This window comes from uncultured Senegalimassilia sp., from assembly GCF_934636665.1.
In the GTDB taxonomy this organism is placed as follows: domain Bacteria; phylum Actinomycetota; class Coriobacteriia; order Coriobacteriales; family Eggerthellaceae; genus Senegalimassilia.
In genome coordinates, this window is the sequence record NZ_CAKUAT010000005.1 from 57,672 (window position 1) to 115,342 (window position 57,671).

At 57.8% G+C, this 57,671-nt stretch carries 50 protein-coding genes, 6 tRNA genes and 1 riboswitch (1 of these 57 only partly in view); of the genes, 29 read left to right on the plus strand and 27 right to left on the minus strand.

The window, feature by feature from the left end; all coding sequences use genetic code 11:
• Positions 1-135 precede the first annotated feature (135 nt).
• The 5 genes from Q0G75_RS02945 to Q0G75_RS02965 form a co-directional block, all read right to left on the minus strand.
• The gene (locus Q0G75_RS02945; RefSeq protein WP_118349434.1) at positions 136-405 is read right to left on the minus strand and encodes an ACT domain-containing protein; all 270 of its coding nucleotides are present in this window, start codon (positions 403-405) and stop codon (positions 136-138) included.
• A 136-nt stretch (positions 406-541) separates the two neighbouring features.
• Positions 542-1,339 carry a TSUP family transporter gene (locus tag Q0G75_RS02950; RefSeq protein ID WP_294416217.1) on the minus strand — a complete coding sequence of 266 codons (798 nt, stop codon included), beginning with the start codon at positions 1,337-1,339 and terminating at the stop codon, positions 542-544.
• A 15-nt stretch (positions 1,340-1,354) separates the two neighbouring features.
• Positions 1,355-1,936: a GTP cyclohydrolase I FolE gene (folE, locus tag Q0G75_RS02955; protein ID WP_042432346.1), complete on the minus strand. Its 582-nt coding sequence runs from the start codon at positions 1,934-1,936 to the stop codon at positions 1,355-1,357.
• A gap of 153 nt (positions 1,937-2,089) precedes the next feature.
• The gene (locus Q0G75_RS02960; protein WP_294416216.1) at positions 2,090-3,034 is read right to left on the minus strand and encodes an exodeoxyribonuclease III; all 945 of its coding nucleotides are present in this window, start codon (positions 3,032-3,034) and stop codon (positions 2,090-2,092) included.
• A gap of 321 nt (positions 3,035-3,355) precedes the next feature.
• Entirely contained in the window at positions 3,356-3,835 is a 480-nt protein-coding gene (locus Q0G75_RS02965) for a 23S rRNA (pseudouridine(1915)-N(3))-methyltransferase RlmH (protein WP_294416214.1), read from the minus strand.
• 563 nt (positions 3,836-4,398) lie between these two features.
• Positions 4,399-4,545, plus strand: a riboswitch (glycine riboswitch).
• A 175-nt stretch (positions 4,546-4,720) separates the two neighbouring features.
• On the opposite strand from Q0G75_RS02965, the gene Q0G75_RS02970 reads away from it, so the two are divergent.
• Positions 4,721-6,295: a sodium:alanine symporter family protein gene (locus tag Q0G75_RS02970; RefSeq protein WP_294416212.1), complete on the plus strand. Its 1,575-nt coding sequence runs from the start codon at positions 4,721-4,723 to the stop codon at positions 6,293-6,295.
• A 605-nt stretch (positions 6,296-6,900) separates the two neighbouring features.
• Here the strand turns inward: Q0G75_RS02970 and Q0G75_RS02975 are convergent.
• The 3 genes from Q0G75_RS02975 to Q0G75_RS02985 all read right to left on the minus strand — a co-directional run bounded on the left by Q0G75_RS02975 (position 6,901) and on the right by Q0G75_RS02985 (position 10,530).
• Entirely contained in the window at positions 6,901-7,425 is a 525-nt protein-coding gene (locus tag Q0G75_RS02975) for a shikimate kinase (protein WP_042432337.1), read from the minus strand.
• An 82-nt stretch (positions 7,426-7,507) separates the two neighbouring features.
• Positions 7,508-8,419 (minus strand): DMT family transporter, encoded by a 912-nt coding sequence (locus Q0G75_RS02980; RefSeq protein ID WP_294416211.1) that lies wholly within the window; start codon positions 8,417-8,419, stop codon positions 7,508-7,510.
• 107 nt (positions 8,420-8,526) lie between these two features.
• Positions 8,527-10,530, minus strand: coding sequence for a DUF2207 domain-containing protein (locus Q0G75_RS02985; RefSeq protein ID WP_294416209.1), 2,004 nt, complete (start codon positions 10,528-10,530; stop codon positions 8,527-8,529).
• Positions 10,531-10,595: 65 nt separating this feature from the next.
• On the opposite strand from Q0G75_RS02985, the gene Q0G75_RS02990 reads away from it, so the two are divergent.
• Positions 10,596-10,686, plus strand: a tRNA-Ser gene (locus Q0G75_RS02990).
• A gap of 90 nt (positions 10,687-10,776) precedes the next feature.
• Here the strand turns inward: Q0G75_RS02990 and Q0G75_RS02995 are convergent.
• The 4 genes from Q0G75_RS02995 to Q0G75_RS03010 form a co-directional block, all read right to left on the minus strand.
• Positions 10,777-11,136: a hypothetical protein gene (locus tag Q0G75_RS02995; protein WP_294416207.1), complete on the minus strand. Its 360-nt coding sequence runs from the start codon at positions 11,134-11,136 to the stop codon at positions 10,777-10,779.
• A gap of 1 nt (position 11,137) precedes the next feature.
• Positions 11,138-11,689, minus strand: a complete 552-nt coding sequence (locus tag Q0G75_RS03000; protein WP_294416205.1) for a LemA family protein — start codon at positions 11,687-11,689, stop codon at positions 11,138-11,140.
• Between the two features lie 174 nt (positions 11,690-11,863).
• Positions 11,864-12,826 (minus strand): 4-(cytidine 5'-diphospho)-2-C-methyl-D-erythritol kinase, encoded by a 963-nt coding sequence (gene ispE / locus Q0G75_RS03005; protein ID WP_294416204.1) that lies wholly within the window; start codon positions 12,824-12,826, stop codon positions 11,864-11,866.
• Between the two features lie 56 nt (positions 12,827-12,882).
• Positions 12,883-13,386, minus strand: a complete 504-nt coding sequence (locus Q0G75_RS03010) for a nucleoside deaminase (protein ID WP_294416203.1) — start codon at positions 13,384-13,386, stop codon at positions 12,883-12,885.
• A gap of 34 nt (positions 13,387-13,420) precedes the next feature.
• Between Q0G75_RS03010 and Q0G75_RS03015 the strand changes: the two genes are divergently transcribed.
• Positions 13,421-13,508: transfer RNA gene (locus Q0G75_RS03015), tRNA-Ser, on the plus strand.
• Positions 13,509-13,674: 166 nt separating this feature from the next.
• Here the strand turns inward: Q0G75_RS03015 and Q0G75_RS03020 are convergent.
• The 5 genes from Q0G75_RS03020 to Q0G75_RS03040 all read right to left on the minus strand — a co-directional run bounded on the left by Q0G75_RS03020 (position 13,675) and on the right by Q0G75_RS03040 (position 23,601).
• A complete protein-coding gene (locus Q0G75_RS03020) occupies positions 13,675-15,021 on the minus strand; it encodes a citrate/2-methylcitrate synthase (protein ID WP_294416202.1) in 1,347 nt (448 codons plus the stop codon).
• 96 nt (positions 15,022-15,117) lie between these two features.
• Positions 15,118-15,267 (minus strand): DUF5679 domain-containing protein, encoded by a 150-nt coding sequence (locus Q0G75_RS03025; protein ID WP_042432320.1) that lies wholly within the window; start codon positions 15,265-15,267, stop codon positions 15,118-15,120.
• A 132-nt stretch (positions 15,268-15,399) separates the two neighbouring features.
• Positions 15,400-19,104, minus strand: coding sequence for a hypothetical protein (locus tag Q0G75_RS03030; protein ID WP_294416200.1), 3,705 nt, complete (start codon positions 19,102-19,104; stop codon positions 15,400-15,402).
• 55 nt (positions 19,105-19,159) lie between these two features.
• The gene (locus Q0G75_RS03035; protein ID WP_294417714.1) at positions 19,160-20,110 is read right to left on the minus strand and encodes a hypothetical protein; all 951 of its coding nucleotides are present in this window, start codon (positions 20,108-20,110) and stop codon (positions 19,160-19,162) included.
• A gap of 404 nt (positions 20,111-20,514) precedes the next feature.
• The gene (locus tag Q0G75_RS03040; RefSeq protein ID WP_294416197.1) at positions 20,515-23,601 is read right to left on the minus strand and encodes a helicase C-terminal domain-containing protein; all 3,087 of its coding nucleotides are present in this window, start codon (positions 23,599-23,601) and stop codon (positions 20,515-20,517) included.
• A gap of 134 nt (positions 23,602-23,735) precedes the next feature.
• On the opposite strand from Q0G75_RS03040, the gene Q0G75_RS03045 reads away from it, so the two are divergent.
• Entirely contained in the window at positions 23,736-24,380 is a 645-nt protein-coding gene (locus tag Q0G75_RS03045) for a hypothetical protein (protein ID WP_294416195.1), read from the plus strand.
• A 435-nt stretch (positions 24,381-24,815) separates the two neighbouring features.
• Here Q0G75_RS03045 and Q0G75_RS03050 read toward each other — a convergent pair whose 3' ends face one another.
• Complete coding sequence (locus Q0G75_RS03050) at positions 24,816-25,937, minus strand: D-alanine--D-alanine ligase (RefSeq protein WP_365910577.1); 1,122 nt, start codon at positions 25,935-25,937, stop codon at positions 24,816-24,818.
• Between Q0G75_RS03050 and rlmN the strand changes: the two genes are divergently transcribed.
• On the plus strand, positions 25,888-26,925 hold the full coding sequence (rlmN, locus tag Q0G75_RS03055) for a 23S rRNA (adenine(2503)-C(2))-methyltransferase RlmN (RefSeq protein WP_294416192.1): 1,038 nt from the start codon (positions 25,888-25,890) through the stop codon (positions 26,923-26,925). The two genes, Q0G75_RS03050 and rlmN, sit on opposite strands and share 50 nt — an antisense overlap.
• Before the next feature lie 379 nt (positions 26,926-27,304).
• Here rlmN and Q0G75_RS03060 read toward each other — a convergent pair whose 3' ends face one another.
• The 8 genes from Q0G75_RS03060 to rpmH form a co-directional block, all read right to left on the minus strand.
• A complete protein-coding gene (locus Q0G75_RS03060; RefSeq protein ID WP_294416189.1) occupies positions 27,305-28,480 on the minus strand; it encodes a ParB/RepB/Spo0J family partition protein in 1,176 nt (391 codons plus the stop codon).
• Entirely contained in the window at positions 28,473-29,222 is a 750-nt protein-coding gene (locus Q0G75_RS03065) for an AAA family ATPase (RefSeq protein ID WP_365368757.1), read from the minus strand. Before Q0G75_RS03065 ends, Q0G75_RS03060 begins: the two co-directional genes overlap by 8 nt.
• A gap of 405 nt (positions 29,223-29,627) precedes the next feature.
• On the minus strand, positions 29,628-30,269 hold the full coding sequence (rsmG, locus tag Q0G75_RS03070) for a 16S rRNA (guanine(527)-N(7))-methyltransferase RsmG (protein ID WP_294416186.1): 642 nt from the start codon (positions 30,267-30,269) through the stop codon (positions 29,628-29,630).
• 168 nt (positions 30,270-30,437) lie between these two features.
• Positions 30,438-30,977, minus strand: coding sequence for a R3H domain-containing nucleic acid-binding protein (locus Q0G75_RS03075; RefSeq protein ID WP_294416184.1), 540 nt, complete (start codon positions 30,975-30,977; stop codon positions 30,438-30,440).
• Between the two features lie 76 nt (positions 30,978-31,053).
• Positions 31,054-31,845: a YidC/Oxa1 family membrane protein insertase gene (locus Q0G75_RS03080; protein WP_294416182.1), complete on the minus strand. Its 792-nt coding sequence runs from the start codon at positions 31,843-31,845 to the stop codon at positions 31,054-31,056.
• Between the two features lie 54 nt (positions 31,846-31,899).
• Positions 31,900-32,133 carry a membrane protein insertion efficiency factor YidD gene (gene yidD, locus Q0G75_RS03085; protein WP_081468857.1) on the minus strand — a complete coding sequence of 78 codons (234 nt, stop codon included), beginning with the start codon at positions 32,131-32,133 and terminating at the stop codon, positions 31,900-31,902.
• A gap of 12 nt (positions 32,134-32,145) precedes the next feature.
• On the minus strand, positions 32,146-32,472 hold the full coding sequence (gene rnpA / locus Q0G75_RS03090) for a ribonuclease P protein component (protein WP_294416180.1): 327 nt from the start codon (positions 32,470-32,472) through the stop codon (positions 32,146-32,148).
• A gap of 11 nt (positions 32,473-32,483) precedes the next feature.
• Positions 32,484-32,618, minus strand: a complete 135-nt coding sequence (rpmH, locus tag Q0G75_RS03095) for a 50S ribosomal protein L34 (RefSeq protein WP_042432297.1) — start codon at positions 32,616-32,618, stop codon at positions 32,484-32,486.
• A gap of 1,188 nt (positions 32,619-33,806) precedes the next feature.
• Between rpmH and Q0G75_RS03100 the strand changes: the two genes are divergently transcribed.
• From Q0G75_RS03100 to gyrA, 7 genes are all read left to right on the plus strand, one after another.
• On the plus strand, positions 33,807-34,919 hold the full coding sequence (locus Q0G75_RS03100; protein ID WP_294416178.1) for an ATP-binding protein: 1,113 nt from the start codon (positions 33,807-33,809) through the stop codon (positions 34,917-34,919).
• 81 nt (positions 34,920-35,000) lie between these two features.
• Entirely contained in the window at positions 35,001-36,773 is a 1,773-nt protein-coding gene (gene dnaA / locus Q0G75_RS03105; RefSeq protein ID WP_294416176.1) for a chromosomal replication initiator protein DnaA, read from the plus strand.
• A gap of 365 nt (positions 36,774-37,138) precedes the next feature.
• Positions 37,139-38,239 carry a DNA polymerase III subunit beta gene (dnaN, locus tag Q0G75_RS03110; protein ID WP_294416173.1) on the plus strand — a complete coding sequence of 367 codons (1,101 nt, stop codon included), beginning with the start codon at positions 37,139-37,141 and terminating at the stop codon, positions 38,237-38,239.
• Between the two features lie 15 nt (positions 38,240-38,254).
• Positions 38,255-39,379, plus strand: coding sequence for a DNA replication/repair protein RecF (recF, locus tag Q0G75_RS03115; RefSeq protein WP_294416172.1), 1,125 nt, complete (start codon positions 38,255-38,257; stop codon positions 39,377-39,379).
• A complete protein-coding gene (locus Q0G75_RS03120) occupies positions 39,376-39,966 on the plus strand; it encodes a hypothetical protein (protein ID WP_294416170.1) in 591 nt (196 codons plus the stop codon). The genes recF and Q0G75_RS03120 overlap by 4 nt, the downstream gene beginning before the upstream one ends.
• A 139-nt stretch (positions 39,967-40,105) precedes the next feature.
• Positions 40,106-42,067 carry a DNA topoisomerase (ATP-hydrolyzing) subunit B gene (gene gyrB, locus Q0G75_RS03125; protein WP_294416168.1) on the plus strand — a complete coding sequence of 654 codons (1,962 nt, stop codon included), beginning with the start codon at positions 40,106-40,108 and terminating at the stop codon, positions 42,065-42,067.
• Between the two features lie 9 nt (positions 42,068-42,076).
• Entirely contained in the window at positions 42,077-44,809 is a 2,733-nt protein-coding gene (gene gyrA, locus Q0G75_RS03130; protein WP_294416166.1) for a DNA gyrase subunit A, read from the plus strand.
• A gap of 185 nt (positions 44,810-44,994) precedes the next feature.
• On the opposite strand, the gene Q0G75_RS03135 is transcribed toward gyrA, so the two are convergent.
• Positions 44,995-45,504, minus strand: a complete 510-nt coding sequence (locus tag Q0G75_RS03135) for a bifunctional nuclease family protein (RefSeq protein ID WP_294416164.1) — start codon at positions 45,502-45,504, stop codon at positions 44,995-44,997.
• A gap of 205 nt (positions 45,505-45,709) precedes the next feature.
• Here Q0G75_RS03135 and Q0G75_RS03140 point away from each other — a divergent pair.
• From Q0G75_RS03140 to Q0G75_RS03220, 17 genes are all read left to right on the plus strand, one after another.
• Positions 45,710-45,786, plus strand: a tRNA-Ile gene (locus tag Q0G75_RS03140).
• Positions 45,787-45,857: 71 nt separating this feature from the next.
• Positions 45,858-45,933: transfer RNA gene (locus Q0G75_RS03145), tRNA-Ala, on the plus strand.
• Between the two features lie 115 nt (positions 45,934-46,048).
• Positions 46,049-46,609, plus strand: a complete 561-nt coding sequence (locus tag Q0G75_RS03150) for a J domain-containing protein (protein WP_294415257.1) — start codon at positions 46,049-46,051, stop codon at positions 46,607-46,609.
• Between the two features lie 9 nt (positions 46,610-46,618).
• Positions 46,619-48,430, plus strand: a complete 1,812-nt coding sequence (gene typA / locus Q0G75_RS03155; protein ID WP_294415255.1) for a translational GTPase TypA — start codon at positions 46,619-46,621, stop codon at positions 48,428-48,430.
• 288 nt (positions 48,431-48,718) lie between these two features.
• Positions 48,719-49,933 (plus strand): peptidylprolyl isomerase, encoded by a 1,215-nt coding sequence (locus tag Q0G75_RS03160; RefSeq protein ID WP_294415253.1) that lies wholly within the window; start codon positions 48,719-48,721, stop codon positions 49,931-49,933.
• A gap of 81 nt (positions 49,934-50,014) precedes the next feature.
• Positions 50,015-50,830, plus strand: coding sequence for an ATP-binding cassette domain-containing protein (locus tag Q0G75_RS03165; protein ID WP_294415251.1), 816 nt, complete (start codon positions 50,015-50,017; stop codon positions 50,828-50,830).
• Between the two features lie 73 nt (positions 50,831-50,903).
• Positions 50,904-50,995, plus strand: a tRNA-Ser gene (locus Q0G75_RS03170).
• Positions 50,996-51,071: 76 nt separating this feature from the next.
• Positions 51,072-51,164 (plus strand) — tRNA-Ser (locus Q0G75_RS03175).
• A gap of 247 nt (positions 51,165-51,411) precedes the next feature.
• Positions 51,412-51,885: a winged helix-turn-helix transcriptional regulator gene (locus Q0G75_RS03180; protein ID WP_294415249.1), complete on the plus strand. Its 474-nt coding sequence runs from the start codon at positions 51,412-51,414 to the stop codon at positions 51,883-51,885.
• 134 nt (positions 51,886-52,019) lie between these two features.
• Positions 52,020-52,562, plus strand: a complete 543-nt coding sequence (locus Q0G75_RS03185; protein ID WP_294415246.1) for a hypothetical protein — start codon at positions 52,020-52,022, stop codon at positions 52,560-52,562.
• Positions 52,563-52,905: 343 nt separating this feature from the next.
• Positions 52,906-53,199 carry a 30S ribosomal protein S6 gene (gene rpsF, locus Q0G75_RS03190; RefSeq protein WP_042432258.1) on the plus strand — a complete coding sequence of 98 codons (294 nt, stop codon included), beginning with the start codon at positions 52,906-52,908 and terminating at the stop codon, positions 53,197-53,199.
• Between the two features lie 49 nt (positions 53,200-53,248).
• Complete coding sequence (gene ssb, locus Q0G75_RS03195) at positions 53,249-53,716, plus strand: single-stranded DNA-binding protein (protein ID WP_114620663.1); 468 nt, start codon at positions 53,249-53,251, stop codon at positions 53,714-53,716.
• An 18-nt stretch (positions 53,717-53,734) separates the two neighbouring features.
• Positions 53,735-53,995, plus strand: coding sequence for a 30S ribosomal protein S18 (rpsR, locus tag Q0G75_RS03200; RefSeq protein WP_042432253.1), 261 nt, complete (start codon positions 53,735-53,737; stop codon positions 53,993-53,995).
• A 15-nt stretch (positions 53,996-54,010) separates the two neighbouring features.
• The gene (rplI, locus tag Q0G75_RS03205) at positions 54,011-54,538 is read left to right on the plus strand and encodes a 50S ribosomal protein L9 (protein ID WP_294415243.1); all 528 of its coding nucleotides are present in this window, start codon (positions 54,011-54,013) and stop codon (positions 54,536-54,538) included.
• Between the two features lie 287 nt (positions 54,539-54,825).
• Entirely contained in the window at positions 54,826-56,238 is a 1,413-nt protein-coding gene (gene dnaB, locus Q0G75_RS03210; RefSeq protein ID WP_294381767.1) for a replicative DNA helicase, read from the plus strand.
• A 35-nt stretch (positions 56,239-56,273) separates the two neighbouring features.
• Positions 56,274-57,560 carry a DNA repair exonuclease gene (locus tag Q0G75_RS03215; RefSeq protein ID WP_294415240.1) on the plus strand — a complete coding sequence of 429 codons (1,287 nt, stop codon included), beginning with the start codon at positions 56,274-56,276 and terminating at the stop codon, positions 57,558-57,560.
• Positions 57,560-57,671, plus strand: the 5' end (the start) of a protein-coding gene (locus tag Q0G75_RS03220; RefSeq protein ID WP_294415239.1) for an AAA family ATPase. 2,066 nt of this gene lie beyond the right edge of the window; the window shows 112 of its 2,178 coding nt (coding positions 1-112); it begins with the start codon at positions 57,560-57,562; its stop codon lies off the right edge, out of view. Before Q0G75_RS03215 ends, Q0G75_RS03220 begins: the two co-directional genes overlap by 1 nt.

Genomic DNA, 57,671 nt, shown 5'->3' on the forward strand with positions numbered 1-57,671 from the left:
CCAAGGTCTGCTCCATTTCTCCACCAGCAGCGCAAAACGCTGTGCGCGAATCGAGCTTTCCCCAGGCTGAATACAGCGGCGGACGTTCTTGGACGCTCCACCCTTTCTCACAGGCGGCGCAATCCGGCTTGAAAGCTAGATCTTGTACATGAACTGGAAAACGTCCTCGCGCTGGATGGTGATCTGCACGCCCAGTTCGGAGGCGACGCCCTCAAGCTTCTCCTGCACGGCGTTGAAGTCGGCCTTCTCGGTGTCCAGCGTGGTCAACATGGTCATGGAGAACATGTCGCCCAGGATGGTCTGGCTGATGTCGTCGATGTTGGCACCGCATTCGGCCAGCGCAACCGAAACAGCTGCGACGATACCGCTACGATCCTTGCCAAGAACGCTGATAACGCACTTCATGTTCGAATCCTTTCACCCGCGCGACCGACGCGCTCGTTTCAGTATGTATCCATAGTACCCGATTGTCGTGCACCTTGTATTTCCGGGTGATGTTTCACGTGAAACATCCGCAGCCAGCGGCAGGCTGCCCCACGGCTTAGGCGACGAAATCCCAAATAACCTTCGCGAAGAAGATGACCAGGACGACGATGGTGATGGGTCGGGCGACCGCACCGCCGTTCTTCGAAAAGCTGTGGGAACCTAGATAGTTGCCCACGATGTTGAAAGCGCCCGCCACCAAGCCGAGCACCAGCAGCACCTGGCCATGCAGAAGGAACACCACCAGCGCCGTGACGTTGGTGGTAAGGTTGATGGCTTTCGTGATGCCGGCAGCGGATTTGAGCTTCAGATGGGCCACGCCGGTGAGCAGCAGCATCAGGAACGTGCCCGTTCCAGGACCGTAGAAGCCATCGTATATGCCCACGCAAAACGCCACCAGAGCGCAAAGCACGGCAGTGCGTTTCGGCGAAAGCGGCTCTTTGTCCTGTTTGCCGAAACTCTTCGACCTCATCACGTAGATGGCCGTGATCGGCAGCACAGCCAGCAGGAACACGCGTAGGAACGCGTCGCTGGTGATGAGCACCAGATTCGACCCGATGGTCGATCCGACTACGGCAAGCACCACGCAAACGCCCGCCAGCTTCCACTGGATGTAGCCCGATTTCGCATAATGCCAGGTGGCGATGGTGGTACCCATGGTCGAGCTCATCTTGTTCGTGGCGATGGCGGCATGCGTGGGCAGGCCGGCGATCATATAGGCGGGCAGCGAGATCAGCCCGCCGCCGCCCGCAATGGCGTCGACGTATCCCGCCAGGAACACGAGCAGGCACACCAGCAGCATAGCCCCCGGGGCGATGCCGAACAGCTGTTGACACACGTCGGCAACGGCTTCCATAACCAAGCCTTTGCGTTATCGGGTTTCGCGCAGGATGAGCGACATGGCCTCGGAACGCGAAGCGCGGGCCGCATCAGTGCTGCCGGCGAACACGCCGCGCACCGCGCTGGTGACGGTATGGCTGCCGGGCTTCTTCACGCCGCGCATGCTCATGCACATATGCTCGGCCTCCAGCACCACCACAACGCCCTGCGGGTTCAGCTGCTCGACCAGGGTGTCGGCGATCTGAGAGGTCAGACGCTCCTGCACCTGCGGACGCTTCGCATACACTTCGACCAGGCGCGCCAGCTTCGACAAACCGCACACACGGCCGTCGGCCGCCGGGATGTAGGCGATATGGGCCTTGCCGAAGAACGGCACCAGATGATGCTCGCACATGGAGTAGAAGTAGATGTCGCGCACAAGCACCATTTCGCTGCAGTGCTCGTCGAACGTGGTGGCGAAATGCACGGCAGGGTCCTCCGTCAGGCCGGCAAACACCTCTTCGTACATACGGGCAACGCGGGCAGGCGTCTCCTTCAGACCCTCGCGGTCGGGATTCTCGCCCACGCCCTCCAAAATCATGCGAACGCCGGCTTCGATCTTTGCAGTATCCATATGGTTGATTTCCTTCTAGCAGTGCTGAATACAGGTCCGGCAGCTTGGCTTCCAGCCGCCGCAACCTCTCGTTTCGAACCCTAGCATGATACCACGCGCCACCAGCAGCTTCGCCAACCCCATCCCAGACACATCGGGGACATAGCGTCGGGACTAACCCAGATCGAGTTCGAGGCCGACGGGGCAATGGTCGCTGCCGAACACCTCGTTGTAGATGCTGGCGGCTTCGATGCGCGGTGCCAAGGCGTCACTGACCAGGAAATAGTCGATTCGCCACCCTGCGTTGTTCTTTCGCGCGTTGAAACGGTAGCTCCACCAAGAGTACGCGCCGGCAAGGTCGGGGTGCGTGCTGCGGAAGGTGTCGGTGAACCCGGCGTCGAGCAGCTTGGTGAACTTCTCGCGTTCCTCATCGGAAAAGCCGGCGTTTCCGCGGTTGGGGCCGGGGTTCTTCAGGTCGATCTCGTTGTGCGCCACATTGAAATCGCCGCACATGATCACGGGTTTCGGCTGAGCCGACTCGCCGGGCTGCGTCAACGGAAGCCATTGCGTGGGCAAGTGGCCGTCTCCCATGGGAACCGATTCCGGAATCACATCCGCGCCGTTTTTGCCCTCGCCACGGCCTGCCTCCGGACGCAGCACCACGTTGCCGTCGGCGCCTGCACGCTCCACCGGAACGCCTGCTGGGAGCACACCCTCTTCCAGGCCCTTGCAAAAGTCGCGGAACGCGTCATCCCATTCCATGCGATGGTCGATACGCGCCAGCTCGTTTTGCGCGTTCGGCGTGTAGACGCACACGAACCAATACTCGGGAAACTCGCACGCCACGATGCGCCCTTCGGTATCCAAGTGGGGAAAGCCCAGGCCATGAAGCACCTGCAGCGGCTCTTCCTTCGTGAAAACCGCCGTGCCGGAATAGCCCTTCTTCTCCGCATAGCTCCAAAACTCGCGATACTGCGGCAAATCCAGCGTTGCCTGGCCAGCCTGAAGCTTCGTTTCCTGCAGCGCAACAACGTCGGCATCGAACTGGCATACGATATCCTCGAAGCCCTTCTTCAAAACGGCACGCAAACCGTTCACATTCCAAGAGATCATCCGCATGAAAAGCGCCTCCTTAGCGGGCAAAATCATTCCGAAACAGTATAAGAAGCCTAGGAGATGCGGGCAAACGCCTCACCACGCGCGATACGCCGACAAAACCCGGACAGTTAATGCTACGTCCCCAAGTGTCCTACGCATGGCGGCCGAGGGAAAACGGGAGCAGATCTCGGCACGTCCCCCGAGCGGTCATCGATGTGATCAAGGATGCTGGCAAAGCAACGATAATCACGCAAAGTCGCTGTTCAGCCAGTGCGAAACCACGCATTCGCCCCTAAAATCGGACACTTAACGACACGTCCCCAAGCGTCCGACCGTACAACGTTATTTGTGGTACGGCTCCCCGTGGGATATCTTTTGCGTGCGGTAGAGTTGTTCCAGCAACACTACGCGCGCAAGGTTGTGGGGGAGCGTGATGGGGCCGAACGAGAGGAACTCGTTTGCGCGCTGGCGCACTTCGTCGCTCACGCCATCGGATCCGCCGATGACGAACGCGAAGTTACTCTTCCCTTGCAACATGAGGTTGTCCAGGCGCTTCGACAGTCCCTCGCTCGAGCGCTCTTTACCGTCGATGGCCAGCAACACCACATGCGTATCCGCGCCAAGTTTCTCCAGCTCAGTGCAGATCGCGGCGCCTTCCTTGTCGCGTGCGCCATCCACGCCGCCGGCTTTGCGAGGATCGATATCCGCAATCTCGCGCACCTGGGTCTTTGCGTACGGCTGCAGACGCTTCAGATATTCCGCACAGGCATCCACCCAGAAACGTTCCTTCAGTTTTCCAACCGCCACAACCGTGAACTTCATCCTTACCCTTTCATAGCGCAACATAATATTGAGCAAAGCGACTACAACAGCATCCGCCGGGTTCTGCCCCCCCCCTTTTTGAGAAGCAGGGGCGGGCAGTCCTGCTCACAAGGAGGCGAAGCTCTCTTCAAGCAGCCCTTCGCATTGAATAGCCCGGGCTTGAACCCGCTTGTTGTGAGAGCAGATGCAGCAATCATTCGCCCCTTTCAGGTCGAAACCATGTTAACAAGGCGCGCTCCCTAAAACGAAGGTGCAACCCTTATCAGAAAGAAACATCCACCTCGACAAACAAGCCGACACCTTCGCAAGAAGCCATGTGCAACGGTATTTGTACAACATTGCGTTCAATCATTCTTGCACTAGAATCTCCTCGGCGTTCATCCCACATCCCGGCCTTAAATACCGTTCTGTCTCATTCCAGTCCCTTTTTGTCCACTTGCCCAAAAAGTTACACGTTCGAAATATTAGGGTGTTTACAAGCCGTTACCCCACTGTTAAAGTTCATGCCACAATTTCATAGCGTCACCCCGTTGATATGTTCTGGATCGCAAGAAACAGGGCAAGCAGGGGCCTCTGGAGAATCCCAACCATGGGTGCCGAAGGGGCAAGGTGAAACGCAGGCCGCAAGACCTAACCGCAAACAGCTTCAACAAGCTGCAGTGGCGAACCGTTTCACTGAAACTCTCAGGCAAAAGGACAGAGAAAAGTCAGTGACTTGTCGCAAACGTGAACGAAACTCAAACTCGGCGTTCACCAAAACTTTTCCCTTTCCCTTTAATTTCATATCCCAGAATCGCCCTAAAGCTTTCGCTGAGCTCTCTTTCCGTGCATCCTCAGGGTCTCGCAGAGGTTGTATCGGTTCAGAGTTTTAGTTAGGAGTGAGTTGTGGAAGGGTTTTTCGACGTCGTCAACAACGTGATCACCGCTATTGACGACTTTGTATGGGGCGTCCCGTTGATGGTGCTCATCCTGTTCGGAGGCATCCTGCTGACGGTGCGCTTGGGCGGTTTGCAGTTCCGTCAACTGCCGCGCGCATTGCGTTACATGGTCAAGAACGAAAAAGGCGGCTCCGGCGAAGTGACCAGCTTCGGCGCGCTGTGCACCGCGCTTTCAGCAACCATCGGTACTGGTAACATCGTAGGCGTTGCAACCGCTATCGTGGTCGGCGGCCCTGGTGCCATGTTCTGGATGTGGCTGGCAGCGCTGTTCGGCATGGCCACGAAGTACTCCGAGGGCCTGCTTGCCGTCAAGTTCCGCAGCATCGACGAGAACACCGGCCACGTGCTGGGCGGCCCGTTCTACTACATCGAGCGTGGCATGGGCAAGCGCCTGCCCAAGATCAGCTGGCGCTGGCTTGCAAAGCTGTTCGCCTTCTTCGGCATGTGCGTCGGCCTGTTCGGCATCGGTACTTTCACCCAGGTGAACTCCATCAACACCGCCATCACGAACTTCTTCGATCCCGAGAAGTCCTTCACCATCAGCATCCTTGGCATGGATTACTCCATCGCCACCGTCATCGGCGGCATCGTGGTTGCCGTGCTGGTCGGCCTGGTGGTCATCGGCGGCATCAAGCGCATCGCCAGCGTCTCCGAGCGCGTCATCCCCGTTATGGTCGTGCTCTACGTCGGCTTCTCCCTAATCCTGCTGCTGACCAACCTGGACAAGATCCCCGGTGCGTTCGTGGTTATCTTCCGCTCCGCCTTCGGCCTTGATGCTGCTGCCGGCGGTATGCTCGGCGCCATCTTCATCGCCATGCAGAAGGGTATCGCCCGCGGTATCTTCTCCAACGAGGCTGGTCTCGGTTCCGCACCTATCGCCGCTGCTGCCGCTCAGACGAAGGAGCCCGTGCGTCAGGGTCTCGTGTCCATGACCGGTACGTTCCTCGACACCATCGTGGTCTGCACCATGACCGGCCTTACCTTGGTCATGACCGGCGCTTACCTGATCCCCGGCCTTGAGGGCGCTTCCGTCACCACCGCGGCTTTCCAGGCTGGCCTGCCGTTCATTCCTCCCACCGTCGTGTCCTTCGTGCTCATGGCGTGCCTGGCACTGTTCGGCTTCACCACCATCCTTGGTTGGGACTACTACGGCGAGCGTTGCCTTGAGTACTTCAGCAACGGCAGCATGAAGGCTGTGAAGGTTTACCGCTGGCTCTACATCGCCGCTGTGTTCATCGGCCCTTACATGACCGTTTCCGCCGTTTGGACCATCGCCGACATCTTCAACGCATGCATGGCCGTGCCGAACATGATCGCCTTGATCGTTCTCTCCGGTGTGGTCGTCCGTGAAACGAAGGACTTCTTCAAGCGTCTGAACGACGCAGGTGGCAAGGAAGAGGACATGGTTCCGCACGAGAATCATGACGATGTGCCGCCGATCGACTCCCTTACTGATCGCCTGGGCGCCAAGACCGCCCAGGAGGACCGCGCAGCAGCTGCACAAGGTTTCGCCACCGCATAGCAACTGCCTGCCCCTCATGCTGGCCCCGATGTTTCACGTGAAACATCGGGGCCTTATTTGTTTCTGCGAGATCATTTAACGCGGACTTGTCGCGTAATCTTTAAGCGCCGCTCCTATAAGCAAAGGGGAGAGCCCACAATCCGACTATGACCGCTCTTTGCTAGCAAAACCAATGTCAAAGCGCGATAAAAGCTTAGCCGAGGATTCTATACCCGGGTTCAATGAATGGTGTATAACCCTATCCCAAACGCTATCACCTTGCTTGGAACTCTAGCGTTGCTAAATCCCCTACACACCCCAAGCCTCTGCAGTCAATCCAAATCCGGCTACCACCAAAACCGCAGCAGTAACGTCATTCCATCTATCCGACGGCCTTCATCGCCTCGTAAACGCCACGAAGCGCCGTTCGGTTTCCTCCTCCAAGCTGAAACGCATCGATGCCCGTAGCTAGCCAAGCACCATAAAGGGCTTCGCCATCGAACCGCATGTCGTGGTTTTTCCGAACTCTGCAGTGGCGGCAATGTTCAACTGCTCAGGTTGATCGCGTGCACAAGAAAGGCCACCTTTCGGTGGCCTTTCAATATCCTAATGTTTCACGTGAAACATTACTTCACGCCTTCATGAGCAAGCGCATCTGCAACCTTGCGAGCCGCAGCGGTGATGGACAGGTCGTTCACATCCACCGTGATGCCAGCATACTGCTCATACAGCGGCAGGCGCTCGTCATAAAGCTCCTTCAAACTCATGCCGATGCCGCCCTTCAGAACAACGCCGCGCTCCTGCAGGTCGCTCAGGCGATGCACCAGCTGGTCGTAGGATATCTTGAGGTACACAACCGTGCCGATCTCGGCCAGATGCTTCATGGCCTCATCGGAGTACACGGCGGAACCGCCCGTGGCGATAACGCTGTTCTCCGCATCGATCTTACTGAGAATCTCGTTCTCGACCTCGATGAAACCCTCAGGGCCGCATGCATCGATGATCTTCTGCAGCGTCTTGTCGCATTGGTTCTGGATGACGATGTCGGCGTCGATGAAATCCTTCGTCATGATTTTCGCCAACACGATACCCAGCGTGGATTTACCCGAGCCGGGCATGCCGATAAGAACAACGTTGTTCTTCTCCGCCATGGTAAGCCCTCCTTGATCGGTCATGTACGCTCGAATTGTATCATGCCTGCTCATACATCATGACAACGGTAACAAGCTGTTCTTATATGGCCTCCCCAACGGCGCCATCAGGCTGTTTGCGCTTCAGCGGAAGGGTCTCGCTGATGATGATGGCCACAAAGATCAAGGCGAAGCCGATCAGCAAACGCAAGCTTAGCTGCTCGCCGTACAGCAACACGCTGAATAGCACGCCGAACACGGATTCCAGGCTTAGGAACAGCGATGCCTGCGCGGGAGGGATATGCGCCAGCGCCACGTTCTGGATTCCGAACGCCACAATGGAGGCAAAGATAGACAGAAACAGCAGCTGGCCGATGATATTGGGCGTGAAAGCCGCGAACCCTGGGAACGTCTCAAAAGCCACTCCCGACAGCAAGCCCATGCAACCTTCAGCGACGAACTGCACAGCCGTCAGGGCCAGCACGTCATGGAAGCGAGAGAGCTTCGAAACCAGCACCATATGCACGGCGAACAAGACCGCGCACAGCAGCGTCATAACCTCTCCGAAGCCCATGGTCATGCCGCCCGACTGGACCGACACCAACCAAATACCCACTAAGGCAAGCACGGCGGCTCCAATGTTAAACACCGTTGGACGCCTGTGGGCGACGATCCACCATAGGAAGGGGACGATCACGCAATACGTCGCCGTCAGGAACGCGTTGATGCCTGGAGTAGTGTGCTCCAGGCCAACAGTTTGCGTCCAGAACGCCAGAAAATCTGCCAGGCCGAGCACGGCGCCGGCGAGCACCATCTTGCCGCTGAACGCCCTGCGAACGCGCTTCCAAAGGATAGCGGTCAGCACGATGCCCGCGAACAGGAAGCGGAACCCCAGCAGCCATGCCGGCGGGAGCACCGCCACAACGCCCTTCATGGACACGAAGCTATAGCCCCAGATGATGGTTGCCACCACAATGGCGGCCTTGTACGCCCAAGAGGGCAGTCCCTTCTTCATACAGCCTTCCCTTTGCCTTCTATCGCACCCAGATTCGGGCGCACACGAAAAACGCCGACCTGCAGCCGCGCAAAGCGACGCAAATCGGCGTTCCACTTTCTCAACGACTAGCGGGCTCCGCCGCCACCGCCGCCGAAGCCGCCACCGCCGCCGCTGGAGAATCCGCCGCCGCTTCCGCTGCCGCTGGATTCGGCCTGTATGGCCTCGTTAGCGGTCTTGACGGCCTGGTTGAACGACGAAGAAAGGAAGCTTCCCACATCGGGCATCCCGGCGTTCGCACCGCTCTCGTAGGAGGTATACCAACCCCACCAGGGCACGTAAGTATCCCCATACGTTTGGTCGACCGCAAACAGCTGGGGCTGCGTCTTGCGAAGCTGCTCGATGGCCTGCTTCGCAACGCCGAACAGGTAGGCGTATACCATGAACTCGCCCCACACCTTCACATCGGTGGGCGGATGCTCTTCAAGCGAGCTGAAGTCGCGCAGCCAATTGCGCAACGCCTTGCAGTGCGCAACCAGGTTGTTGCCATCGACGCTGCGTCGCGTCATGTTGTTACCGATGAAAGCCAGCGCCAAAACAGTGGGGATACCGCATATCATCGGCAGCATATTATCGGTCATGAACCAAATCACCATGGCTATCACGAGCAACGCCACGGCGATCGCCCATGTCCAACCACGCAGGTTATTGCCCTTCTCCTCGAAGAAGCCGTGCTTGTCCGTCTCCGCGGTCAGCGCACCTTGCCAATTCTTCACCGCGTTTACCAGCTGCTCCGAATGGTCTTCGCCATACTTCTTGATGCTGCCGAACCACAGCGAGTTCTGACCTGCCGCCACCTGGTCGAACAGCAGCCTGAACGTCGCCTTGTCGATCGGGTCGCTCACGGCATCGATTTCAACCAGCTTCGTGACATAGAAGTCGTTCACGGTCTTCATGCCGCCATGCTTCTTCGGCGCCATATACGAACCGGAATCGATGCGGACGGCACCAGTTTGCGCTAGATGCATAATCGTCGCCGTCAGGTCATCGGTGCTTTCCCTATTCCAGCGCCACAGGCGGCCGATAACGGCCGGGTGCAAGCCCTGACGCGGCACGTCGCGCCAATACTGCTCCGTGAAGTCCGGCTTGTGCTCTTTGCCATGACGGAAGAACATGACGATGGCCCAGATCAAGGCTGCAACGCACACGGCCACGCACGCTATAGAGAAAGCCAGCGACATCATGCGCTTGCTGTTCGCCGTATCCGCCCAGGCCTTCTCCTCTTTCAGAACCGTATCCAGGCGCTGCTCGCCGGCATGCAGGCGCTGCGTGCTCAGCGACACGTTCGTCAGCCACTTGGAGGGGATGCACACGCGCATCTCGGCATATTCGCCGGATTCCACGCGGGGAACCGTGCAGGTGACCGACCCATCGGCGTTGACGGAAACGGTGCCGCTCAGCGGGCCATGGCCCCACGCGCGCACGTTCTCGCCAGGATCGACCGTGACGCTCTGGGGGAGAGGAAGCTGAAGCGTAGCCGTCACGTTCTCCGAGGGAACCGCCCAGGCGGAACCTAGATACTGCCAGTACACCTCAGAAACGTCGTCGTAGACCTGGGCCATGTTGGTGATGGTGTAATCGAGTTCCACGACCACACGTTTGGGCTGGGATCCGAAGAATACGTACACGGTGTTCTTCGGGCTATCGACGGAGTACGAATCCTCTCCCGGACCACCTTCCTCGCGCCATTTCAGCTCGAACGGAACCTCAGGCATCGCCGACATGGACCCTTCGACGTCGTTGGACCCGTCAACGCTCATCATGCGAACGCCGTTCACGGTGAACTCCGCATTCGTGGGCAGCAGATTCAGCGTCCACCATACGGCGGAGAACGAACCGTCGAAATCAAACGTACGCTGCTCAACCACGTGAAGCGTTCCGTCGGTTTCCAGTTGGGCTTGGATATCCACTTGCGGCATGGTGTATGACTTCGCGTAGGCCTTGCCGGGCAAAGCTGCCAGCGCGCAAGCGCAAGCGACGACCACTAAAGCGGCCGCGACCAGCCATGCGACGCGGCTACGCGCATCATCCCGCTGGCTGCCTGGGAAATGAGGTGTCCTTGTGTATTGCATCGAGAATGCTCCTTGCAAGTTTCCGACAGTCAAGGTAATATATCTACCCGCACCTATTATAGCGTGGAGAAGTGACCGAGAGGCCGAAGGTGCTCGCCTGCTAAGTGAGTATGCCCCACAAGGGCATCTAGGGTTCGAATCCCTACTTCTCCGCCACGTATTTTCAGCCCTCGCAAATGCGGGGGCTTTTTCATGCTCGATTACTAACTATAAAAGAAGGCACCCGATATCGGGTGCCTTCGCAATCTATCTTCTTCCCCAGGGCCAGCGATGCAAACGCTTCGCTTTCATCGGTTTCATCCGATACGAGGGGTTGTGCTTCAGAAACACGGCTCGGCATATCCGCGTGATTCCCAGCGCCACCAATGCCGTAACCATGAACGAGAGCGTCAAATCCAGCACATCGCCGTTGCTCTCTGACAGCGCATATAGGCTTGCTAAGCCGAAGAACGCCGTCAGCGCCACGTTCAACACGGTGAAGGCCTTGATAAGGATCTCCTTCGCCCGTGCCGGCGAATAACGCCATGCTGCCACCACGTATACCACGCCAGCCGCGAAAGCCAGCAACAGCAACAACGGTATGATGCGCGTCAGCCTTGCGACCATGCTAGAACGTCACTTTCGGTGCAGTGGAAGCGCCCTCCTCGGCGGCGAAGCTCGGACGCTCCTTGAACCCCATCATGCCCGCAAAGAGCACAGCCGGGAACGTCTGAATGGCGGTGTTGTACTTCATCACCGTATCGTTGAAGCTCTGGCGCATATAGCTGATCTTGTCCTCGGTGTTCGACAACTCAGCCTGCAATTGCTGGAAGTTGGCGTTCGCCTTCAGGTCGGGGTAGGCCTCCGCCACCGCAAACAAGCTTTTCAGGGTCTCAGTGAGGTGGTTGTTAGCTCCCATACGACCCTCGGGAGTGTTCGCGCTCGCCACAGCCGCGCGAGCCTGCGTCACCGCGTCCAGCGTAGCGCTCTCGTGCTGCGCATACCCTTTCACGGTTTCCACGATGTTCGGGATAAGGTCCAAACGCCTCTGGAGCTGCACATCGATCTGCGCCCAGGCGTTGTCCACCATGTTGCGCAGCTTCACCAGCTTGTTATAGAGCGCAATGATGAACACGATGAGCACTACGGCTATCGCAACAAGGATGATTACCGCCGTCATGGCTTCCTCCTTCTACCGGTTGCCTGCATTACGCGACCTTGAAAAGCGCACCTCTCCGCAAATCGCAGTCCGAGTCCTTGCAAGGTCGAAGAACCCTCTAGGAGAGGTGCTCCAACCGTGGATACAGCATAAACTACATTGCCACGCTGGAATCCTCTGCTCCGCGAGGTTTGTCTAGCAATTTGTGGTAAGCGTCGCCTTGAAGGGGCCGAACGTGGTGGTGCGAGCCCACCATCCCTTGGCCTGCGCATCGGTTGCCACCTTGGCCGCCGATGCAAAGGAATCGCATACCGCGAACACCGCGGCGCCGCTGCCGGACATCATGGCGTTGCATACGCCCGGCTGCTCCTGCAGCCACTCGCGCACGGTGCGGATCCCCGGATTCAGCTGCTCGCTGGCCTTCGCCATGTTGTTCAGCAGCGGCACGCTCATCGCATACTCCGCTGATTCCGCGGCTTCCGCGTCCTCCGCTGAAATAGGCTGGGGGTCTTCGTCAATCTTCTTGTAGGACTCGGCCGTGGAAACGCCGCCTTCGGGTTTCACCAGCACCAGGAAGTCATTCATCGGCTTGAGCGTACGGACCAGGTTCTCGCCGATGCCGTCGTAAAGGGCGCAGCCGCCTTGCAAGAAGAAGACCACGTCGGCGCCCAACTGAGCGGCAACCTCTTTGATTCGCGGATCCAAAACGCTTTCACCCCACAGAACCGCCGAGCCCAGCAGCGCTGCGGCCGCATCCGAAGAACCGCCGCCCAGGCCGGCCTGAACGGGGATGCGCTTCTCAAGATGCACGCGCATCGTTTCCTCTTCGCCCAGCGTTCGGCCAAATGCCTCGGCCAGCTTCAAGATTGCCTTCACCACGATGTTGTCCTGCGGGTCGACATCCAGGGGAGCCAGCCCCTCGAAGCTGCGCGTGGTCAGCTTCACCGCTTCACCGGTGCCCGGGATGATCTTCATGCGCAGCACATCATGCAGCATCAGCGCATGCATCGTCGTGGACACCTCGTGGTATCCATCGTCGCGCACGCCCTTGACGTTCAGGTACAGATTCACCTTCGCCGGGGCAACCAGCTTGAGCGAACCCATACCGGCAAACTCACGCGCTTCCACATCCTGGGCAACGCGGGCTATGTCGAGCATGTCCACGGACCCCTCCAATGTTTCACGTGAAACATTCTGTTTTTCATCTTGCTGCATCACTGCTGCTCCGTTCGTTTCTTTCGACGCGCCTTGAAGAATTCTCGCAATATGGTTGCGCATTCCTCCGACAGCACGCCGGCCTTTACGCCGAATGTATGGTTGAGGCGCTTGTCCTCGTGAATGGAATACAGCGTACCCAAAGCACCCGCTTTCGGGTCGGGCGCGCCGAACACGCAGCGGTCGACGCGAGCCTGGTGCATGAGCCCAGCGCACATGATGCACGGCTCCAGCGTCACGTACACCGTGCAGCCCGTAAGCCTCCACACGCCAAGTTCCGCCGCCGCCATCTTCATGGCAACGAACTCAGCATGCCCTGCGGGATCTTGCTGCGTCTCGCGGATATTGCACGCTCGCGCGATTACGCGAGGCTCCGCAAGGGGGCGACGCGTTGCTTTGTCGATAGGGTGGTACACAACCACGGCGCCGATGGGGACCTCTCCCATAGCCGCCGCGCGTTGCGCCTCCTCAAGCGCCATGCGCATGTATTCTTCGTCATTCATAAGCATCATTATATGGTATCCTAGCAAGCTATATGGAGGAATGGCCGAGTGGTTGAAGGCGGCAGTCTTGAAAACTGTTGAGCCGCAAGGTTCCGTGGGTTCGAATCCTACTTCCTCCGCCAGAATGCTATCGCCCGGGTCCCCGGGCGTTTTCTTTTTCAATTGCATGTTGAATGGTTCAGTTTTATGTAACCTTCAACCCTTTCGCCTACTTACTCGTCCCAAAATAACGCAAAAGCGCCCGAAATCGATCCGGGCGCTTTAACAGGGTTTTGCGTTGCTTTGCGCTTAGCGCTCATCCATAGGGATATATGCGCGCTTCTTGCTGTAAATCGACTTGTACGCAGGGCGGATGATGCGCTTGCCCGAGACGATCTCCTCGAAGCGATGCGCAGCCCAACCCGACATGCGGGCGCAGGCGAACAGCGGGGTGAACAGATCCTCCGGGATTCCCAGCATGGAGTACACGAAACCGGAGTACATATCCACGTTCGCGCACATATCCTTCTTCGTGCCCTTCTCGTTGAGAATCACCTCGGGCGCCAGGCGCTCGATCTTCTCGAGCAGGCGGAACTCCGCCTCGAACTCAGTGCCCTTGGCCAGCTTCTCGGCGAAGCGCTTGCAAATGACGGCACGGGGATCGGACAGCGTATACACCGCATGGCCCATGCCGTATACCAGACCGCTCTTGTCGTAGGCCTGCTTGTTCACGATCTTGGCGAGATACGCGGCAACCTCGTCATCGTTCTCCCAATTGACGACGTTGTCCTTAATCTCCTTCTGCATGGCCAGAACCTGATGGTTTGCGCCGCCATGCTTGCGGCCCTTCAGCGAACCGATGGCCGCCGCATACGTGGAGTACGCGTCCGTATCGGCGGACGTCAGCACATGCGTGGTGAACGACGAGTTGTTGCCGCCGCCGTGTTCTGCGTGCAGGCACAGCATGATGTCAAGCATGCGCGCTTCCTCGGCCGTGAACTGCCTGTCGGGGCGCAGCATGGACAGAATGGTCTCCGCCGTAGACTGACCCGGGATGAAACGATGCATGATCATGGACTCGTTGTTGTAGCGCGCGCGAATCGCATAGTACGTCAACACCATGATGCGGGGGAGACGGGAAATAAGGGAGATAGCGGTGCTGATCTCGTGCTGGACAGATCTATCCTCGGCGTTTTCATCGTAGGCGTACAAAAGCAGGATGGTTCGAGCCAGCACGTTCATGATGTCGGGAGGGGTGTTGCGCATGATCATGGATGCGGTGAAGCCATCGGGCAGCTCACGCTGGGCGTCGATGGTGGCGATATAGTCGGAAAGCTGCTGCTCCGTGGGAAGCTCGCCCATCAGCAGCAGATAGGACACTTCTTCGTAGTTGAATCGGCGATCCTTCGCGTCAACGCCCAGAAGGTCGTACAGGTCGTATCCGCGCAGGCGCAGCTCGCCTTCGTCGGCGCGTTTCTCGCCATCGGACATGACGTAGCCATGCACGTTGGAGATACCCGTCAAACCCGCCAAAACGCCGGTTCCGTCGGCATTGCGCAGGCCGCGCTTCACATCGTAGCGTTTGTACTTTTCAGCATCGATAGAATTGATGCTCTTGAAATTCTCGTACAGGTCGATTTTCTGCGTGCCGCCCATTACGCTCCCTTCCTTTCATGTCATTCATTCCCGCCGCTTCAAAACCAGCAATGCCCGCGCAGGGCGGGCATTGCTGGTTGTTGCTCAAACGATATGCTATTTTGCAGCGCCGATACGGCAGATGGTGGTGCCGCAGTCAGGGCACTTGCCCTTCGTGATAGGCTTGCCGTTCTTCGTGACGCCCTCAACGGGATCCTTCATGATCTTCTTTGCCTTGCATTTCACGCAATATGCCTCGATTGCCATAGTAAACCTCTCTAGTTGCCGTATAAGAGTGCAAGCGCCGTGAATCGGTGAATGCACTTTCAGTTCATGCTCGTGCGGGCTGAAATTATAGGCCAGCGGCCGTCCAGTCAGATAACGAGCATGTTACAGGCCTTACATATTCTTCAACAACTCCATAAGGAAGTCCACGTTGGAGGCCAGTTTCTTCTCATCGATGTTCTCGACGATGTCGTCCTGCTGGCCGTACAGCGCGAGCTTGCCGCCTTCCATGCCCACCAGATGGGTTACCTGGCAGCCATGCTTCGCCGCATACGATGCAGCGCTCTCCTCGCCGAGCAACGCACCGGACGCCACCTTGATGCCGGTAGCCTGCGAAGCCTTGCGAATGTAGCGCTTCATGCGCGACGATGCCTTCGAGGGCTTCAAGAAACCCTCACGCTCGATCATGGTCAGATCGCCGGCGCCGATAGCGTCGATATCGACGATGAATGCACCTCGCAGCTCGGATTGATGAGCCTCAAGAAACGCTTTCATGCCGGAATTCTGAGCAAGTTCGGAACCCAGGGCCACGAACCACACCTCGGCATCGATGTCGGGGTTGCGGAACTGGTACACCTCGTTAAGCTCCTCGTTAAGCTCGACGGGCGTGGGCACAGCCGCCGCGGCCGCTTCATCGGCAAGCTCCTCGGAGGACAGGTTGCTGTTCTCCATGCGACGTGCGGAGTAAGCGCCGCCATGCCACGGACGGAAGCGGTTGGACCCGGACTGCTCGTCGTCTGCCACGTCGTCAACGTTGAACGAATCGTCGTACGCGACCTGGGAAGCCTCTTGGCCTGCCGCCTCAACATCGATCGGCTGGGGCGTCCAAGCCTGGGTTGCGCCAAGGTCATCGCTCTGCAAAGCCGGCAGAGCCTGCGTAGCCCCAGGATAAGCTACAGCATCCTGATCGGCTTCGACAGCGTAATCACCCTGATACTCGCCCTGCTCGTAGTGCTCTTCCTGGAAGCTCTCCCAGCCGCCGCGCGCCTTTCCGGCGGCACGAGCCTCGAAGTTGTCGTCCACGTCGAGCCACTCCTGCGGCGTATCCTCTTCGTCTTCCTTGCGATGGAGGAACTTGTCGAACAGGCGGCGGAAGCGCGACTTAGGCATCTCCATGTAGCCAGGGCCCGCAAATGCACCCGTTTCGGTGAAGTGATCATCGTAAGCGGAATCATCCGCATCATCGACGTACATGTCCTCGGGATCCATGGTGCTGGCAAGCTCGCTGCTCACCGGAGCGAACGAGCCGGTAGCACCAGCAGTACCGAAGCTTGCGGCAGCGTTCACACCCGGCTGGGCCTGAGCCGCATCCGCCGCCTTGATGGAGCCGGACAGCGAAGGCAAGGATGCGAGCAGGGAAGGCCTGGAATCCTTCTTCTCGCCAGACATCTCAGCCTCTTCGTCCTCCTGCTCATGAGCAGCCTTGATATCGGACGACCCGATGGAGGGAAGCAGGTTCAGTAAGCTACGTGCCGCGGTCTTGCCGGCGGATTCGACGTCGGCAAGCGGAGCGCGCTGCTTCACAGCCGCCGCAACGGGGGCCGCCGGGGCGGTCGCGGAGATCTCCGGCAAGGTGACGGGAGCCGCGGGGACCACGGAAGCGTCTGGGATATCAAGCGGCTTGGCTTGCAGTTCCGGCACCGTCTCATCCGCAGGTTCGGGCATAGGTGCGGGCGTAGGTACCGCAGGAGCGTTTGCCGCATCGACACGGCCGGCCTCGTTGATGGAAGCCTGCGTCACATCGACGCGATTGCCCGAGCGAGGAGCGTCGGACTGGCGGGACTGGGCCTCTTCCTGCACCTTGCGCGGATCCAAGAACGCCGGCATGGGAACGTCGCCCATCGGAGGAACATCCTCAAGATGGAGCTTCGTCACATCGATCGGGGGCGTAGCCGCCGTAGCGAAGGGGTCGGCAACCTCTGCAGGAGCGACAACCTGGGTCTGAGCGGGTTCCGGTGCGGAAACCTGCGCGGGGGCGAACTGCACGACGGGCTGCTGAGCGGTCATCTGCTCAGCCGCGGGCTCAGGTGCGTGCTCGGCCACCGGAGCGGAAGGCTCGGGGGCGAAGGTTGCAACGGCAGTATCTGCCTGAAGCGCTGCGCCTGCGTTCTCGTCAGCGGAAGCCGCTTCGAGCGACTCCTCGAACTGCACGGGCTGTGCTGCCTGCTGCGGCGCAGGTGCTTGGACGGCAGGCTCCTCTTGCACGGGGGCTTGCTGCATCTGCGAAGCCTGCTCAACCGCCGACACCGCATTCACGGAGACTTCGGGGGCTGCGGCGTTCACGACCGGCTGCTCGGTTTCAGGCTGCACCGCGGGCTGCACGGGCGCAATGGTTGCCCATTGCGGAGCGCGAACCTCGCGAATGGTATCGCGATCGATATCGAAGGAGCGCTCAAGCTCATGCTCCACAATGCTGTTCGCCTTCGCGAAATGACCGGCGCTTTCGGCGACCGCGGCATCAAGGGCGCTAGCATAACGGGAACGCTGCGCCGGCTTCTCGGCGTTACGGGGCTTCTTGGCCTTTTCCTGAGCGCGAGCATACCAATCAGGCACGCTTGCCTGCGCCGCGCGCTGCTGCTCCGCAGCCGCCTGCATCTGCTGAATAGCAGCCTGCTGGGCCGCCGCCTGCTGGGCCTCGAGCTCGGCTTGTTGCATCGCCGCCTGCTGGTCCTCGAACTCAGCCTGGGCCTTTTCGGCCTCCTCTGCCTGCTGGGCCTCAAGAGCCTGCTGCTCCTGCTCGGCCGCAAGACGAGCCTGCTCGGCATCGCGACGGGCGCTCTCGATGGCGCGCGCCTCCATGCGCTGCATTTGAGCTTCCTCTTCAGCTTCCTCGCGATCGTGTCGCTCGATCTTCTGAAGGTTGCGCTCAACCTCTTCAGCGGTCATGCCGTCGACAGGCTTGCCGGACAATGCCGAGATTGCAGCCTTGGCGGCGATGAGGCTCTCCTCATCTTCCATGGAGGAACGGAGATGGGACGAATACACGAACTCGGCGCCTTCGGGCACAAGACCGCTCTCATACGCGGCCTCCGGTCCATGCATCAGGGCGTCCTCGCGCTCGGCGATCTCGGCTTCGCTCACACGGCCCGCACCGATGCGGCGAGCCAGCTCAAGCAGAGCGGCAACGCCGGAAGCGTTGCAATTCGCACCTTCGTTGTAGGCTGCGGTCTGATGCAATGCGCCAAGAGCCAGCGGGATAGCGGTGAGCAGCATGGCGATAACGGTCAGCAGCGTGAAGATCGTGGTGAGCGTACCTTCGGAAGACCCCAGCGCAACGCCCTTGATGAGCAGCAGCACAGGAAGGGCAACCATTGCACCGAAGGAGATCTTGCCGACAAGCGGCATGACCTGCGCCGTGGGACCGGCAAGCTCGGCACGAACCTTGCCGGTGTCGTAACGAGCCACCAAGATCACCTTTCGGCGACGAGCGCCTTCACCATCCTCAGCTGCTGCAGGGGCGTACTTCGCCACAACGTTTTGGCTCACGCCTTTCCCCAGAAGCTTCGAGACGATGGGCTTATCCAGATACTCTGCGGCGAACAAGCCGGCGGCCGCAAGACAGCCGACAACCCCGACGATGCTCAGCACGGGCACGATCAATGACAGCAAGGCGAGCACCACAGCTGCGCCGCAGCAGATCATGCTAGGCAGATGAGGGTCGCCGACCCCGTTGAAATCCTCGATGTTAGCAGGCAGACCTGCTTCCTTCTGGAATTGCTCGGTAATGTACAACGCAGCCTGCTGTTCCTCTTCGGTGCCAGCGGGACGGGCGCCGATTTCCTGCGACAGGTATGCGATATGCTCTTTAATATCCGGCATTTTTGTGCCTTTCGTTCCTCAATTACAGCAAGGCATATACGGGTTGCAGTATACGCTATTTGCCTTGCGCGCCCAAATAATCACGTATAACTGCATCACTGGTACCGGCGGCAGCACGCTGTCCGGCATAGCTTCTGATAACCTCGGCCCACGTTGCGAAATACGCATCTTTGACCAATTGCTTCGGGTCGCTTGGCAAAGCGGACGCCATCGTTGCCGCTTCCTCTTCGGCAGCGTTGTACGCATCGTTTCGCGCGATGGCCTCGTCCTTGTTTTTCGCAGTGAGCGCCTCATCGGATTGCACCGCCAAATCCATCGCATCCATTCGCTTTTCCACGTACTCGATCAGCGGTGAAACATTAGCTGTTTGGTAATCCGCTTGAAGCACCTTCAGCTGATCAAGGCTTTTGGAAAACGTTTCCTTTGCTTCCAAGGTGCGCTCCCTGGAAGCATCAACCTCGTTCCGGCCGGCAAGTTTCGTCGCCTCGCGAACCCGTGCATCAGCATCCAGCACCACCTGCCACGCAGCGTCGCATTCCTTTGCTGCCTGCTCAGCATCTTCCGACGCCTCAACCAGCTGCATGCCTTGCGTTATCATGCCTTGGCGCGCTGTTATCGATATCACCGTCTGATTGGCGACTTCGCGAACGGAAGGATCGGATAGCTTTTCCGAAACGCTGCGCGCCTTCCCATCAGCATCGACCAGCAATTGTTTGGTTTGCTCGACGGAGGAAAGAACATCCTGTTTCTTCTCTTCGCTTTCAGCTGCAAAGGGATCGTCCACTATCGCGTCTATTTGCAAGATAGTCTCATCAGCTTCGGAAACCAATCTCAGCGCATCCATAAGCTCAGACTCATAACCTTGCTGCTCAGTGACCCGACAATGCCACGCCCAAACGCCAATGGATACGATCGCCAACGAGGCAGCTGCCACCACGGATACCGCAGCAATCCTCCCTTTGCGACGGCGCGCTTTTCTTCGCGCTATCTCTTCCTCGATGGACATGCGCTTAGCAGCAACCGGCGCCTGAGATGAAGCTCCTTCGCTATAGCCTGATGCGTGAAGAGCCTTCTTGCGTTGGGCTGCTCGTCTAACGGGCTTCCGCTTCAACCAGACTCCGCTTCGCTGCCCACGAGCGCCACTATCGGCAGCGTGCGAACCAACTGACGCCTTATAACCGGATGTTTCACGTGAAACATGTTCGCCTGTTTCACGTGAAACACTCTGAGCATTCGCATCCCTACGGGCAGCGAGCAAATCCCTCAAGCTGAATCGCTGAGTTGTTTCCTTATATTTAGCAGCATCGAGGACGCTGAACGATATCTCGTTGGACGTTCCGTGCGTCCTCTCTTTGATATGAGCTGCTCGGGCGATTTTATCGTCTCGTCTTCTCATATATGCCGCCAGGTTCAGCCTCGGTTCGTTGCCGCCAATTCAGCAACGATCTGGGCAGCGGGCAGCACTTTGATGTTGCTGCTTGGCAAGGAGTTCAGGAACACTTTCCCGTAGCTCTTCGAAACCAACCTATGATCCGCAAGAATCAGAGCTCCGGTGTCATCGGCACGGCGGATCAATCGACCAGCTGCCTGCTTCACCTCAAGCACCGCCGCGGGCAACACATAATGTCGCCAAGCTTGGTCATCGCGTTCCGCGCGTTCGCAAGAGAGCGGATCGGTCGGCTTCATGAAGGGGAGCTTCGGAATGACAACGCCTTTCAGCGTTGCGCCCGGGGCATCGAATCCCTCCCAGAAGCTTTTCAGCGCGAACAGCGACAAGTGCTCATCAGCAAGGAAATCATCGCGCAGCCCCTTCACCGACACGCCCCACTTCTGGCATACCAAGCGCAAATCATCGCTTTTCAGCTCAGGCTGAACATAGTCGAAGCAACGTTCCATTTCGCGACGGTTCGTGAACAGCGTAAGCATCGAACCTTGCTGCGCCTTATGGGCCTCAACAAGGAATTTCTGCAAGGTGGCCATATAGCTAGGCTCGTTCGGCTCGGGCATATCGGCCACAACGTACACCGTCATGTTCTTGTCGAAGTCATAGCTGGAATCAAGCTGGCAGGTTTTGACCGGCGAGAACTCTCCTTGACCCAGACCCATGGCGTTCGTGAATCCATCGAAGCTGCCGTTGACAGACAGCGTTGCCGACGCGAACACCACCGAATGCGTGGAAGCATACAGCGTATCGTTCAGCTTTCCACCGACGTTAACGGGCATGCCTTGCAGCTTTTCGCCGACGCGATCCTTCTTCCGGCACAACGTTGCAGCGTATGCATAGCTTTCGTTGGGGTCCTCAAGAATCAGCTGCACTGCATTAACCTGTTCCTTCAGGTCGATAGCCATTGCAGCTATCTCGCGCTGTATCGCAGCTGCGTTCTCTATTTCCTCAAGATACGCCACCAAGTTCTGACAAGCCGCAATCAGCTTCTCGGCAGATTCCCGCATCGCAACGCCCTTGTCCACGATATCGCCGAACGTGGCGGAACTACGGATATCGCTGTTCACCCACAACTCGACGATCTCGTAGCCGCGCCCATGTCGGTTCGTATCGAAGAACAGCAAGCCTTTCAAGCTGGCGCAAAAAGCCTCGGCAGTCTGGCGATACGCCTCGCCCGCGCTTTTACCCTTTTGCGTGAGCGTATAGAACAGCGTTTCGCTTTCTTCCTTCGCACCGTTCAGGACTACACGGCGTTCCGCACGAGAGAACACGTTCCTACGTGCATCATCCGCCGCCACTCGGCGAGCCTCTCGGAGGATGTTCTCGGCATCAAGCTCGATAGAGAAAGCACGGCGCGCTTCGCTCTCGGCACCATGGGCCTCATCGACCGCCCAATAGCGAACCGGCGGCAGCAGACCGCCATCAGCGGCCATATCGCAGAACAGCAAGCTATGATTGGTAACCAGGATGTCCGCGGCTTCAGCACGCTTGCGCGCACCGTGGACAAAGCACAGGTTACCGAAGAACGGGCACTTACGACGCAGGCATTCCTGACTGCTCGTCGTGATCACCTTTCGCGGCAGCAGGCGATAATCAAGCTTCAAGCCATCGATGTCGTCGTATTCCGTTTGCTCGATGAACGAAAGCAGCGCCGCCATCGCAGGGGCCTGCGACAGCTCTTTGCCCTGAATCTCCTTCATTGCAGCGCCATCATCCACCACGCTGCGAATCTTACGAAGGCACGGGTAGTGGGAGAAGCCCTTCAACGGCGCACACGTCAAAGGCTTTGCGTCGGGATCGGATGCACGCAACGCCTTCGCTAGCGCGGGAACTTCTTTGAACACCAGCTGATCGAGCAGAGCATTCGTTTTGGTTGCCACGCCCACGGTAATGCCGTTCCTCTGCGCGGTAAGCGCCAAAGGAACCAGATACGCCATGGATTTACCGACGCCGGTTCCGGCTTCGACTACAAGATTATCCCCAGAAGCGAACGCATCACGCACCGAAGTGCTCATATCTCGCTGCTCGGCGCGCGGCTCGTAATTCTTATACAGGTTGCCCACAAGACCCTCTTGGCTGAAAGCCTTTGCAATCTCCTCGGCAGTGGGGTACTTCATGCTACGCATAGGATCGGAGGCAATCGCATCCGCATCGACCTTCGGCCTGTTTTCAATCTTGCGAAGGCGATCGCGGCGAATGGATTGCAGCGAGAACAAATCCAGCTGGCTTGTTGCCCACGAGAGCTGTCCCTCGTTTGTTTCACGTGAAACAATGTCACGCGCAGCATCTTCGATCAAGGCGACCTCATCGGATGCTACATCCGCAGCATTATCGGAATGGTCGGCAAAATGCTGGAAAACAATCTGAGTTTCCCATTGTTCAGGCGTTGCAAGCGATGCGATTTTGGCTACAAGGGACTTCGGCATGGCATCCACCGCAGCCAGCAGGATGCGGAACACAGCGCACGTAGCCGCAACATCATCATCCGCACGATGCGTGGAAACCGGCGCCCCGAAGGTGCGAACCAAGTCGATAAGTCGATGCGATTTCAGACGGGGAAGGGCAATACGAGCAAGATCCAAGGAATCAAGCCAGGTGTTCTCCAGCAAAGGATAACCACTTGGATGTCGCGTGGTGAAAGTGCGATCGAAGGCGGCATTATGAGCCACTAGCTTCGAATCACCAACGAATTCGGCAAGCTGCGCAAGCGCTTCTTCCGGAGAAGGAGCATCAGCAACGTCTTCATCGTGAATATTGGTCAGGTGCGCAACATCTTCCGGAATAGGCTTTCCGGGGTTCACGAACGTTACGAACCAATCGACAATCTCGCCCTTATCCATGCGGGCGGCCGCAATCTGCGTCAACTCATCGTGATTGAACGAGAAGCCGGTCGTCTCGGTGTCTATAACAACGATATCGCGGTCAAGCTCGCCGTAATCGCTTTCTTTCGAAGCATCAGCAAGCGATGCATAGCGATCGATAATCGCTTGAGGGGTTCCATCACTGATATACGCGAGCAAATCACCACGCACGGCATATTCCTTATCTCCCACATGGATGCTTCCATGTTTGCTTCTATCACTTTGTAACCTTCTTATTGTAAGTCAGCCGGCATCGATGGATGCCGGTTATTCCGGTTCTTCGTTTGTGTTACGCTTTTTTCACTTCATTTCAGATAGGAGACCCCATGCTGCCCGATTGCTATTACGGCGCATATGCCCGCTTTGACACCACATCCAAGAAAGACGCGGCGATTCTACTTGGTTCGAATTGCATCATCGGCGACGTTTTCAATATCGAATTCAAGCCCTTGGAAGGCCAAACACGCGCATGGGTCGTGAACGATTACGGCGATGTTTTAGGTTACCTTGATGAGCAAACGTCCCACAAACTCAACCTGTTAGCCGCTAAAAGCTGGGAAATGCACGCCGTCTTATCGTTCGTTGCCTTCACCGATCAACCGGAACCGGGTTTCTACTGGGGCGAAGTTGCGCTCTTCTGCTACGACAAGGTGCATCAATCGGATTTCGATACCTTCATGCGCACGACCATGAAATCGCTTTCGCAAGGCATACGCCCGCGTATCGACATCAAGAACCAGGGTGTGCAATCGATTCTTGATTCCCACGGAACCTGGCAGCCTTCGCAGCGAGCCGATATGCCCAAGGGCGACAGCCATACCGCCATTCTCAAGAAATCCCGTGGCTTCACCGACTTGATGGTCCAAAAAAGCAGGGAAGGGAACAAGGGTTGTTTCTTGATCAGCTGGGCATTCTTGCTGGCGTTGGTCGCATTGGCGGTGTTCGGATTGAAAAGCTGTGGCCTGTTCTAACCACATCCCTTCACCAATCTTAACTAGCCAATGGCTTTCTTAAAGGAAGTTTCAGGGGTTTGCCTAACACTACGGAGTTCATCCTGCCACAGGACGACATAAAATTTTGTTGCAATATTTTTCGATTCAAAGTCCCTGCATCGAATTCAGCCTTTGAACCAACGGACAACGTGATGGCTTGCTCTCTGAATAAGATTCGGATCATCCGAATCAACCTTAACGCTATGCAACCCGCTGGAACATCGCAAGGCGCCCAGCTGCAGCAAGGGGGGGCTGACCCCGGAACGCTTCCGGGATCAGCCCCCTCTGTTTGTCACGCATTCTTTATCCAACGACATCCATTTCTCAAAGGAGCGCTGAATTGTTTTACGTCGCAAGTTCGTAGAAAGACGACCGTTTCAATCGACCGCCAAACAACTTTGTTCCGAAACCCGCTTATCGCACAGGCTCTTCCAGAGCAAGCTCGATAAGCTTGGTGCACAGCTCGGGGAAGGTCATGCCTGCGGCGCGAGCAGCATCGGGGAGAAGGGACGTTGCGGTCATACCGGGAATGGTGTTCGTCTCCAAAGCCCAGCAATCACCATTGTCTTCCAGAATAAAGTCAGTGCGAGAGGTGCCGCTGCACGAGAGCGCCTTGTGAGCGTTTTCCGCTTCGCGCTGCATGACCTTCGTCACATCGTCGGGGATGCGCGCAGGGCAGATATGCTGGGAACCGCCCACAGCATACTTCGACTCGAAGTCGTAGAAATCGCTCTTGGGAACGATTTCGATAACAGGCATAGCCTTCGGCTCATGGTTTCCTAGAACGGCAACAGTGAATTCGCGGCCCTTGATATAACGCTCGATAAGCACCTCATCATCGATATCGAGGGCTTTTTGCAAAGCATCTTCGATAGCTTCCGCACCCTCAACGATGAACACACCGATAGCGCTGCCCTCGGTACCGGGCTTCACAACGACCTTCTCGCCCATGGACGAGATGACCTGCTGGATGTCGACCTTGTCACCCTTGTTAACCGTCAAGGACGGAGGGGTGGGAATACCCTCGCGCTCGTAGAAGACCTTCGCCTTCACCTTATCCATGGCAAGCGCGCTCGACCATACGCCAGAGCACGTGTAGGGAATACCGACGATATCGAGCAAACCCTGCACCGTACCGTCTTCGCCATATTTGCCATGCAGGCAAAGGAATGCCACATCGAACGGTTCCTCGATCAAACGCTTCAGGTCTTCCTTATTCGCCGGATCGATATCGGTGACGGAAAAGCCCGCCGTCTCCAAAGCTTCGCGAGCACCCTTACCGGATGCTAAGGAAATTTCACGCTCGTTGCTTTTGCCGCCGCACAAAAGAGCAACGCGGCAAGAACGAGGATCGATACTTGAAGACATGACTCCTTCTTTCTCCTTTAGAGATCGTATTGCTGCAGTATAGCAAAACCCGCACACAGGCTTCGCAGCATGCAAGGTAAGCGCTGATGTTTCACGTGAAACAGGTATAATGACCCGCATGAATACACCAATCAAAAACTTCACCCAAAGCGACCTGGCTCCTCTCATGAAGGAGCTCGGTCAACCATCTTTTCGCGCGAAGCAGCTGTACGAGTGGCTTTACAACAAAGGCGCTCAAAGCTACGACGACATGACCAACCTGCCCGCCAAACTTCGAAATCAGCTTTCCGAGGAGTATCCGCTGTACGTGCCCAACGTACTTGAGGAGGCCGTTTCCAACGACGGCACCCACAAGCTGCTTCTGGAATATCACGACGGCGTATGCGTTGAAACCGTTGCCATCCCATCGCGCGATGGCGGCCGCCTTACGGTGTGCTTCTCCACGCAAGCAGGCTGCCCCATGGCGTGCGCGTTTTGCGCCACAGGAAAAGAAGGCCTTACGCGCAATTTAACCGCGGGCGAAATCGTCGACCAGATCGTCACGGTGCAGCGCCTTATGGGACGCCGCGTGACCAATGTCGTCGGCATGGGGCAGGGCGAACCGCTGCTGAACTACGACAACGTGCTGAACGCGCTTCGCATCATCAACGACGAAAAAGGCCTAGGAATCGGAGCGCGACATATCTGCATCTCCACGTGCGGCATCATTCCCGGAATCGACCGGTTTGCGGAAGAACCCGAGCAATTCACGCTTGCCGTTTCCCTTCATGCAGCGCGACAGGACGTACGTCTTGAGCTCATGCCCAAAACAAGCGGCTTCCCTCTGCCGAAACTCAAGCAAAGCTTGCTGCGTTATATCGAGAAAACGAATCGTCGCGTCACGTTCGAGTACATCATGATCGACGGCGTTAACGATACCGATGCGGATCTGACGGCGCTGCTAGACTTCTGCAAAGGCCTGCTTTGCCATATCAACCTGATTCCCATCAATTCGATTCCGGAATCCCCTTACAAGCCAAGCTCTACCAAGACCATCGAAAAATGGATTGCGGAAACAGGCCGTCACGGAATCGAAACCACGTTGAGGGATTCCAGAGGATCAGATATCGCCGGCGCCTGCGGACAGCTGAAGAACACGTTCACGAACGGACGATAGCAAGTACGCTTATCAAGTGCAGGCATCGCAAACGGTAACAATTGATGCCTTATTGCGTTTGCAAAGGCGCACCAAATGGTTTCATAGCCTTACAACCTCCTGATGCTTTCTTGGATACCATCGAAAGCATCAGGAGGTTTCTTCTTCGCAAATATACTCATTCAAACAGCCGAGAACAAAGGACACGCTTCGCCGGAATGGCGCAAACTCCCTAAATCGAAAGCGCGCGATGACTATCGGATTATCAAATCGACAAGCTGATACACCCCTGACCCCTTCGGCGCTGGTGACGGCAACGAATACATAATCACTCGTTAAACAACAAACGAGCCGGCGAGGAAACACCGGCTCGTTTTTTTTGCTCGGAAGTCAAAATCCTTTATGCAAGATTCGAAGCAAGAATGCCCTTGAACAAGCGCTCGAGATCGTCTTCGTCCTTGAACTCGATTTCAATCTTGTTCTTGCCGTTGACTGATTTCACCTTGACCGGCGTATCCAGAACATCCTTAAGCGTCCGGGCAACCTTACGGTATTCCTTCGGCATAGGAGTCTTCGGCTTAGCATTCTCATTTTTCTTTCCAGAGAACAAGCGAGCCAAAGCCTCGGCTTCTCGAACGGACAGCTTCTCCTCAACCAGCTTACGCGTCAGGCGCTCGCGACCTTCCTTCGTGGGAATGGAAAGAATAGCTCGTGCATGGCCGGCGGTGATTTTCTCCTCGAACAGCAACTGCTGAGCTTCCTCAGGAAGCTCCAACAGGCGCAAAGCGTTCGCAACCGTGGAGCGACCTTTCGACATGGCCTGAGCAACCTCTGCCTGCGTCATGTTCAGACGCTCCATCATACGGCGATAGCCGTACGCTTCCTCAATGGGGTTAAGATCGGAGCGCTGGATATTCTCGATAAGCGCAAGCTCCAGAGCCTTATCGTCGCTAGCTTCTTTAACCCGAATGGGCACTTGTTGCAAACCAGCCAGCTTCGATGCCTGCCAACGACGCTCGCCGGCGATGATCTGGTAGGTACCATCCTCGAGCGGACGCACCAAAATCGGCTGCAAAAGCCCGTCTTTCTGGATGGAAGCGGAAAGCTCCTCCAGCTCCTCGCGCTTGAAATTCGTACGAGGCTGATCGGGGTTAGGAGCGATAACGTTGATATCGACTTCGTTTACTTCACGGGACTGCGCATCGCCTTCATGCTGCGCTGCATCAGAGGGCGCTACCGTGCGCTCAACCACTTCCTGGACAGCAGGGCGCGCCGCTCGCTGGGCAACTCCCTTGATAGTGACCTCGACACCGTTGTCGACAATAGACTCAGGCTCCTGCTCTTCGTAAGAGGAAGGAACCGTTTCACGGGCCGTCCGAGGCTCAGGCGATTTCTGTGCGGGAACGGTTTCGCGAATCACCTCGCGCTCAGGCTGAGGCTTCGGCTGAGACTGCTGCGGCTGCTCGGCATCCACGCGCACGCGTTGCGGCTCCTCCTGAGGAATAGCTTCCTCATAGGCACCGCCCAGCAACGAGTTCAGACCACGACCAAGACCACCACGACCATTCCTAGCCACGGGCTATCACTTCCTTAGCAAGACTCATGTACGACTGGGCACCTTTGCCCGAAGGGTCGTACAGGGTTATCGGTTGACCGAAGCTAGGAGCCTCGGAAAGCTTCACGGTACGGGGGATCAGCGTTTCGAACACCAATCGCCCGAAATAGCTGCGCACCTCCTCGACCACTTGGCGGGACAGCGTGGTTCGACCATCGTACATGGTCATGAGCACGCCATAGATATCCAGTGTAGGATTCAAACGAGTTTTGACACGTTTCATTGAATCAAGGAGTTTTGTCACGCCTTCCAACGCATAGAACTCGCATTGGATGGGGATAAGCAGCTTATCGGCGGCAACGAGAGCGTTGACCGTCAGCAGACCCAGGGAAGGGGGGCAGTCGATGAAGATGTAATCATACTTGCCGCGAAGGGCTCCAATGGCATCCTTCAGGCGGTTCTCACGCGCCATCTCTGAAACCAGCTCGACCTCCGCACCGGCAAGGTTGATGGTTGCCGGAACCAAATCCAAGCCTTCGCAGACATCGGGGATGATAACTTCCTCAACGGGAACATCATTAAGCAGCACATCGTAGATGCAATTCTGCACCTGGCTCTTCTCAACACCCAATCCGCTCGAGGAATTGCCCTGAGGATCAAGGTCGACAAGAAGGACCTGCTTACCAAGCTCACCGAGAGCAGCGGAGAGGTTAATTGCGGTAGTGGATTTACCCACACCGCCTTTCTGGTTGATGATCGCCATGATCTTCGTCTGGCCGACCACGTGCTTTACCGGCTTCTTGTCGCGGTAGGAGCGAATGGGCGTAGGCTCGATCTCGGGGCGAGATTCAACAGGCTGCGGCTCGGGCGCAGCTGAGCTATGGGGGTCGCGCTCAACCACTTCGATATGGTCGATGGCGATCTCATCCTCAACGGTATCTTCCTGTACGCGTTGTTCCTGCTGAACCGGCTCAGCTTGCTTTTTTTCTTTCCTGAGGCCGTCGAAAAATCCCACAGGAACCCCCTTTCATGGTTTCAGACGCTAGTATACCGTGTTTCGTTTCGCGCGTATAAAACCCCGACCCACAATGGGGGCTTTTGAACGGAAATCAACGAAACTTCAATAAGAAAAAAGCCGCCCCTACAATATCAGGAACGGCTTATCTCGCTACAGCGGCTTTTTCTGAGCCAAACCGGTTCGGCGGGGAAGCTTAAGCTTCGGCTTGGCAACCTTCTCATAGCACAAGATCCGGCGGGAGTAATCATCAAGCTCATAGGTCTGATCGTCGACCAGTTCCATACCAACCTGCTTGCCAACAACGCGAGCATGATCAAGCTCGTCTTGCTCGACAAGGGCCTTGAAGCAGATAAGGCGCCCGCCCATCTTCAACAGCGGCGAGGAAAGCTCAAGCAGAATGGACAGCTTCGAGAGCGCTCGAGCGCTGATTGCCGCGAATTGCCCAGCCTGCTCGCGCCCAAGGTCCTCGATGCGGCCAGCGTATGTGGAAACATTTGCAAGACCAAGTTCTTCGATGAAACCGTCAAGGATCTGAACCTTTTTCTGAACGGAATCAACGAGCAACGTAGGCCTGCCGGTTTCAATGGCAAGCGGAATGCCAGGGTAACCAGCACCCGTTCCGATATCAGCATAGCGGCCTTCGGGACAGGCATTCAGAGCATCAAGGCCGAGCAGGGAATCCTGCACATGAAGCACCATGCCATCCTCCCAGGAAGAGATGCGCGTGATGTTCGTGGTCTTGTTGGCTTCGATAACCAACTCCAAATGTCGCTTGAGCAAGTCCTCGTGCATGAACCGTTCCTTCTGTCCTGTTGTTTCACGTGAAACATACTTTAGCCCTTCGTGCAGCATATTGGGCGCCAAGCATGTGAACCCCTTGAAAAACAAAGAGGCCGCATCCGAAGATGCGACCTCATACAGTCTTGCGATATCAACCAGAAGCTAAACGGAAGCAACCGCTTAGAGCGGAACAACGACAACGTGGCGAGCAGAACCCTCACCCTCAGACGCCGTCTCAACACGCTCATCGTCGCGGAGGGCGATGTGCACGATGCGACGCTCGTACGGAGTCATAGGGCGAAGCTTCACACTGCGATGCTGCTTGGCAGCCTTTGCGGCAGCGTTACGAGCGATGGATTCAAGCTTCTCGCGTTGACGGTTCTTGTAACCCTCAACGTCCACGATAACGGGGTAGCGGAAGCCCATGGTGCGAACAGTGATGGCGGACACCAGGAACTGCAACGCATCAAGGGTCTTGCCATGACGGCCAATGAGAACAGCCAGGTCGTCACCGGTGATGTCGAGGATAAGCTCGCCTTCATCGCCTTCGTACTCGTCGATGGTGACCTCACCGACGTCGAAGTGCTTCAGAATGTCCTGGATGGTTGCGATAGCGGTATCCGCGATGCGATCAAGATCCTCGTCGCTGATGCCGCCTTGTTCGACCTGGGCGTCTTGAGCCTCTTCTGCGGTCAATTCCACGTTCTCTTCTTCTGCCATTTGCAGCTCCTTAGAACTAAAAACCACAGTGCGCGGTGTTTCACGTGAAACACCGCGCACCATTACGCAAAATCGATTAAGCGTGCTTTTTGGAGGTGTCCTTCTTCTTCGGACGCGGCTTCTTAGCCTTGCGGGTGACGTCGACCTCAATCGGCTTCACCTCGATGGTCTCCTCCTTCTCCGCATCGCGCTTCTTCATGAGACGCATGGAGATCTGCTGCTGGCACACGCCGATGATGGAGGAAACGCCCCAGAACAGAAGAACGCCGGCAGGGGAGCTCCAGCTGATCCACAGCATGAACAAGCTCATGACGCCAGCCATGATCATGGTCTGGTTGCGCTGCGGGTTATCCTTCTGACCCATCTGCATCAGGATCATGGGCAGGAACGTAGCGCCTGCGAACACGATCATGAGAATAAGGTACGGGAGGAACGTGCCGAAACCACCGGCAACCGCACCGGACGGCGTCATAACCAGGTTGGGAACCAGGTTGAAGAACTGGTAGCCCTCATCGGAACCCAGATAGTTGGGCATCTCACGCAGCACCTGGAACAGAGCGATGAAGATAGGCATCTGAAGGAGCATGGGGAGGCAGCCCGCCAAGGGGTTGAACTTGGCATCAGCGTAAAGCTTCTGCATTTCCTCCTGCATACGCTGCGGGTCGTTGGCGTACTTCGTCTGAATCTCCTGCATCAGAGGCTGAACCTTCTGCATCTGATACGAAGACTTCGTCTGCTTATGCATCAACGGGGAGATAAGCACACGGAAGATGATGGTCACGATGATGATGGCCAAGCCCCAGTCTTGGCAGAAGCTGAAGAAGAATTGGATGATGTCGAATATCCAGTTCTTGAATACTTCCCACATACTATGGTTTTCCTTCCTTTAACCGACAAAAAGCCGCCGGCTTAAGCCCCTCCCTTATGGGACGGGATCGTAGCCGTGCGGCCCTCCAGGTCGACACCGTAGAATACGTTTTACCGTCAGCCTTAAGCCCTTTGCGAAACCGTAACGTTGAAACGCGATGAGCCCGTATTCCGAGCACGTCGGGGTAAAACGGCAGCACGACGGGAACATAGGCGAGATAGCCGCCCTATAAAAGGTAATGAGAAACATAGCCACCTTGCACGGTATGCTTCCGAAACCTTTCTTCATTCCAATCAGACCCTACCGAATTCCAGCGCGTTTCAGCGCTTCGTCGCATGTTTCGAGCACTTTACTATACTTAGCGCGGCAAATACCCGACTTCGCGAGAAATATCACATCGAGATTCGGGAATGGGCCGCCCAGCTCACGGCAAATAGCTCTCATTCGACGTTTTGCGCTGTTACGCCAAACAGCGTTACCGGATTTTTTTCCTGCAATAAAAGCAACACGACCGTAAAGGCCGTGCTGCTTCGCTGGTAACACTATGAGCGTAAGGTACGGTGTACGCAGGCGCTTTCCGCTAGAGAACAGATCGGAGATGTCCGCTTTGGACTTGATAGTCTCCAATCGAATACTCTTTACACGCAGAGACGCTTACGACCCTTAGCACGGCGAGCAGCCAGAACCTTGCGGCCGCCCTTGGTTGCCATGCGGGCACGGAAGCCGTGGCACTTGGCACGCTTACGAGTGTTAGGTTGATAGGTGCGCTTCATATCGTTTCCCTTTCATGGTTTAGAGCAACTTGTTGAGTATAACCGGAACAACACGGCTGTCAAAAGGTTTTTACCTATATATGCCAGCCGATGCACAAGATACCCACATTATGAAAGCCCACCTGCGAAAACACAAAGTTTTCCACAACATTGCCAGTGCACTGGAAAACGTCGCTTTCAACAATTCGTAGGGGGATTGAAACCATAGGTCGCAACATCTAGTGGAGATAACGAAGATGTCTTTCCAGCATCCCGAATGCACCGGCACGAGAAAAACAAACGGGAATATCCTCAGCACCGATTGGAGATATCGATCCCCGCACCCAGCGGAAGCGTTTCCGGCAACCTAGGGGAGATCACACGCGAAGCGATCTCAATCCGCTTTCGGCACTGAGGGAAAACTATGCGCGAAGAGCGCCCGCAAGTGCCTCGGCAACGCCATATCCAAATGGCAGAAGGGCGGAAGTGGAAAACCAGATTGAGCAGCGAAACGAAATCCAACAAGAACGAACCTTCATAACCGATCCCTGCCGCTGAAAAGAAGGAAATGCGTCCCGAAACTCGCAACCAACGGCTGAAAAAACGAACTTCTCCCCAGCAGCCGATTCCAACGATTGTGGAAAACGTTGAAAACTTGGAATTCATTCGAAAGACGATGTGGAAAAACACCGAATAGCACAATCTCAAAGCGCTTAAAGGCTCCGATAAAACAAACGCTGGACCAGGCATTTAAGCAGTTGCATAGTTTTCAACACGCCCCTGAACAGGTATTTTGCCGTTCTCTACAGCGTAACCGCGTTGCTTTTCGAGAGAATGCACAATTGACCTGGGACTTTCCGACTCTTCCGCCAAACCCCTGCCTTCGGTCGAGAAAATGCCGCGAAAACACCTTGGAACGACCTGGAATTTCAACAATGTCGAAAACCTTTACACCTCTGTTTTTCACACTTATTCGAGTTTTCATTCCAGTTTTCAACAATCTTTGAATAGAAAGTGGAAAACAGAGGAAACAATGAGTTCATCGTTGTGAAAAACTTTCAGTCAATAGTGAATTTTCCACATTCGATTCCAGAATTTGCCCAGTTGAATGGAATTCAACAGGAAAAGAGGGTACACTTTTCAAGGATTTTTCCCGAAAATGTGTAAAACTTTGGAAAACAGCGAACGTGGAAAGCGGTAAAAGCGCAGATGAGCGAGCAAGAACAGCATCAGGAATCTCCTGAAAACAACGATGATGAGGGCTTCGACTTCACTCACGTGAATTCGGTTGCGCGCATCGCCCTATACGACAACTTGCTAAGCGCGCCGCGCGTCACCGAAATCCAGCCCGCTCCCACCGGCGAGTTCATCGAAAGCCTGGCAACGAACGTATACCAGCAATCGCAGGCAGCGGGCGGCACCATTCCCTATACGGTTATCCGCGAGGTTTCGGAAAACTTCATACACGCACGATTCCAGGAAGCAACGGTGTCCATCCTCGATCACGGCTGCACCATCCGCTTCGCGGACCAAGGGCCGGGCATCGCCTGCAAAGACCGCGCGCAACTGCCCGGATTCACCTCTGCCATCGAGCCCATGAAAAGCTACATCCGCGGCGTAGGATCGGGTCTTCCCATCGTGAAGGAATACCTCGACTTCACCCACGGCACCATCAGCATCGAGGACAACCTCGGCACCGGATCGGTGGTCACCATCAGCGCCAACGGCAGCAATCCCCAGCTTCCCAAAGAGCTGGAGATCGACCATGTCGAGGAGGACGAGGACGCAGAGCATCCCGAACCCATGGCGCCGCGCTATCGAATCGCCGAGGAAGACCACGAACCCGCATACAACGCCCAGCCCGCATACGCTCAGCCCTCGGCCCAATACGCACCGGGGTTTGCGGCCCAGCCGCCTATGCAGGCATACCAGCAGACTCCGCAGATGGCATACGCAGCCCCTCAGCAATTCGCACAGCCCGGATACCCGACGCCTGCCCAGCAGGGCTACATGCAGGCGCCCGTCCAGCAACCGATGGGCTACCCCTATGGCCAGCAAATGCAGCAGCAACCGCAGATCCAGCCCGCGGCGGTGGATGCGCAGCCGATCATCGCGTCCCTGTCCCAGCGCGAGAAGGACTTCCTCGTCATCTACCTGAAAGAAGGGGTGCTGGGCGTATCGGACGTGGTCAAACTGACCGGAGCGGCGCAATCGAGCGTGCACAACACGCTGAAAAAGCTGGAAGGTATCGGCCTTTTGAAAATGTCCGGCAAAAAGCGCATGCTCACGAACTTGGGCGTCCAGGTTGCGCAGCTGCTGTAGAACACGGCGGCAATCAGTTTTCAACGAATCGAAACCGCGCAAGGCGAACACGCCTGAACGCGTATGACCGAAGGCCTGCTTATGAACACGGAAGAAATCAATCAGCTATGGGCGGAGGTATGCAGCCGCGTCAAAAGCTATGAGGGGATCATAGGTCCCCAGGTAGATGCGCTGTTCAGCCAGCTATTCCCCCAAGCCGCCAGCGACGGGTTCATGATGCTGACCGCCAATACGGAATTCATCAAGAACTTCATCGAGCGCCATTACATCGACTATATCAAGCGCGCCCTCGAAGAAATCCGCGGGGTGCCTTTCGACGTGCTCATCGGCATTGACGAATCGCAGGCTCCTGCGGCAGCGCCGGCTACACCCGCTCCGACAGCTGCAGCGCCCAGCCCCGCCGCAGCGCCGGCTGCACCCGCGACCGCACCGACAGCGCAAGCAGGCATGCCGGCTGCAGCCCCCGCGACCGCGCCGCAACCAGCGATTCAACCGACGGCTTCGGCACCAGCAGCCCAACCGATAGCCGCACAACAAGCTGCCACCCCCATGGCAACGCTCCCGGCGAGCGAGACGCTAGACGCAGCACCGGTCCAGGCGGCAGCGATACCGGCTCAGGCAGCGGCTCGGGTCAACGCCGTCCCGCAGGTGCCGCCGACGCAGACCCCGGTTGCGGCCCCGGCAAGCACACCGGACCAGCAAGCGACCGCAGCCCCCGTTGCCGCCGCTCCGCAAGAACCCGCCCCGCAGGTCATCCCGGCCGACAGCACCGTGTCCGACCAGCCCACGCCGAACAACTCCGTCACCTCGACGCTCACGTTCGAGAATTTCGTCATCGGCGACTCGAACCGCATGGCGTATTCCATGGCCGTCTCCGTTGCCGAAACCCCGGGCAAACCGCATCTAAACCCGTTGTTCATCTACGGAAGGTCGGGCCTGGGCAAGACGCATCTGCTTCGGGCCATACAGAACTACATCAACAGCAACATGCCCAACCTGCAGGTCGTCTACAAAGACTCGAATGAGCTGCTCGAGGACTACATGGACGCATCTGCGGCGCACGACACGGAGAAGTCCAGCTACAAGAACTTCAAGATGTACTACGAGGAAGCCGACGTCCTCCTTGTCGACGACGTCCAGCAACTGCAGGGCAAGAAGCAGACGCTCGACATCATGTTCCAGATATTCAACAAGCTGACAAGCCAAGGCAAGCAGGTCGTTCTCTCCGCCGACCGCGCGCCGAAGAACATCGACATCGACGAACGCTACAAAACGCGATTCAACTCCGGCGGCACGTTCGACATCCAGCCGCCCGAGATCGAGACCAAGCTGAGCATCGTCAAAAGCTTCATCCGCGAATACGAGGACATGGAGCAATCCGGGCCTATCAACATGCCCGAAGACGTACAGATATGCATCGCCGAGAGTTCAGGGTCGAACATCCGAGAGTTGAAAAGCGCGGTGACCAACGTCATCGTCAAGATGAAGTGTGGGGAAGGCTCGGACATCACCGTGGCCGACGTGCGAAAACTGCTGGAGAACCACTTCTCAGGCGGCCCCAGCAAAAGGCTCACCGCAGACGACATCCTGAAGGTGACGGAGGACTTCTTCAAGGTCAGCCACACCGACATCGTGGGAAAGAAGAGGACGCGCAACATCGCCCACGCACGCCAAACCGCCATCTACCTGTGCCGACAGCTGCTCGACATCCCCTACGGGGACATCGGGAAAAAGTTCAACAGGGACCACTCGACCATCATGTATTCGGTAGGCAACATCGAAGCGAAGATGAAGGAGAACCGCGTAGCCCGTGAGGAGATGGAAGCGCTCAGACAGATCATTCGCGAGCTATAACGCAACACCATCGAGGGAAAACGCAATGTTTCACGTGAAACAACCAGGTTGACCAGGCACTTTAAAGGATTCGGGAAAACATGGGGATAAACATCGTAAAACATGGCGAAAACCATCGAACTCAAGAGGAAAGATAATGTAGTCAATAATCGCGGTGGATGGAAGGAACAGGCAACCCACATTTGAAGTTGAATTACTTTTCAAGAATGACATGGGGTTTTGCGAGTTCTCAACATTTCCACCGCGCTTATTATTACTACTATTCAAAAACCTATTATTAAAAGAAAAGCATTGAAGATAAATAACAACGTTGCATGGACCATCTATCATGGAGCAACGCCTTACGTAAAAGGAAAGAGGAGCCAGTGAAATTCAGCATCAACCAATCGGAACTGCAGGATGCGCTCGCCGTTGTGCTCAAGGGCATTGCCACCCGTTCCACGCTGCCCATTCTTTCGGGTATCTACCTTGATGCCCATAACGACAACCTGACGCTGCAGGCAACCGACTTGGAGCTGTCCATTCAATTCACCATCCCTGCCTTGGTGGAAGAGGAGGGTCGCTCGGTATTTCCCGGCAAGCTGTTCTTCGATATCGTGAAGAACCTGCCCGATGCCGCCGTGCATGTTGAAACGGGCGAGGATTCCGCCGTCATCACGTGCGACGCTTCTTCGTTCTCCATCAAGACGTTGGATGCCGAGGACTTCCCGGGGTTCCCTCATGTTGATACGCAGCAGGCTATCTCCATCCCGTTCTCCCAATTCTCGTCTATGGTCAAGCGCGTGGCGCGCGTGGTTTCCAAGGACGAGAGCCGCGCCATCCTCACCGGCGTGCTCATCACGTTCGAGGGCGAAACGCTGAAGATGGTGGCAACCGACTCCTATCGCCTTGCCATCACCGAGGCTCAGCTTGGCGAGCCCGCGGCCGAGGGTTTCCAAGCTGTTATCTCCGGCTCGTTCCTGCAGGAGCTTGCTTCTCTGACGCGTACGGACGACCCGCTAACCATCGCTTTGGCGGAGAATCAGATCGTGGTCACCTATCACGATACCGTGTTCATCAATCGCCGCATCGAGGGCAATTTCCCGAATTATCGTCAGCTGCTGCCCGATTCCTATGAGACGCGCGTTCGCCTCAACGTGAGCCACCTTGTCTCCGGCGTGAAGCGTACGTCGATTCTGGGTCAGCAAAGCTCGCCGGTGAAGTTCGCCATCGACGTGGAAAGCCAGACCGTGCAGCTTTCCGCCGCCGCCCAGGATGTGGGTAGTGCTCAGGAGACGCTGGCGTGCCAGGGCGAGGGCGAGAACGTCGAGATCGCCTTCAACTACGCATACGTGCTCGACGGCTTGGGCTCGGTGAACACCGATGACGTGTTCCTGGAAGTCCAGTCGGGTATGAAACCGGGCATCTTCAAAGCCGGCGAAGGCGAGAACTTCCTGTACCTGGTCATGCCTGTGCGCATTTCCTAACAACGAAGGCGTTGCATGAGCCTTCGCATCAAAGACGTTGCGTTCGATGATTTCCGCAGCTATGAGCATTTCCGCTTGAACGACATCGGGCCCTTGACCGTGCTGGTGGGGCCCAATGCCGTCGGCAAGACCAATGTTGTAGAGGGAATTCAACTGCTGACGGCGCAAACGTCGTTCAGGAACCCCACGGGAGTGCAGCTTGTGCGCGAAGGCGCCGCTTTTGCCCGCTTGCGCGCAACTGCTGCCGACGAGAGCAGGTTGCTGGAGCTGGGGCTGACGATCGAGGCGGGCAAACGCCGGTTCACCCTTAACGGCAAGCAGAAACGGACGGCGGACCTGAAGGGCGTCATCCCCTCGGTAACGTTCACCCCCGACGACTTGAACCTGGCGAAGGGCTCGGGCACTACGCGCCGCAACGCGCTCGACTCCGTGGGATCGCAGCTTTCGCGCAACCATTACCTGATACGCCGGGACTTCGATAAGGTGCTGCGTCATAAGAACTCGCTGCTGAAAGACGAGGCATCGCCGCTTTTGCTGGAGAGCCTGAATGACCTGATGGTCACCTGCGGTGCTCAGCTGGTGTGCTATCGGGCGGCCCTGTTCGGCAAGCTGGCGGCGTCCATGGCAAGCTATTACGCCGAGATCGTGGGGAATCGGGAGGCGCTGTCGGCCCGTTATGCGCCGTCGTGGTTTGCCGAGGGCGAATGGCTCGATGCCGGCGAAACGCTCGACCGCGACGAGGCCCGCGAACGTTTCGCCGCGGCTCTTACGGCGTCGATGGCGCAAGAGCGTGCCCGCCATCGTGCGCTGGTGGGACCTCACGCCGACCGCATCGAGTTTTTCGTCGAAGGGCGCCCGGTGGGCGTGTATGGAAGCCAGGGCCAGCAGCGCTCGGCGGTGCTGGCGTTCAAACTGGCGGAAGTCACGCTTATCTGCGACCTTCTGGGCCAGCAGCCGGTGCTGTTGCTCGATGACGTGATGAGCGAGCTCGATGAGCAGCGCCGCCGCGCGCTGGTGAAGTTCGTCTCAGGGGATATCCAAACGTTTATAACCACGGCGAACCTGGCGTATTTCGACGAGGACCTGCTCGCTGCGGCCCGCGTCGTGCGTTTGCCCCTTGAGCGGAAGGACGGTGAATGATGGCCGATCTTGGCAGAGGATTGCAGCAATTGCTGCGAAGCCTCGGCGCCGCCGGCGCCCAAGCCGCGCGTTCCCAACGCGTTGCGGAGGTGCACGTTCGCTGGAAGTGCGCCGTGGAGGCCGTCTATCGCGATTCTGCGCCGCTGGTGCTCGACCACACCAATGGCGTGTATATCATGAAGCCCGAACAGGCCAACGACCCCATGGCGGCCCGCGTTCCGGCGGGCAAGACCCTGCTTGTGGTGTATTGCGATGACGCCATGATCCGATCGGACATCGATGCCCGCCAGGAAATGCTGAAGATCCGCCTTAACGAGCAAGGCGAGCATGTGGCCCTGTTCTCCATCAAGCCCGCCCGCTTCGATATGAAGGCCCGCCATCCGTTTCGCGAGGAGGCCGCCCGCGCCGCGCAGCAGGCGGCCCAGGCCTCGCGCATCCCGGAGCCGCTTATCAACTCCGAGGCTGCGGCCCGTTTGCGCGAGCAAGCCGAAGGCGTTGAGGACAAACGCCTCAGGGAATCGATTTTGAAAGCCTTGGAGGCAAGCGAAAAGCCAGGAAGCTCAAAAAACGGCAAAAGTGGTCTTTAGAGCGAAAATCATGCCTTAGAAGGCATCTGAAGGCCTGTAAAGGGCGTGGAGAGCCCCGGTGCCAAGACGCGTTGTGGTAGAATTAATAGGTTCCAGAACCATCCGGAATCGAAACATTCAATACTAGAGGAGCGTGTCAGTGGCAGCAAAACCTGATCATTACGACGGCTCGGACATTCAGGTCCTCGAGGGCCTCGAACCCGTTCGCAAGCGTCCTGGCATGTATATCGGCTCCACGGGCCCGCGCGGTCTCCATCACCTGGTTTACGAGGTTGTGGACAACGCGGTCGACGAGGCTTTGGCCGGTTACTGCAGCCATATCGAGGTGACCATTCACCCCGACAACTCCATCACCGTCTCCGACGACGGACGCGGCATCCCGGTCGATGAGCATCCCAAGGAGAAGATCCCCACGGTCGAGGTCGTCCTGACCGTTTTGCACGCCGGCGGCAAGTTCGGCGGCGAGGGGTACAAGGTGTCCGGCGGCCTGCACGGCGTGGGCGTGTCGGTTGTGAACGCGCTGTCCACGCGCGTCCAGGTGAACGTGCGCCGTGACGGCGAGGAATACCAGATAGCCTTCGAGCAGGGCAAAACCTGCGAGAAGCTGCACGAGGTGGGTACCTCCGACCACACCGGCACTACGGTCACCTTCTGGCCTGACCCCGAGATCTTCACCGAGACCACCATCTACGACTATAGCGTGCTTGCGGCGCGTTTTCGCGAGATGGCCTTCCTGAACAAGGGCTTGAAAATCACGCTGACCGACGAGCGCGCAAACCCGAGCCTCATCGTGTCGGATGCCTCGCCCGAGCCGCATAGCGATGTCTTCCAGTACGAAGGCGGCATCATCGACTTCGTGACGTACCTCAACGAGGGCCGCGAAACGCTGAACAAGCCCATCTATTTCGAGGCCGAAAGCGCCGACGGCACGGTCGAGGTGGCCATGCAATGGTCCACGTCGTTCTCCGCGAACTCCGTCATGGCGTTTGCCAACAACATCAACACGCACGAGGGCGGCACGCACCTCGATGGCTTCAAGCAGGCCGTCACGCGCACCATCAACGAGTACGCGCGCAGCAAGGGCATCCTGAAGGAGAAGGACAACAACCTCTCCGGCGACGACACCCGCGAGGGTTTGGCCGCCGTCATCTCCGTGAAGCTGCACGACCCGCAGTTCGAGGGCCAGACGAAGACGAAGCTCGGCAACTCCGAGATCCGCCCGCTCGTCCAGAACGCCGTCACGCAGGGTCTGGCCGAGTACCTGGAGGAGAACCCTGCGCCGGCCAAGCGCATCATCGGCAAGGCCACGCAGGCTCTGAAGGCCCGCGAAGCCGCCCGCAAGGCCCGCGAGATGACGCGCCGTAAGGGCGTGCTTGACTCGTTCGCCCTGCCGGGTAAGCTGGCGGACTGCTCGTCCAAAAAGCCCGAAGAGTCCGAAATCTTCATTGTAGAGGGCGATTCCGCAGGTGGCAGCGCCAAGCAGGCGCGCGATCGCAAGACCCAGGCCATCCTGCCGCTGCGCGGTAAGATCTTGAATGTCGAGCGTGCCGGCCTGCATCGCGCCCTGTCCAGCGATACCATCAGCTCGCTCATCACGGCCATCGGCACGAACATCGGAGAGGACTTCGACGCTGATCAGGCGCGTTACCATCGCATCATCATCATGACCGATGCCGATGTCGACGGTGCGCACATCCGCATCCTGCTGCTGACGTTCTTTTACCGCTACATGCCCGAGCTCATCAACCGCGGCTACGTGTACATCGCATGCCCGCCCATCTTCGGCGTGAAGAAGAAGAACACCCGCTCCACGAAGATCGAGCGCTATATCTATGACGAGAACAGCCTGAGCCGCGAGCTCGAGGAAATGGGCGGTTCCGAGAAGTTCGACGTGCAGCGCTACAAGGGTCTTGGCGAGATGGACCCCGAGCAGCTGTGGGAAACCACTATGGAGCCCGCCACCCGTACGCTTCTTCAGGTGAGCATCGACGATGCCGCCGAGGCCGAGCGCACGGTCAGCGAGCTCATGGGCGACCAGGTCGAGCCGCGCAAGGAGTTCATCCAGAAGCACGCCCGCGACGTTAGATTCTTGGACATCTAGGAGAATTGAATGGCAGATAACACTGACAACCGCGATGGTCAGGGCGGCGAGGAGCTTCCCGACGATCTGAAGCGCTTGGTCGATGCCGCCGAGGAAGACGCGGCAGACGCCGGCGAGCAGGACGTCGAGCAGCCCGAGCCCGGCCACACGGTAACGTCGGGCCCGGTGTCCGAAGAGGACAAGGCCCGCTCGCTTATCGACATGTCCACCGTCGCCAACCCCCACGGCTCCATCATCGAGGATGCAAACGGCGGCGAAGGCACCACCGTTCGTGCGGCGTATTTGGGCAAGGAGATGGCTTCTTCGTTCCTGGAGTATTCCATGAGCGTCATCGTCAGCCGTGCCCTGCCCGACGTGCGCGACGGCCTGAAGCCGGTCCATCGCCGCATCCTGTACGCCATGAACGAGTCCGGCTACACGCCGAACCGTCCTCATATGAAGTCCGCCCGTACCGTCGGCGACGTCATCGGCAAGTACCACCCGCACGGTGACTCCGCCGTGTACGACACCATGGTGCGCTTGGCCCAGCCGTTCAGCATGCGCGTTCCGCTTATCGACGGTCATGGAAACTTCGGCTCCATCGACGGCGACTCGGCAGCAGCAATGCGTTACACCGAGGCGCGTCTGGGCAAGGCGGCCATGGAGTTGCTGCGCGACCTCGACAAGGAAACGGTCGACTTCCAGCCCAACTACGACGAAAGCCTGGAAGAGCCCACGGTCTTGCCCGCGCGTTTCCCCAGCTTACTGGTCAACGGCTCCAACGGCATCGCCGTCGGCATGGCCACCAATATCCCGCCGCATAACCTCGGCGAGACCATCGACGCCACGTGCATGATGCTCGACAACCCCGAGGTCTCCACCGCCGAGCTCATGACTGCCCTTCCCGGCCCGGATTTCCCGACCGGCGGCATCATCATGGGCAAGAAGGGCATCCTGGATGCCTATGAGACGGGCCGCGGCAGCCTTACCGTGCGCGCGAAGTGCAAGATCGAAGAGGGAAAGAACGGCAAAAGCTCCATCGTGGTCACGGAGATCCCGTACCAGGTGAACCGCCAGCGCTTGCTCGAGAAGCTCGGCGAGCTGGTTCGCGAGAAGAAGCTTCCCGAGATCTCGAACATCCATGACGGTGCCGACCGCCACGGCATCGACATCATCATCGAGCTGAAGAAGGATGCCATCCCGCAGGTGGTGCTCAACAAGCTCTATAAGCACACGCAGCTGCAGGTGGGCTTCGGCGTCATCATGCTGGCGCTCGTCGACGGCGTGCCCCGCGTGCTCTCCCTGAAGGAGACGCTGCACTACTACATCGCCCATCAGGAAGACGTCATCGTGCGTCGTACGCGCTACGAGCTCTCCAAAGCCGAGGAGCGCGCCCATATCTTGGAAGGCTATGTAGTTGCCCTCGACCATATCGACGAGGTCATCAGCATCATCCGCTCCTCGCAAACCGACAAAGAGGCGGCGGCTCGCCTGACCGAGCGCTTCGGCCTGACCGACAAACAGACTACCGCCATCCTGGAGATGCGCCTGCGCCGCCTGACCGGTTTGGAGCGCGAGAAGATCCAGTCCGAGTTGGAAGAGCTTCGCGAGAAGATCGCGTACTACAACCGCGTGCTCTCCGATCCTCAGCTGGTGCGCGACATCATCAAGGAAGAGCTGCAGGAGATCAAGAAGAAGTTCGACACCCCCCGCAGAACGCAGCTTTCCGAAGCCGCCAAGGACCTGGATGTCGAGGACCTCATCGCCGAGGAGAGCATGGTGGTCACGGTCACGAAGGCCGGCTACGTCAAGCGCCTGCCCGTTGCCACGTACCGTCAACAGAAGCGCGGCGGCAAGGGCATGCAGGCGGTGAACCTGAAGGACAACGACTACGTCGAGCACTTGTTCGTCGCGTCCACGCACTCCTTCATGCTGTTCTTCTCCACGAAGGGCAAGGTATATCGCCTGAAGGTCTACGAGCTGCCTGAGGCATCCCGCCACGCGCGCGGCACGGCCATCGTGAACCTGTTGCCGCTCGAGAAGGGCGAGACCATCAGCGCCGTCATCGCGACGAAGGACTTCCCGACCGACGAGTACCTCATGTTCGCCACCGAGCACGGCATGGTGAAGAAGACTTCCATGGAGCAGTACGACCGTACGCGTCGTGACGGCCTTATCGCGATCAACCTCAAGGACGGCGACCGCCTTATCAGCGTGCGCCGTGTTGCTCAGGGCGAGAACGTCATCATGGTGTCGTCCGCCGGCAAGGCAATCATGTGGCCCGAGGACGAAGTGCGCGCCATGGGCCGCGGTACCATGGGCGTGCGCGGCATGAACGCGCCGGCAGACGCCAAGGTGCTCGGCATGGAGATCGCTCGCCCCGAGACCGATCTGTTCGTCATCACCGAGAAGGGTTACGGCAAGCGTACGCCCATCTCTGAGTATCCGTCGCACCATCGCGGCGGTCAGGGCGTCTTCACCATCACCATGACGGAGAAGAAGGGCTTGTTGGCTGCCATGAAGATCGTCAGTGCCGACGACGAGATCATGATCATGTCCGAGGAGGGCGTCGTGGTGCGCACTCCCGTCGAGGGCATCTCCGAGCTCGGCCGCTCCACGCAGGGCGTCCGCGTCATGAACGTTGCTGAGGACGATCGCGTGACCGCCGTCGCCATCGCTGCCCACGGCAAGAAGAAACGCGCCGCAAATGCCGATGGCGCCGAAGAGTTGGATGAGTCGTCCATCGACGAGATGGAAGAGTAGCCAGCTTCAGGCATATAGGAACGATTAAGAAAGCCGCTCCGTAAGGGGGCGGCTTTCTTGTTGCATGGGCGTGTTGCCGTACGGCAGCGTGAGATGTTTCACGTGAAACATCTCAGTAGGAGGGTGCGGTTGGGCAGGCTGATCATATGGAGTGTTGGTCTGCGGGTATGGTGGTCGCCGCAGTGCTACGAGAAGTCCTTTGGGTCGAGGTCCTCCAGGAACGAGCGGAACTCCTCAAGTTCCGCTTCGGCGGACTCGTCCTCGATGGGCTTTCGAACGATATAAGGGTATGAGGCGCGTTCTAAGACGTCCTCGTTGATATAGAGCGGGGCATCCTCGCGCAACGCCAGAGAGAGCGCGTCACTGGGGCGGGCGTCGAGCTCGATGAGCCTTCCGTGTTGGCGCAACGTCAGCTTCGCGAAGAACAGCGATTCCTTCACCTTGTCGATAAGGACATGGTCGACGCTTGCATCAAGGTTGGTGAGGGCGTCGAGTAGCAGGTCGTGCGTAGTGGGGCGTGCAACCTTGGTATGCGTGACAGCTAAGTGCAGCTGAGCCGCTTCGGCGGCGCCCACCATAATGGGCACGATGCGCGATACACCAGGCACAGGGCTCTCCTCGATAGGCTGCAGCACAAGGATGGAAGGACCCGGTGCGCTTCCGATAATGATCTTTTGCACAGCGATGGGAACCAAGCTTGCTCCTAACTATAAGCGATTCGCTTATATATGATATCGAGCCCTTATGACGCCTTCTTGTAAGGGATTATACGCATGAATATGTCTCTGACCTGCGGTTTCTTTTATAAAACAGCAGTAGGAAAAAATTTTCCTAAAAGTTGAAAATTCTTCTTGACCATTCTTGGAAACCCTGGTTATAATAAACGAGCACTTTTCGAAGGGGCCCGTAGCTCAGTTGGTTAGAGCGCACGCCTGATAAGCGTGAGGTCGCTGGTTCAAATCCATTCGGGCCCACCAGTATTTGCGATAAACGCTCCACCGTGAGCCGAGTTTGCCGGTGGAGCGTTTATTATTGTAAAGTGCGAGTTGGGGGTTTAGCTCAGCTGGGAGAGCGCGGGCTTTGCAAGCCTGAGGTCAGGGGTTCGATCCCCCTAACCTCCACCATTTGAGATTATTTGCAGGTCCGGAAACGGGCCTGCATTTTTTTTGCCTGCAGGTCCGGAAACGGGCCTGCGTTCGTATCGGGGTAGGAAACGATCGAGCTGATAAGCGAGGTGTCATGAACCGTCTGGAAGCTTTGCGTGCCTTGGGGTTGGACGAGGACGCTACCGACGAGGATATCAAGACCGCTTATCGCGAGACGGCGCAGATCCTGCACCCCGACCGCTTCGCCACCAATAAAAAGCTGCAGGACCGGGCAACCGAGCAATTCAAGAACCTGCAGGAGGCCTACGATTTCCTGACGTCATCCAAAGGTCGCAGGAAAGCAGGCGGCTCCTCGTCCTCGGGGCGTTCGACGCGCGCGGATTACGACGATGTCAATGCCCGTCTCGCCGGCATAGCCGCGGCCAGAACGCAGCTGGTGCGCCAACGCGATGCGGTGTACGACGAACGCCGCAACGGCCTCGGCATGGCGGCTATCGGCGGGCTGGTGGCCCTGTTCTGCGGCAGACGCCCTTTTGGGTTGTTCGGTGTGGTTGCCGCCATAGCTAGCACTGCAGCCATCTGGGGCATTGTCCAGGTGGTATCATCGCAACGTTCCATCAACACGCTTACCGAGCATATTGACGAATTGAATAGGGAAGAGCGCAAGATCGCGCAAGAATCTGAAGAGGAGTAGCACACCCGTATGAAGCAAGAAGGCCTTCGCAACGTTGCCATCATCGCGCACGTCGACCATGGCAAGACCACGCTGGTCGACCGCCTGCTGTGGTCGTCCCACGTGTTCCGCGAGAACCAGGAAGTGCAGGAGCGCGTCTTGGACTCCAACGATCAGGAGCGCGAGCGCGGCATCACCATCCTGTCCAAGAACATCTCCATTCACTACAAGGGCGTCAAGATCAACGTCATCGACACGCCTGGCCATGCCGACTTCGGCGGCGAGGTGGAGCGCGTGCTGAACATGGCTGACGGCGCCCTGCTCATCGTCGACGCTTACGAGGGCCCCAAGCCCCAGACCCGATTCGTTCTTTCCCACGCCCTCGAGCGCGGTCTGCGCATCGTGGTCGTCGTGAACAAGATCGACCGTCCCAACGCCGATCCCGAGGGCGCCGTGGACAAGGTGTTCGACCTGATGGTCGAGCTGGGTGCTTCAGACGAGCAGCTTGACTTCCCCGTGGTGTACGCTTCCGCGGTCAACGGCTACGCACGCTTGGAGCCCGAAGACGGCAACATGGACATGATCCCGCTGCTCGACACCATCATCAACGAGATCCCGTGTCCCGAGGTGGACGCCGAGGGTCCGGTGGCCCTGCAGGTCTGCACCGTCGACCACAGCAGCTACGAGGGTCGTATCGGCGTTGGTCGCCTGCATAGCGGCACCCTGCACGAGAAGGAGCAGGTGCTGGTCGTGCAGCCCGACGGCAACCAGTACAACGCCACCATCCGCAAGGTCTACACCTTCGAGAACCTGGGCAAGACCGAGGTTCCCGAAGCCCATGCCGGCGATATCGTTGCCGTGATCGGTGTCGAGGCGGCGGATATCGGAGATGTCATCACCGACCCCGAGAACCCGGTGGAGATGGAGCCCATCGCTGTCGAGGAGCCCACCATGGCGGTCGTGTTCGAGGCTTCCACCAGCCCGCTGGTTGGCCGTGAGGGTGACATCGTCGGCGCCCGTCAGCTCAAGGAGCGCCTCATGCGCGAGAAGGAGAGCAACATCTCCATGCGCATCGACGAGACCGAGGACAAGTCCGGCGTGCGCGTTGCCGGCCGTGGCGTGCTGCATCTGTCCGTCCTTATGGAGACCATGCGCCGCGAAGGCTTCGAGTTCCAGGTCGGTCGCCCGCAGGTCGTGTATAAGACCGACGAGCACGGCAACAAGCTCGAGCCGATCGAGGAAGCAACCGTCGACGTGCCGAACGACTACTCCGGCAAGGCCATCGAGGTCATGGGCACCGCCGGCGGCATCATGGAGGACATGTTCTCCGACGAGAGCATGACGCACTTGACCTTCAGCATCCCGTCCCGCGGCACTATGGGCCTGAAAACCCGCATCCTCAATGCGACGCACGGCGAAGCAGTGCTGTTCCACCACTTCCGTGAGTACGGCCCGTATTCCGGCGAGATGGACGGCCGCAAGAACGGCTGCATGATCGCCATGGCAACCGATAAGGCCGTCGCCTACGCGCTTGATACGCTGCAGCAGCGTGGCCGCTTGTTCGTCAAGCCCGGCGACGAGTGTTACGAGGGTATGATCGTCGGCGAGTCCGCCAAGGAAGGCGACATGGTGGTTAACGTATCGAAGACGAAGAACCTGGGCAACCAGCGTTCCTCCACTGCGGACAAGGCCATCCAGCTGACCCCGCCGATCACCTTCACGCTCGAAGAGGCGCTGGAGTACATCGAGGATGACGAGCTGGTGGAGGTCACTCCCGAGTCCATTCGCCTGCGCAAGCGCATCCTGAGCACCATCGAGCGCAAGAAGGCGAACAAGAAATAACGTAACAGTCGTTTTCGTTACGACTTTATATTCGAGCATGGGTTTGACCGAGCGCCGGCAAAGCGCGATATAACCAGCTTGAACCCCTCACAAGGCGGCCTCCGGGCCGCCTTTTTTATGGGTAAGTACCCCGAATGTTGTAGGAAAGCCCAGCTCCTGTGAAACCTGCATGGGCATATTGTGCTGGGAGAAAGGCATATTCCGCCGTGTGGGAAAATACGCACAAGGCATTCGATTTGACCGCTTGTGCGTCTGTCCAGCGGTTTCATGCGTTTGAGGAAGGGTTTTATGAAGGCATCTCGCATTATCTCAACGGTTTGCGCGATGGGTCTTTCGGCGGCGTGCGTCATGGGCGTTGCCGGCTGCTCCAGCAATAACCAGAACTCCGGTTCGGGCGCGGTGGCCGCCACCATTAACGGTACCGAAATCTACGAGGACACGGTTACCGACTATATCCAAAGCGTTCGCGAGCAGCAGGGTCTGACCGATGAGGATTCCTGGGGCAACTACCTGGCGCAGATGGGCACCGATCCGGCAGGCGTGCGCGAGCAGATCATCAACACGTACGTCACGCGCGAGCTCATCAATTCCGGCGCCGAGGAAAAGGGCGTTACCATCGACAGCTCCGAGATTGATAGCTATGTCGACAAGATGAAGTCCAACTACGATAGCGACGAGAAGTGGCAGTCCGCCCTCGAGCAGGCTGGCATGACCGAGGATGAGTATCGTTCTGAGATTGAACTGCAGCTGAAGGCAAAGGAGCTGTACAACACCTTCACTTCCAGCGAGGAGCCTTCCAACGACGACATGCTCCAGTACGCGCAGATGTACGCCAGCGCCTACGACGGCGCCAAGCGTTCCAGCCACATCCTGTTCGATTCCGATGACGAGGCAACTGCTCAGGACGTGCTGAACAAGATTAACTCCGGTGAGCTCGACTTCGCCGAGGCTGCCAAGCAGTACTCCAAGGACACGGGTTCCAAGGACGCCGGCGGCGATGTGGGTTGGGATAAGACCAGCTCGTTTGTGCAGGAGTACACCGATGCGCTGAGCGGTCTTGAGAAAGACCAGGTCAGCGGTCTGGTTACCAGCAGCTATGGCATCCATATCATCAAGTGCACCGACGTGTACAACGCTCCGAAGGAGAAGGCTGATGACGGCACCGAGACGGTGAAGATCACCAGCCTCGACCAGATCCCCTCCGAGTGGCAGGAGACCATCAAAGAGTCGCTGCAGTCCCAGGGCCAGACCACGAACTACCAGAACTGGCTGAAGGAGAAGAAGGAGTCTTCCGACCTCAAGATCAACGACATGCCTTCCGGCCTGCCCTACGACGTTGATATGTCGAAGTATCAGACCGAGGATCCCAACAGCACCGATAATGCCGATACTAACGTTTCGGCTGCTGACTCGACGGACGGCGACGCCTCTGCCAACACGAATGGCTCCGCTGACAACTCCGCCAGGGCAACCGATGCCGAGGAAAAGTCTTCGGCAAACTAGCCTGAAAAGGCGTGTAACGCAAGGATAAGAAGGGAACCCGCTTCAACGGGTTCCCTTCTTCGTTTGGGAAGGAATGGGTGTATGAGCGAAGAAAACACCGAAGTGCAGCCGCTGTTCGAGCTCAACGATGCCGAGGTTGTGCGAGCAGGCCGTACAATCCTGCACGTTGATAAATTCTTGCTTGCAAAAGGGGAGAACATCGCGCTTTTGGGTCCGAACGGCGCTGGTAAATCGACGTTCGTGAAGCTGATTACTAGGGAAGTGATGCCGCTCTATCGTGAGCAGCCCCCGGTGAAGTTCAACGGCAATCCGCGTGCGACGTTGGTGGATGTGCGTAAAACGCTGGGCATCGTGTCGTCCACTATGCAGGCGCAGATCAACGTCCATTTGCCTGCCGTGGATATCGTCGAAGGCGGCCTGTTCGGCACGCTCGGCCTTCCACGTCACGTCCACCCGGATGAGCGTACGCATGCGAAGGCGCTTGAAGCTATGGAGATGCTGGGGGTGGCGAAGCTTGCCGATCAGGATATCATGACCATGTCGAGTGGTCAGGCGCGCCGCGTGCTCTTCGCTCGCGCTCTCGTGCATGACCCGAGCACGCTGCTGCTCGACGAGCCGTGCACGGGTTTGGACCCTGAAGGCATGTATTACGTGCGTTCGAGCATGCGCGATCTCGCAAGGGCGGGCAAGGGAATCGTGTTGATCACCCACTATCCGGAGGACATCATCCCCGAGATAAAGCGCCTTGTCCTAGTCAAGGATGGAAAGCTGTTCGCCGACGGTGCGAAAGAGGATATGCTGACCGACCAGATGATGAGCTCGCTGTTCGACGTTCCGCTGCAGGTTGCGAAAAATGGCAAAAAGAATGAGTATTTTTCTCTTGTGAGTTCGTACTAGATAGTGTAAAATATCTAAACGCTGCATGAGCGCACGAGAGAAAACGTGAACGCAGTGCAGTCTGTAAGCAAGCGGAGAGATGACCGAGCTGGCCGAAGGTGCACGATTGGAAATCGTGTATACGCCAAAAGCGTATCTGGGGTTCGAATCCCCATCTCTCCGCCAGATTATCCCGGCGGAACCTTTACGGTAACGCCTTTTTTGTAGGTCGGCATAAATACCCAGCCGACCCACCCCATGCGGAGGGGTGGCAGAGTGGTTGAATGCGGCGGTCTCGAAAACCGTTTCACCGGAAACCCCGGTGACGAGGGTTCGAATCCCTCCTCCTCCGCCAGGAAACTTGAAGCCCTTGCAAATGCAGGGGCTTTTTCATTTTCCAGGTAGTTACGCGATTGCTTTGGGGTTTTCAAGAAAGAATCTTATTCATGAATAATCATATCTATGAATATAACCTGGGAAAATAGTAATCCACGGAGTGTTTATGGATAATGTGTTTCACGTGAAACATCGTGTGAACAACACTCATATACTCAGGTTATTCGAAGATTGCCCTTACCTTATCGGTATAGAAAGGAACCACCATGAACGAAGCCGCAAAGTCTTTGGCTCAAATGAAGAAGGCGAACAAGCTCGTCCGCTTGGCATTCCGCAAGAACGGTCCGAAGAGCTTCAAGCGCGGTCAGGGCGCACTGCTTCAGGCCCTGCTGGCCGACAGTGGCGCAACGCAGCGCGATCTCACCAAGACGTTGGGCATGAACCGCAGCAACCTTAAGGACATCGTGAAGAAGGCTGAGCGCAACGGTTATGTGACCATCGAGTCGGTCGATCAGCCGCGCACTTACGCGGTGAAACTTACCGATCTTGGCCGTGAGCTTGCCGAGAAGCGCGTTGCAGCCAACGATAAGACTGCCGAGGATATCATCTCCTGCTTGAGCGCCGAAGAGGTCGCCCAGCTCGACGCCATCACCGAAAAGCTGATCCTGGCGATGAAGGATAAGGGCATCTGCGGCAAGAAGAAGGGCTACAAGGTGCGCCGCAAGCGTCATCGTCGCTAAAACCTGAACGCGGATTTTCAGCGGTTCGTTGCAATAACGATATCGCTGGTCGAAAGCCACGCTACACTGGATGCATCATGAAATGCATGCGGGGGCGTGGCTTTCGCATTGTAAAGAATCGAAAGGATACGGCAATGGCTGATCGCGTCGTTGAAAATCAGGATAACGAAGTTCCCGAGATCCCCGAGATCTTGGAGAAGGTGCTGCTGTTCTCGCTGGATGAGGCGAAGCAAAAGTTGACCCAGAGCAGCGAAGTGGTCCCCTTCACCGCGCTGGCGGTCAAAGAGAACCTGTTCATCGAGAACCACCCCGACGAGTCCGTGGAGGCGTGTTTCAACGCAGCTCGCCATACGGTGCAGCATGCCCAGGGCGCGCAGGCTTATGCGCTCTGCTACGACGGTTACGTCGAGGTTGACGAGGGTACGAAGGATGCTCTTATCGCCGAGGGCGGCGTGCCCGGCGCTGACAAGGGTTTCGCTGTGGGTTATCTGTACGAGTGCTCCGAGGACGGCACCGTCGAGTTCGAGGATGAGCCGGCGTACATCGGCGAGGCCCCGAACTTCATGATTGCTTTGAAGGCCCCGGGCGAGTACAGCGATGACGAGATCGACGAGAAGTACACCGCAGAGGACGAAACCGAGTTCGATGTGGTGGACGAGGGTTCCGAAGAGGAATAGCCAAAACACAGGCAAGCCATGCAAGCTTATCCGGTTATGCAATGGGCTGGCGGATAGACGCGAAGGCGGTTCACCTGCAAGGTTCAGGTGAACCGCCTTCGTCATTTCGACAAGGGTTCTGCAAGATGGCGCGCCTATAGTTGGAGATGCGGGCAGACGGCGGGCTGTGGAGCAGGGGGCTGCCGTCTGAGGTGCGGCGATGTGTTGAAACGGTGCAGAAGGAAGAAAGCAAGGTGAAAGGCTGGCATTAAGGAATCGGGCTTGATAATATAGTCAGGCTAATTCCTGCCCCGGTGTATGCCTTCACCAGCCCGGGGCCGTAAAGTCCAAAGGAGGTGAGCTGATGAAGGCTTACGAACTGCTGTTTATTATTGCTCCGTCTACCGACGAGGAAACCCGTGCAAATACGATGAATCGTATCCAGGGCATTATCACGTCCGCTGAGGGTTCCGTCGACAACGTTGACGAGTGGGGCAAGCGTAAACTCGCTTACGAGATCAATGGTCTGACCGACGGTGTCTACACCCTCATCGATTTCCACGCTGATCCCGCCGAGGTTGCAGAACTCGATCGCGTGCTGCGCATCTCTGATGTCGTTGTTCGCCACATGATCGTGAAGCGCACCGACCGCGAATAGGATTACGTAGGGGCCCACAAGGTCCCAGCATGAGAAGAGGTAGATACACATGAGCATCAATCGTGTCATGATCAGCGGAAATCTTACGCGCGACGCCGAAATTCGTTCCACGCAAAGCGGTATGGCCATCCTGGGGTTCGGCGTTGCGGTCAACGACCGCCGCAAGAACCAGCAGACCGGCGAATGGGAGGACTACCCGAACTTCGTCGACTGCACCATGTTCGGCACCCGTGGCGAGAAGCTGCAGCCCTATCTTACGAAGGGCACGAAAGTGGCCATCGAGGGCAAGCTTCGTTACAGCTCGTGGGAGCGCGATGGTCAGCGCCGTAGCAAGCTTGAAGTGATCGTCGACGAGTTGGAGTTCATGTCCAGCCGCAACGGCAACAACGCCAACCAGGGTTACGACAACGGTATGACCGCAGGTTATGCCCCGCAGCCCGCTCCGATGGCCGCTCCCGTTGCAGCTCCGATCGTAGATGCCTCTGCTTCGGTTTACGACGAAGACATCCCGTTTTAAGCGAAAGAGGTTTACCAAATGTCCGACTACGCGAAGCAGCCTCGTCGCAAGTACTGCCAGTTCTGCAAAGAGGACGCGGAGTACATCGACTACAAAGATACTCAGATGCTGCGCAAGTATGTTACCGACCGCGGGAAGATCAAGCCGCGCCGCGTGACGGGTGCCTGCACCCAGCACCAGCGTGACATCGCGAACGCCGTGAAGCGCGCTCGCGAGATGGCTCTGATGCCCTACGCGGTTCCCGCAATTAGCGGCCGCGGCGACCGCCGCAATCGCTAGGCGCAAGGAGGAACCATGAAAGTCATCCTGCTCCAAGAGCTCAAGGGCAAGGGCGGCGAAGGCGACGTCGTGGACGTGGCCCCCGGTTTTGCCAACAACTACCTGATGCCTCAGGGCATCGCCATCCTGGCTACGAAGGGCAACCTGAAGCAGCTGGAGATGCGCAAGAACAACATCGCCAAGCGCGAGGCTACTCGCCTGGCCGATGCTGACAAGCTGAAGTCCGTGCTCGACGGTGCTTCCGTGAAGGTCGACGCGAAGGTCGGCGAAGAGGGCCAGCTGTTCGGCTCCGTTACCGCCACCCAGATCGCCGAGGCCATCAAGGAGGCTCTGGGCGTGGAGATCGACCGCCGTCGCATCGAGGCTGGCAAGGCCATCAAGACCGCCGGTCAGCACGAGGTCGTCATCTCCATCTACCGTGACATCAAGGCCACGGTTACGCTGCTGGTGGGCATCGACGAGGTTGCTGCCGAGGAAGAGGCCGAAGAGGTCGAGACCGAGGCTGTCGCCGAGGAGGCTGCTGCTGAAGAGGCCGCTGAATAACTCAGCGCTTTAAAGCGAACTAGCAAATCCCCCGCACTCATGTGCGGGGGATTTTTTATTTAGGAGCCATTAGCAGGGGTGCGTGTCTCCTGCTTGGGCGTATCACATGGCGCTTATCGCTGTTTCAGGTGAAGAGGGGTGCATTATTGCCTGGCAGAGATTTAGGCGGTGTGCGGAGCACCAATCTTGCTTAGCGCTTCTGTCGGTGTTCAGGTGACGCCCTGCGGTATCCGCGGCGCAACTCCGAGTGCGGTATGATAAGCCGGATACAAGAAAGGATGAGCAGCATGCCCGTTGACGTTCCCTACAATCCCGACTTCGCCCCTGAGGTGCCTGAGAGCTCCTCGATCCGTAAAATGGAGCCCCAGAACATAGAAGCTGAGAAATCGGTGTTGGCGGCGTGCCTGCTCAATCAGGAAGCCATCGAGGACGTTGCCGCCAAACTTATCCCTGACAACTTCTATCGAGCTGCCCATCAGCGGATTTTCGAGGCCATGCTCGATCTTTACACGCGTCACATCCCGCTTGACCAGATCTCGGTTGCCGATAACCTGAAGGCATCGGGCCAGCTTGAGGCCGTTGGAGGCCAGGCGTACATCCTGGAGCTTGCCAGCAATTCGTTCGCCCTGGTCAATTGGCAGAATCACGTTGAGATCGTCAAGCGCACGTCCATTCTGCGCGATCTTATCCGCGCATCCGGTGAGATTCGCTCGCTTGCCTACGATGCCCCTGACGACCTAGGCGTCGTTGTGGAGCAGGCGGAGAAAACGCTGTTCGCGGTCACGGAGAAGCGCGTGTCCAGTGCGTTTACCGGCATCGATACGCTGCTGGTGGATGCTTTCGAAGAACTGCAGGAGATGGCAGCGCAGGAAAACAAGATTTCGGGCGTTGCGTCGGGCTTCAAGGACGTCGACGACCTGTTCCACGGCTTCCGCGGCGGCGACTTGGTCATCCTTGCGGCTCGTCCTGGTGTAGGCAAGACGGCCTTCGCCCTGAACCTGTGCACGAGCGCGGCGAAACTGGGCGCCACCGTGGCGTTCTTGTCGCTGGAAATGAGCGCCTCCCAGCTGGTGCAACGTGTTCTTGCATCCGAGGCGCGCGTGAGCTTGTCGAAGCTGCGCGCCGGCCAGGTGCAGGACGCGGACTGGGCCGCCATCATCGAGGCATCCAGCAACCTTTCCAAACTGAAGATCGAGTTCGACGACACGCCGGCGCTTTCCATTCTTGAACTGCGCGCGAAGGCGCGTCGTGAGCTGCGCGACGCTGAAAAGGGCCTGATCATCGTCGACTACCTGCAGCTGATGCAGCCGCCGCAGGCGCGCCGCGACGGCAACCGCGCCGTCGAGGTCGCTGAAATCTCTCGTGGCCTGAAGGTGCTTGCCAAGGAAATGGACATGCCTGTCATCGCACTGTCGCAGCTTTCCCGTGCCGTGGAGATGCGCGGCAAGAAGCGCCCGATGCTGTCCGACCTGCGTGAATCCGGCGCTATCGAGCAAGACGCCGACATCGTCATGTTCATTGACCGAAGCATGGATGAGATGGAAGCGGAAAGCGAAGACCGTCCCGACTTGGGTACGGCAGAGCTGATCGTCGCCAAGCACCGCAACGGTCCCACGCGCGATATCACGCTCGCCTTCAACGCGGAATACACGCGCTTCATGGACTTCATCGACGATTCACGCGTTCCCGACTATATGTAGCGCACGCAACGACGGGGCCGGGGTAAACTGAAGCTATGACTGAGAGCCTGACATTCCTCCACACCGCCGATCTTCACCTTGGCGCGCCTTTCCGCGGCCTTGCCAAGGTGTCGCCTGCGTGGGCTGCCCGATTGGTGCAGGCCATCGCTGAAGCATTCGATCGCGTCATAGACACGGCAGTTTCCCGCAAGGTGGACTTCGTGGTCATCTCGGGCGACGTGTTCGACGCGTCGCGCGCGTCATACGGCGACTACCTGCGTTTCTTCGAGGGAATGCGAACGCTGGGAAAAGCGGGAATCCCCGTGTATCTGATCACGGGCAACCACGATCCCTACACCTCGTGGCAGCAAAGCACGTTCTCCTTGCCGGAGAACGTCCATATGCTGCCGGCGGACAAGCCGGGTTTCGAGCTGTTCAGGCGCAACGGGAAGCCGCTTTGCATCATCGGCGGCCGCGGATACTACAACCAATCGTGGCCCATAGACGAATGCATTGCCGACGGCATCACGCGAAATGCGGCGCTTGCGGCCCTTCAGCAGCGCGAACCTGACGTTGCGCAGGTCCCCTTCGCCATCGGCATGCTGCATACCGGGCTGAACTTGGACCCCGTGAAAGCGCCGGTCAACCCCTCGGTGCTGCTTTCCGCCGGCATGGATTACTGGGCGTGCGGGCATATCCACATGCGATACATCCATCCCGGCGAGGATGGCCCCCGCATCGCGTTCTCCGGGTGCATCCAGGGGCGCGACATCAAGGAAACGGGTCCGCGCGGGGCGCAGCTGGTCACGCTTTCCCAAGGCGCGGTCCCGCAGCTTGAATTCATCCCCACGGCAAGCGTGGTATGGCAGCGCCTGCGCGTGGACGTGTCCGATTGCACCACGTTGCCCGAGATCAGCGACCTGATCATTCGGGAGCTGTTCCGTGCGAACGGCAAAGCGCACTGCGAGGAGATGATCTCGCGCATCGTGTTGACGGGCACGACCGCGCTTCACGAGGTGCTTTCCCGTCCCGATGTGCTCGAGGACCTGCGCAAGCATGTGAACGATTCGTACGCGTCGTTCTTCTGCGACACCATGGTCGACGAAACGAAGGAGCCGCGCGATAAGCAGGCCCTGCGTGAGGAAGGGTTGTTTCCGGCGGTGTTTTTGCGTGTGGCCGAGACGCAGCGATTCCTTCCCGAAGAGCAGGTGGCCTTCCTGCAGCAGGAGTTCCTCGATCGAGGGCTGCAGATGCCGTCGAGCTGCGCCGGCAAGGTGGGGAAGTTGTCGGAGCAGGCCGAGGACCTGGTGCTCGATATGCTGTCGCAAGGGGAAGAGCGCTAGTGGGCAAGTATCTGGAACATATCAAGATGGACGCGTTCGGGGCGTTCTCCAACCGTCTGATCGGGCCGTTCGGGCCGGGTATGAACGTGGTGTTCGGCCGCAATGAGGCCG

Coding starts and splice junctions, on each gene's coding strand:
- Q0G75_RS02945 (WP_118349434.1), bottom strand. CDS start 405: ATGAAGTGCGTTATCAGCGTTCTTGGCAAGGATCGTAGCGGTATCGTC.
- Q0G75_RS02950 (WP_294416217.1), bottom strand. CDS start 1,339: ATGGAAGCCGTTGCCGACGTGTGTCAACAGCTGTTCGGCATCGCCCCG.
- folE (WP_042432346.1), bottom strand. CDS start 1,936: ATGGATACTGCAAAGATCGAAGCCGGCGTTCGCATGATTTTGGAGGGC.
- Q0G75_RS02960 (WP_294416216.1), bottom strand. CDS start 3,034: ATGCGGATGATCTCTTGGAATGTGAACGGTTTGCGTGCCGTTTTGAAG.
- Q0G75_RS02965 (WP_294416214.1), bottom strand. CDS start 3,835: ATGAAGTTCACGGTTGTGGCGGTTGGAAAACTGAAGGAACGTTTCTGG.
- Q0G75_RS02975 (WP_042432337.1), bottom strand. CDS start 7,425: ATGGCGGAGAAGAACAACGTTGTTCTTATCGGCATGCCCGGCTCGGGT.
- Q0G75_RS02980 (WP_294416211.1), bottom strand. CDS start 8,419: ATGAAGAAGGGACTGCCCTCTTGGGCGTACAAGGCCGCCATTGTGGTG.
- Q0G75_RS02985 (WP_294416209.1), bottom strand. CDS start 10,530: ATGCAATACACAAGGACACCTCATTTCCCAGGCAGCCAGCGGGATGAT.
- Q0G75_RS02995 (WP_294416207.1), bottom strand. CDS start 11,136: ATGGTCGCAAGGCTGACGCGCATCATACCGTTGTTGCTGTTGCTGGCT.
- Q0G75_RS03000 (WP_294416205.1), bottom strand. CDS start 11,689: ATGACGGCGGTAATCATCCTTGTTGCGATAGCCGTAGTGCTCATCGTG.
- ispE (WP_294416204.1), bottom strand. CDS start 12,826: ATGCTCGACATAGCCCGCGTTGCCCAGGATGTGGAAGCGCGTGAGTTT.
- Q0G75_RS03010 (WP_294416203.1), bottom strand. CDS start 13,386: ATGAATGACGAAGAATACATGCGCATGGCGCTTGAGGAGGCGCAACGC.
- Q0G75_RS03020 (WP_294416202.1), bottom strand. CDS start 15,021: ATGGGCGGCACGCAGAAAATCGACCTGTACGAGAATTTCAAGAGCATC.
- Q0G75_RS03025 (WP_042432320.1), bottom strand. CDS start 15,267: ATGGCAATCGAGGCATATTGCGTGAAATGCAAGGCAAAGAAGATCATG.
- Q0G75_RS03030 (WP_294416200.1), bottom strand. CDS start 19,104: ATGCCGGATATTAAAGAGCATATCGCATACCTGTCGCAGGAAATCGGC.
- Q0G75_RS03035 (WP_294417714.1), bottom strand. CDS start 20,110: ATGTCCATCGAGGAAGAGATAGCGCGAAGAAAAGCGCGCCGTCGCAAA.
- Q0G75_RS03045 (WP_294416195.1), top strand. CDS start 23,736: ATGCTGCCCGATTGCTATTACGGCGCATATGCCCGCTTTGACACCACA.
- rlmN (WP_294416192.1), top strand. CDS start 25,888: ATGAATACACCAATCAAAAACTTCACCCAAAGCGACCTGGCTCCTCTC.
- Q0G75_RS03050 (WP_365910577.1), bottom strand. CDS start 25,937: ATGAGAGGAGCCAGGTCGCTTTGGGTGAAGTTTTTGATTGGTGTATTC.
- Q0G75_RS03065 (WP_365368757.1), bottom strand. CDS start 29,222: ATGGCGATCATCAACCAGAAAGGCGGTGTGGGTAAATCCACTACCGCA.
- rsmG (WP_294416186.1), bottom strand. CDS start 30,269: ATGCACGAGGACTTGCTCAAGCGACATTTGGAGTTGGTTATCGAAGCC.
- Q0G75_RS03075 (WP_294416184.1), bottom strand. CDS start 30,977: ATGGCAGAAGAAGAGAACGTGGAATTGACCGCAGAAGAGGCTCAAGAC.
- Q0G75_RS03080 (WP_294416182.1), bottom strand. CDS start 31,845: ATGTGGGAAGTATTCAAGAACTGGATATTCGACATCATCCAATTCTTC.
- yidD (WP_081468857.1), bottom strand. CDS start 32,133: ATGAAGAAAGGTTTCGGAAGCATACCGTGCAAGGTGGCTATGTTTCTC.
- rpmH (WP_042432297.1), bottom strand. CDS start 32,618: ATGAAGCGCACCTATCAACCTAACACTCGTAAGCGTGCCAAGTGCCAC.
- Q0G75_RS03100 (WP_294416178.1), top strand. CDS start 33,807: ATGAGCGAGCAAGAACAGCATCAGGAATCTCCTGAAAACAACGATGAT.
- dnaA (WP_294416176.1), top strand. CDS start 35,001: ATGAACACGGAAGAAATCAATCAGCTATGGGCGGAGGTATGCAGCCGC.
- recF (WP_294416172.1), top strand. CDS start 38,255: ATGAGCCTTCGCATCAAAGACGTTGCGTTCGATGATTTCCGCAGCTAT.
- Q0G75_RS03120 (WP_294416170.1), top strand. CDS start 39,376: ATGATGGCCGATCTTGGCAGAGGATTGCAGCAATTGCTGCGAAGCCTC.
- gyrA (WP_294416166.1), top strand. CDS start 42,077: ATGGCAGATAACACTGACAACCGCGATGGTCAGGGCGGCGAGGAGCTT.
- Q0G75_RS03150 (WP_294415257.1), top strand. CDS start 46,049: ATGAACCGTCTGGAAGCTTTGCGTGCCTTGGGGTTGGACGAGGACGCT.
- typA (WP_294415255.1), top strand. CDS start 46,619: ATGAAGCAAGAAGGCCTTCGCAACGTTGCCATCATCGCGCACGTCGAC.
- Q0G75_RS03160 (WP_294415253.1), top strand. CDS start 48,719: ATGAAGGCATCTCGCATTATCTCAACGGTTTGCGCGATGGGTCTTTCG.
- Q0G75_RS03165 (WP_294415251.1), top strand. CDS start 50,015: ATGAGCGAAGAAAACACCGAAGTGCAGCCGCTGTTCGAGCTCAACGAT.
- Q0G75_RS03180 (WP_294415249.1), top strand. CDS start 51,412: ATGAACGAAGCCGCAAAGTCTTTGGCTCAAATGAAGAAGGCGAACAAG.
- Q0G75_RS03185 (WP_294415246.1), top strand. CDS start 52,020: ATGGCTGATCGCGTCGTTGAAAATCAGGATAACGAAGTTCCCGAGATC.
- rpsF (WP_042432258.1), top strand. CDS start 52,906: ATGAAGGCTTACGAACTGCTGTTTATTATTGCTCCGTCTACCGACGAG.
- ssb (WP_114620663.1), top strand. CDS start 53,249: ATGAGCATCAATCGTGTCATGATCAGCGGAAATCTTACGCGCGACGCC.
- rpsR (WP_042432253.1), top strand. CDS start 53,735: ATGTCCGACTACGCGAAGCAGCCTCGTCGCAAGTACTGCCAGTTCTGC.
- rplI (WP_294415243.1), top strand. CDS start 54,011: ATGAAAGTCATCCTGCTCCAAGAGCTCAAGGGCAAGGGCGGCGAAGGC.
- dnaB (WP_294381767.1), top strand. CDS start 54,826: ATGCCCGTTGACGTTCCCTACAATCCCGACTTCGCCCCTGAGGTGCCT.
- Q0G75_RS03215 (WP_294415240.1), top strand. CDS start 56,274: ATGACTGAGAGCCTGACATTCCTCCACACCGCCGATCTTCACCTTGGC.